Genomic DNA, 54,087 nt, shown 5'->3' with positions numbered 1-54,087 from the left:
CGTCACCGACGACGGCGGCCTTGCCGGGATCGATCCCGAGACGTTTTCCGAGACGATGGACGTTCTCTCGCTGCTCGCCGAGGAGGCCGACGCACACATCGAAGACGTCCAGACCTGGGGGATCAACGAGGGACTGGTCGGCGTCGCACAGGTCCGCGAGGGCGGCGTCCTCGAGACGGACGACGAACACGTCGTCGTCGGGACGGCCGGCCACGTCGACCACGGGAAGAGTACGCTCGTCGGCTCGCTGGTGACGGGCAAACCCGACGACGGGGACGGTGCGACCCGCGCGTTCCTCGATGTCCAGCCCCACGAGGTCGAGCGCGGCCTCTCCGCCGACCTGTCCTACGCCGTCTACGGCTTCGACGACGAGGGGCCGGTCCGGGTTCGGAATCCGAACCGCAAAGCCGACCGCGCCGCGGTCGTTCAGGAGGCCGACCGACTCGTTTCCTTCGTCGACACGGTCGGCCACGAGCCGTGGCTTCGGACGACGATCCGCGGACTCGTCGGCCAGAAACTCGACTACGGACTGCTGGTCGTCGCCGCCGACGACGGGCCGACCAGAACGACCCGGGAGCACCTCGGCGTGTTGCTCGCGACCGACCTCCCGACGATCGTCGCGATCACGAAGACCGACACCGTCGACGAGGACCGCGTCGAGGAGGTCGAACGCGAAGTCGAGCGCCTGCTCCGGGAGGTCGACAAGTCGCCGCTCCGGGTCAGCCGTCACGGCGTCAACGCCGCCGTCGACGAGATCAGCGAACGGGTCGTCCCGATCGTCGAAACCAGCGCGATCACGATGGCGGGCCTGGAGACGCTGGACGAACTGTTCGATCGACTCCCCAAGACTGCCCAGGATACCGGCGAGTTCCGGATGTACGTCGATCGGAGCTACTCGGTGACCGGCGTGGGTGCGGTCGCCTCCGGCACCGTCATGGCCGGGGAAGTCGAGGCCGGCGACGAACTCCTGATCGGCCCGATGTCCGACGGTCGCTTTCAGGAGGTCGAGGTCCGCTCGATCGAGATGCACTACCACCGGGTCGATACGGCACAAGCCGGCCGGATCGTCGGCATCGCGCTCAAGGGGATCAAGGAAAGCGCCATCGAGCGCGGCATGGTCTTGCTTCCCCGGGATGCCGACCCCGACCCTGTCCGGGAGTTCGAAGCCGAGATCATGGTGCTCAACCACCCGACCCGGATCGGCGAGGGGTACGAGCCCGTCGTTCACCTCGAGACGATCGGGGAGGCCGCGGCCTTCTACCCCGAAGACGGCCGGCTCCTGCCGGGCGATACGGGCACGAGCACCGTCCGGTTCAAGTTCCGTCCGTACCTCGTCGAGGAGGGCCAGAAGTTCGTTTTCCGGGAGGGCCACAGCAAGGGCGTCGGGACGGTCACCGACGTATCCCCGATGGAGTAACTACCCGGAGTCGCAGGGGCAACTCCGGTTTCGGTGCCGAGCGGACCACACGCCTGCGCTTCGTTCGCGAGCTGATCGCAGTCTGCCAGCATTTGATCCATAACACGTATACATTAGACGGGGCTAACTCGGAGTATGATCGGTGGCGTCACTGACCAACATCGCTCCATCATCGGTTGCTACGCATGACTGGCTGGCTCGAGGTTTTCGTCGCCGCGTTCGTCCTGCAGCTGTCGGTGCTTCCCGGCGAGAAGGTCCAGTTCATCATCGCGGGGCTGTCGACCCGGTACGATCCCCGGATCGTGGTCGCCGCTGCGGCGAGTGCGTTCGCCGGCTGGACGGCCCTCGAAATCGTCTTCGGGGCGGCGATTCAAGGCGCCCTCCCAGAGGTCTACCTCGATGCGATCACGGCGGGGCTGTTCCTGCTCTTTGCGGTCCTGCTCGTTCGATCGGCACCCGAGGGCAGCCGGCGGCCGGCCGTGACGAACGGCGGTGCGGCGACGGCCGCGGAGATCGACGTTTCGATCCGCGGCTACGACCTGCCGCCGTATCTCCGCGGGTTCGTGCCGATCTTCGCCCTGATGGCTATCGGGGAGTTCGGCGACAAGACCCAACTCGTCACGATCGGGCTCGCCATTCAGTACGGTGCTCACCCTGCGATCTGGGCCGGCGAAATGCTCGCGATCATTCCCGTGAGTGCGGTCAACGCCTATTTCTTCCACAGGTTCTCTCATCGCTTCGATGCCAGACTCGCCCACCTCGCCGGCGCGGGGCTGTTCCTCTTTTTCGGGCTCGATACGGTGTTGCAGATCGTGACGGACATTTCAGTCTGGGAGACGATCATCGACGCGATCACGTCCGTCATCCTCGGGTTTGCCTAAGAAGGCGTCGCGTATCGCCGTGCGGTCCGTCCGCCTCGCGCCGCTCTCTCGACGGGCCGGGTCGCGGAATCGACGGTCAGTGGGACGCCTCGCCGCGTTTCTACTGCAACCCGGCCGTACGGCTCGCCGCCGCCGGACCGATCGAAACCAAAGTTGGTATGTTCACCTCGGTTCCTGAACTAAGACAAGATGGTACAGACGAGCGTTATCGGTTGCGGAAACATGGGGAGCGCCCTGATAAAGGGGCTCTGGCGGGCCGGGAATCATACGGTAATCGCGTGTGACCTCGATCCCGACGCACTCGAGTCGGTCGCCGACTACGTCGACCGCACGACATCGGACGTCTCGGAAGCGGCCGAGTCGGACGTGGTTGTCGTCGCGGTGAAGCCGGACATCGTCGGCGCAGTGCTAGACGATCTCGACCTCACCCCGGAGCAGACGCTGCTCTCCATCGCTGCGGGCGTCTCTACCGACTACGTCGACGCACGGACCGATGCGAACGTCGTCCGGATCATGCCGAACCTGGCCGCCGAGACGCGCGATATGGCGGCGGCCGTGACCGCCGAGGGCATCACCGACGAGGTGCGGACGCTGCTCGACGACGTCGGCGAGTTCGCCGAGATCGACGAGCGCCAGATGGACATCGCGACCGCGGTCAACGGGAGCGGTCCCGCCTTCGTCTTCTATCTCATTCAGGCGATGGCGGAGGCGGGCATCGAGGGCGGCCTCGACGAAGCCCACGCCGAGACGCTGGCCGCACAGACGTTCAAAGGGGCAGCCGAGACCGTCCTCCGGTCGGACCGAGACATCGAGGACTTGATCGACGCCGTCTGTTCGCCAAACGGGACGACCATCGAGGGCATGGACGTCCTCTGGGACAGCGACGCCAAGGCGAGCGTCGCCGAGGCGGTGGCGGCGGCCGAAGAACGGTCGGAAGAACTGGCGGCCGAATTCAACGATGAGTAAGGGACTCGAGGAGGCGACCGTCACGGAGGCGCGACGGCTCGCGGCCGACGCCGACCGCGTGGTCGTCAAGGCCGGGACCAATTCCCTGACCGATGACGATTCGAACCTCGACGACGGGAAACTCGACAAACTCGTCGACGACATCGAGGACCTCCTCTCGCGGGGCAAGGACGTCATCCTCGTCTCGTCGGGTGCCATCGGCGCGGGGACGGGCCGGATCGAGCAGTCGAGCGGGACCGTCGAGGAGTCCCAGGCGCTCTCGACGGTCGGCCAGAGTCACCTCATGCACCGCTACACCGAGAGCTTCGACCGGTACGACCGGAAAGTGGCCCAACTCCTGCTCACGCAGCACGACCTCGAGAACCCCGAACGGTTCACGAACCTCCGGAACACCGTCGAGACGTTGCTGGACTGGGGCGTCGTCCCGATCATCAACGAGAACGACGCCGTCGCGACCGCGGAGATCCGGATCGGCGACAACGACATGCTCTCGTCTGCGGCGACCATGGGCGTCGACGCCGACCTGCTTGTCACGCTGACCGATGTCGGCGGCGTCTACACGGGCAACCCGAAGGAAGACGACGACGCCGAGCGCATCGAGGCGGTCGGCACCAACTACGACGAGGTCCAGCGGATCATCGGCGAGACCACGTCCGACGGCTTCGGCGGCATCCAGACGAAAGTCGAGGGCGCACGCGATGTCAGCGAACACGGGATCCCGGCCGTCATCGCGAAGTCCACGGATCCCGACGTGCTCGAGCGGATCGCTACTGCAAAGCCCGTGGGGACCATATTCGTCCCCATCAACGGTGAACGATGACTGAAACTGACATCGAAGCCGACGTCGAGGAGGCACAGCACGCGGCCCTCGAACTCGCGAAGCGCTCAGACGAGGACCGGAGCGAAGCGCTCCACGCCATCGCCGACGCGATCGACGCCCGCACCGACGAGATCCTCGCTGAGAACGAGACGGACGTCGCGGAGGGCACGCGGCTGCTCGAGGCCGGGGAGTACACGCAGGCGCTGGTCGACCGGCTGAAACTCACCGAATCGAAGATCGAGGACATCGCCGAGATGGTCCGCAGCGTCGCCGAACAGGACGACCCGCTGGGTCGGACGCTCTCGGCCAGGGAACTCGACGACGACCTCGAACTCTACAAGGTCGCCGTCCCGATCGGCGTCGTCGGAACGGTCTTCGAGTCCCGCCCCGACGCGCTCGTCCAGATCGCCGCGCTCGGTCTGAAGTCGGGGAACGCGGTCATCCTCAAGGGCGGCAGCGAGGCGCTGCACTCGAACCGAATCCTCTTCGAGATCATCGAGGACGCCGCGGCCAACGCCGGGATCCCGGACGGCTGGGCCCAGCACATCGAGGCCCGCGAGGACGTCGACGCGCTGCTCGAGATGGACGAGTCGATCGACCTCCTCATGCCGCGGGGGAGTTCCGAGTTCGTCAGCTATATCCAGGACAACACGAGCATCCCCGTGCTGGGCCACACGGAGGGGATCTGCCACGTCTACGTCGACGACGCGGCCGACCTCTCGATGGCCGAGGACATCGCCTACGATGCCAAGGTCCAGTACCCCGCGGTCTGCAACGCCGTCGAGACCCTGCTGGTCCACGAGGACGTCGCCGAGGCGTTCCTGCCGACGATCACCGACCGCTACGAGACCGCCGACGTCGAGGTCCGCGGTGACGAACGCACCCGCGAGATCGTCGATGTCGCGGCCGCGACCGCGGCCGACTGGGACACCGAGTACGGCGATCTGATCGTCTCCATCACGGTGGTCGACTCGCTCGAGGCAGCGATCGATCACGTCACGACCCACGGCTCGAAGCACACGGAATCGATCGTCACTGAGGACGCCGACCGCGCGAGCACGTTCATGCGCAGCATCGACTCGGCGAGCGTCTTCCACAACGCCTCGACCCGCTTCGCCGACGGCTACCGGTTCGGTCTCGGCGCGGAGGTCGGCATCAGCACCGGCAAGATCCACGCCCGCGGCCCCGTCGGACTCGAGGGACTGACGACGTACAAGTACCATCTCGAAGGCGACGGGCACCTCGTCGCGACCTATGCCGGCGAGGACGCCAGACCGTACACCCACGACGAGTTCGACGGTGATTGGGTCCCCGGCCACCTGTCCGAGGAGTAATCGGTTCCGTCGAGGGCACCTCATCGCGTCGTCGGGGCCGCCGCCTCGAGTTCCGTTTCCATCGTTGGTTTATCTGTGTAGAAAAATGCGGAATGTGATAGGTGGCGCGGGTAGTACGAAAACGACCCTGATATCGATCAGCGGTCCGAACCCGCACGGCTGGGTTCATCCACGAGACGGAACCGTCTTTCTGCCTACGGGATCTGCGGTAATAGTGGCCGGGTAACCGGCTCGTAACCCGGTTTCTCCTGTGTTACCATACACCCGGTAACACATCATTCAGATACCCTTTTTCGCTTCGTCGGTGTTTGTCGTACTGTACGGAGCAGTCGCTCCGTGCAGTGAATATCATGTATAAGATAACAGATGCACTCCGGCTCGCGCTTATCGCCGCGATCGGGATCGGACTCATCGTGGGGATGGCCGGACCGGTAACTGCACAGGACGACGGAGATGACACGGACGACGACAATGGTGTGGACGCTGCCAATGGTGTCGATTTCGAAGAGAACGGCGTCGAACTCGATGCCACGTCCGATAGTATCGAGTTCGAAGACAACGACGGCACCGATCTCGAGGTCGATTCGGACAGTAACATCGACTTGGAGACGCCTGAGGGTGTCGAGCTCGAAACGAGTGACGACGGCTACGAACTCGACGGTGCTGGTCTCGATTACGAGGGCGAAGGCGACGCTGATATCGAGACCGAGACCGACGACGGCGAGGAGGTCGAGTTCGAATTCAGCGATGGGGAGGTCGAAGACTTCTCCGTCGGAGACACGGAGATGGAGCTCTCCGACGGATCCCTCGAGTACGAGACCGAAAACATTGACCTCGAAGTGCAAGACGGGACGGTCGAACTCGAAACCGAGTCCACCGACCTCGAAGAGGAACTGTAACCCGACCCCTCACTTTTCCTTTTACCTGTCGGCGGCTGTTCGCGGGGAGCCGAGAGTACTGTTTCCGCCGACACGAATTCTTTACGCCCCGTCATGGTGGGATTTATAACCAGCCCGTTGGAGTGTCCGATAGTATGTATCCAGGATACTACATCGCCGCGGAGTCTGCGTTACTACCGGTCTTGGGGCGGCTAACCCGGGGTTACGGGAGTCGGTTTCGCTGACCTCTATCCGGAGCGAATTGACGGAGACAAGGGCTAATACGGTACCCGGTTGACCGGGCGGTCGGGGACGATATTCGCGAGTTGCCGTTTCGAGAACGGAGTCGTCCGGATGCCAACGTCCCTTGTTAGGTAACTATGAAAGAAAACCTCCGACGGATGATCGATCAGCATAGTGATGAGCCCTGGTGTCCGGTGACGGCAACGATCCAGATAATGGGGAACAAGTGGGACCCGGTGGTCATCTATCGGTTATTGGAACACGGCTCCCTCCGGTTCAGTGATCTGAGAAAGTCGACCAGCGGCATCTCGAGTAAGTCGCTCTCGAAGTCGCTCAAGACGCTCGAGGAGAACCACCTGATCGAACGGACGGTCGTCAGCGAACGGCCCCATCACGTCACGTACAGATTGACCGATCACGGCGAGGCGATCGAGCCGGTTATTCGCGCGATGGAGGACTGGGGCGACGAGTACCTCTGTTCGATGATCAAAGAGACGAAACGCGGCCAGGAGCCGACGGAGCGTGACCCCTGATCGCGGACCGGAGCCGTGGCGTTTCGTCCCAGTAATCGGACACCCGTGTTCGTCCTGGCATTTCCTGCCCTCGAGACACTACCACAGCTCACGCCTCGGATGGCCGTGGCGGCCGGTATCCGGTCCCGTCTCGCTCGGCCAGATCGAACACCACGGCCCACTCGAGGAGTCGTTCGATCCGTTCGCGGCGGTGGGTCGTGGCGCGACTCGGTCGCGGTCGGCCGTCGGTGGTTCGTCGTCGCTCCTGGACCGCATCGACGACCGCCTCGACTGTCCGTGGGCCGTCGGCCCGCTCGAGCACGGTCAGTACCGTCTCGGCTCCGTAGACGCGGTCGCGAAACGCCCGCCCGAGGTCGTCCCAGTCGAGGTCGTCCGGGGTGTCCGACTCAGTGCCGGAACTCGCCGCGCGACGGCGAAAGCCCGCCGGGTCCTCGCTCGCGACCTCGAGCGCGCGCAGGAAGGTGAGCCACGTCGCCGCCGCCTCGCGGGTCTCGAGGGGCGTCTCGTCGACGAGTCGCTGACAACAGTCGTCGACATCCCCGGCGGTCACGGGGAGGACTCGCCGGACCGTCGCGAGGAGCGTGCGGTCCGCGGGCGGTTCTGGAACTGGCTTGAACTGCACGACTACAGCCCGAAGGAGTCGACGAGGAGGTCCTCGTCCGTCTCGCCGTGGACGTACGTCGGACCGCCGACCACGTCGACCGTCACCGAGGCAGGCGCGAAGAGATCCGAGGGCACCTCGGAAAAGTCCCAGTCGAGATCGTCGAAGACTGCACCGAACGGGCGACCGTGATCCGCGGCGGCCGTGGACGGAACCGAGTCGAAACAGTCGCTGTCCTCTCGGACGGTGAGATGTGCTCGCCCGCCGTAGGCGATGGCGTCGTTCGTCCGGGCGATGGCCGTCCGCTCGTCGCCCGCGACGGGCGCGACCGGCGCGCGCCCGGTCGCGGAGATAATGTCGAGGGGATCGTAACCGAGTTCAGCGAGTCGGAACGTCGCGAGTTCGGCGGCACGGGCGGCGTTCGTGATGCTGCCGGCGAGGCTCGCGGTCGGATAGGCGAGCAGGAAGACGCTGCTCGTCTCGACCTCGGCGCGCTCGGCGACGTGCTCGGCGACGGATTCGGTCGGATCCGCCTCCGTCTCGATCGCCAGTGCCGTCAGGTCGAAGGCGTCGGTGTAGCCGATGCGGCGGAACTCCTCTTCTTCGGCCACCAGCGCCCGGGCGGGACCGCTACCGAGCCCCTCGAAGTCCTCGGTCAGCACCTCCCAGCCGGCCTTCTGGGAACAGAGCAGCGAGAGCGCCGGCTGGTCCGTCGATAGTTCGACGTAGGGAACTGAGGCGTCGCCGAGTTCGCCGAGCTCGTAGCTCGGTGTCGCCATCCCCGCGGTCTGTATCTCGGTCAACAGCAGCCCCGATTCGATCCCGCCGTCGAACTCGAGCCCGAAGTCCAGAACCGTCGCGTCGTTCTCGAGGTCGTAGCCGCCGATATTCAACTCCTCGGCGTAGTCGAGGGCCTCGTCGACCAACTCGATCGCCATGCGATTGAGACTTTCCATGCCCCGTGGTTCAGCCTCCGTGGTAAAACCGTTTGTCCGTTGGCGTCTGACCGATGGCTGACACATGGCGGCTCCCCGTGTGGCGACGGTACAGCCCGCGTCTTCGACGTCCCCGTCGGTGATGCCGCCCCACCCGTCGCGGGCGACCGCCCAGCGGGGCTAGCAGCGAGTCCGTCCGCACCTGCGGTTAGGCGTCGCGGCTGGTGGCCGGCCGCCCGAGGTGCTCTTCGACGACCGTGACTTTCTCCGAGGCGTCGATGTCTCGCGTCCGTTTGTCGTCGATCTTCAGGACCGTGCTCACTCGGTCCCCATCGACGGCATCGTGGGCCGCCTGCGCGGCTGCGAAGAGTTCGTCGGTCGTTTCGGCTTCGATTACCGTCCCCATCGGATTCGTCTCGTAGGAGACATCGAACTCCTCGAGTGCCTCGACTGCCTTTGCGACCTCGCCGGCCATGCTGTCCTCTATTACCGGTGCCACGCTCAGTAGTGCGACGACTGTCATAGTGAGTATTGATCGACGACAGGACGTAAAACCGTTTCATACGGACCGCAGTCCACACGCGGTGACAGCGTAGTTTGGAGAGGCGCATCGCTCACGGGCCGTGAAACGGTCGGCGGAAAACGATCAGGGCGACTGCGTGCGGTGGGTGACTGACGCGGTGTCAGTTTGTGGTCGGCGTTCCGGGTGTCTCCGCGGGCGGGTAGATGATGACGTCGCCGTTCGCGTAGACGTACACCTCGTGTTCCAGGGCGGTGAAGGCGATGTGCCCCCCCGTTCGTTCCGTTCCGTCGGCCTTTTTGCTGAAGATACGGTCGAGCGCGTCCGGGTCGACGCTGTCGTACAGGGAAAACTCCCCCTGGGAGACGTCGGTGTCCGCGATCGACGCGAGCGCGTGGACGATCGTCGTCGTAATCGTCGCGGTACCGTCGGTATCGTGGTGGAAGACGTAGCGGTCGTTGGGCTGGTCGTACTGGAGATCGTCGGTGCCGTCCGCGGATGTAAGTTCAGTCTGCATTGCTATGTCTGATCGTTCAATCGTGTATTGTATCGTAGTTACTCGCGGTATAAAAGCCACTCGACACCGGAAAGAGACAATATATGTGAAATTAGTGTTCCCCTGAATACAGCCGGCAAACACCCGTTGCGACGTCTATCACGATCGATTATTCGGGAATTCGGTCGGGTCCGTCGGTGGCGGTCGGAATAACGCGGGCTTTTGCGACGAAACCAGTCGTTTCCATCCCGTTGGCCGGTGCTTTCGGTCGGGTCNTTCGGTCGGGTCCGTCGGTGGCGGTCGGAATAACGCGGGCTTTTGCGACGAAACCAGTCGTTTCCATCCCGTTGGCCGGTGCTTTCGGTCGGGTCGTCTCGAGACAGGGTAAACCGAACGGTCGACCACTTGCCACGGACGCCCGCGCGCTTATTCGCGCACGCGCCAAACCGAAACTATGGTACGCGAGACTCGTTCGGAACTCGAGACGCTCGAGAACGCCCTCCCAACGACGGTCGATGAGGCGGCGATCAAGCGCATGCGCGTCGTCGCTCACGCCCTCGACGAGGGGCTTCGAGTGCCGGGCACGGGCGTCAGGGTCGGTCTCGATCCGATCGTCGGCATCCTTCCCGGAGCAGGCGACGCTGCTGCGGCGGTCGTCTCGCTGTATCTCGCCGCCGAATCCGCCCGACTGGGCGTCTCCCAATCGACGCTGCTTCGCATGCTCGCGAACATCGGCATCGACACCGTCATCGGTTCCGTCCCCCTCCTCGGCGTCGCCTTCGACGCCGTCTGGAAGGCCAACAAGCGCAACCTGAAACTCGCGCTTAAGGACCTCGCCGACGAAGGCGGCGGGGCGGCGCACGGACCGGACGCTGTTTCTCTCGAGTAACGCAGCGACTCGAGGCCATACCACGTCGGTCCCGTTTCGGCGCACCTCGCGACACGCCATCGCGGTCGCTCGCGGCCTTGTTCTCGGAGAAGTGCGCTGGCTGGGATTTGAACCCAGGTTGTGACCATGGCAAGGTCACGTGATACCACTACACTACCAGCGCGCTCGGCACCGCACCGTCGGACACTCGATCTCGAGTGTATCCGAACGGTCGTGCCACCGCTATTTATAAATAACGAACCTCGACCGGGCGCCCCGCCGTGTCTCCGATCACGAACCGATCCCCACCGTTCGGGTGGAGTGAGACGGGGCCGACGAGAGTTGAGCCTCGACTGCCGGTTTGGACTCAGTGAGACGTTAATACTGAGAGACGACGAAACGGCAGTGAGCACGAACGCAGTGCTCGGTCGGAGTAATCGTCGGAGAAGTGCGCTGGCTGGGATTTGAACAACGGGAAGACGATCCTGCTTGCTCACTTCGTTCGCTCGCAGACTGCGACTTCTCTCGTTCAAATTTAGAACGACTTCACGGCTCACGGATGGCGAGCACACGCTACGCGGTGCTCGCCGAGTTGCTCGCCGTAGAAGTGCGCTGGCTGGGATTTGAACCCAGGTTGTGACCATGGCAAGGTCACGTGATACCACTACACTACCAGCGCCCTGCTGCACTCATACCTACTGCCGGATAGGTGTATAAGGGTTGCGAATCAACCCGGCATCGGCATGCCGCAGCATGCCGGTTTTCGAGTCCCGGATCGACGACCGCCGTCGTACAGCGGCAATATCGTCCGCATCGATCGGGGACTGTCGTGATCAGTCACCGCGGGTGAGTGTGTGTCCGTTCGGCACGAATTCGTGGGTGAGAGGCGTTGACAGCCGGAATCGAATCCGCTATTCTTTTAAGACCCTCTCCGCAATACATCGCTACAGTCTAGTGACGCGGCGCCGAAGCGTCTCGGCATGACTGTCAGCGTACTCGTGCCGTCGTCGCTCAGCCGGGAAGCCGAAGACAAACGCGAGGCAACTCGCAAACTCGGATACGTCGCCCGCGCGGCGACGATCTTCCGGGCTGATCGCCTGGTCGTCTATCCCGATCGGGATGGCGAAACCGGGCAGTTCGACGGCGGGTTCGTACAAACCGTGTTGCGGTACGCCGCAACGCCCCCATACCTCCGCAACGAGGCATGGGGGATGCGGGACGAACTGGAGTACGCGGGCGTCTTGCCGCCGCTCCGCGCCATGTCACAGACCGGCTCCGAATCTACCGGTTCGGGGTCGTCAAGACAAGGAATCGTGACCGAGGTCGGACCTGAAGGGCGCGTCCGGGTCAATTGCGGACTGCAACACCCGATCTCCCTCAACGTACCGCCGAAAATGGCGGTCGAAGAGGGGGAGCGCGTGACCGTCAGGATCTCTTCGCGACGACCGGTCCGGGCGAAGCTCGTCGACGAGCCCCTCCCGGGGCTTTCGATCGAGCAGACGGACCTGCAGGCAGCACTCGGCCGTGAGGATGCTGGCGTCCGCATCGCAGCCTCCCGATTCGGTGATGCACTCACCGTCGGGCGACTCGAGACGCTGGCCGGACGCGTCCAGCGCGACGGGATGACCGTCGCCTTCGGCGCGCCCGAGAGAGGGCTGCCGGCTATCCTCGGAATCGAGGAATCGGCCATCGACGCGTCGTCCGGACGAGACGACGCGGTCGACCCGTCGTCCAACCGGGACGACGCTGCCGATAACGGAGTCGAACCCACCGCCGATCCGGGGTTCGACCTCTGGCTAAACACGGTTCCGGATCAGGGAAGCGAGGTCGTGCGAACGGAGGAGGCTCTGTTCGCGACGCTCGCTCCCCTCTCACTGAGAGAGTGATAGAATGCCACAAGCAAATACACCACGCAAAGGCTCACTCGGGTTCGGCCCACGACAGCGTGCGACCAGCGAGGTCCCGCGTTTCAACTCGTGGCCGGACGACGACGGACAGCCGACGCTCCAGGGCTTCGCGGGCTACAAGGCCGGCATGACCCACGTCGTTATGGTCGACGATAAAGCGAACTCGCCGACCGAAGGGATGGAAGAGACCGTCCCCGTGACGATCGTGGAGACGCCGCCGATGCGCGCCGTCGCACTGCGAGCGTACGAAGACACGCCGTACGGTATGAAGCCGATAACCGAGGTCTGGACCGACGAGTTCGTTCCCGAACTCGATCGCGTCCTGGACCTTCCCGGTGACGAGTACGACACCGACGCCGCCACGGACGAGCTCCGTGGCCTCCAGGAGGAGGGTCGCGTCGACGACGTTCGCGTCATCACCCACACGGTCCCGGGGGACGTTCCCTCGGTTCCGAAGAAGAAACCGGACGTGATGGAAACGCGCGTCGGCGGCGGTTCCGTCGACGACCGCGTCGACTTCGCCCTCGAGACCATCGAGGACGGCGGCGAACACGTCATGAACGACGTGTTCCGTGCCGGCGAGTACGTCGACGCAAGCGGCGTCACGAAAGGGAAAGGGACGCAGGGCCCCGTCAAGCGATGGGGCGTCCAGAAGCGCAAGGGCAAACACGCCCGCCAGGGCTGGCGTCGCCGCATCGGCAACCTCGGCCCCTGGAACCCGTCCCGCGTCCGCTCGACGGTCCCCCAGCAGGGCCAGACCGGCTACCACCAGCGGACGGAACTGAACAAGCGCCTCGTCGACATCGGCGAGGGCGCTGACGCGACGGTCGACGGCGGCTTCGTCAATTACGGCGAAGTCGACGGCCCGCACGCGTTGATCAAGGGCTCGCTCCCCGGGCCACAGCAGCGTCTCGTACGCTTCCGCCCGGCGATCCGACCCGGAGACCAGCCGCGCCTCGATCCCGAGGTGCGCTACGTCTCCACCGCATCCAACCAGGGATAACACATGGACGCAACAGTACGAAACCTGGACGGCTCGGACGCGGACACGATCGAGCTCCCGGCGGTCTTCGAGACCCAGTACCGCCCGGACCTGATCGCTCGTGCCGTTCGCGCCGCCCAAGCAAACCGAAAACAGGACTACGGTGCCGACGAGTTCGCCGGTCTTCGAACGCCGGCCGAATCGTTCGGTAGCGGCCGCGGGATGGCCCACGTGCCACGACAGGAAGGGCGCGCGCGACGCGTTCCCCAGGCCGTCAAGGGACGCAAGGCACACCCGCCGAAAGCCGAGAAGGACCAGTCCGCATCGATCAACACGAAAGCAAAGAAACTGGCCGTCCGCAGCGCCGTCGCTGCGACGACCGACGCCGAACTCGTCGCCGAGCGTGGCCACGAGTTCGACGCGGACGCCGAGATTCCCGTCGTCGTCGACGACGAGTTCGAGGACCTCCAGAAGACCCGCGCGGTCGTCGACTTCCTCGAGGCAGCCGGCCTCGCGGACGACATCGAACGCGCCGACGAGGGTCGCAGCGTCCGCTCCGGGCAGGGGAAAGCCCGTGGCCGCAAGTACAAGACGCCGACGTCGATCCTCTTCGTCACCTCCAGCGAGGCCGGCCCGTCCCGTGCGGCCCGCAACCTCGCCGGTGCCGACGTGACGACGGCCGCGGAGGTCAACGCGGAGGACCTCGCACCCGGCGCACAGCCGGGACGGCTCACCGTTTGGACCGAAAGCGCGCTCGAGGAGGTGGCTGACCGATGAGTTCGGTTATCGAACACCCCCTCGTCACCGAGAAGGCGATGAACGACATGGACTTCGAGAACAAGCTCCAGTTCGTCGTCAACACGGACGCGACCAAGCCCGAAATTCGGGACGAGGTCGAGGAGCGGTTCGAAATCTCGGTCCGAGACATCAACACGCAGGTAACGATGAAGGGTCAAAAGAAAGCGATCGTCCGCCTCTCCGAGGAGGACGACGCACAGGAAGTCGCTTCGCGAATCGGGGTGTTCTGAGAATGGGACGACGCATTCAAGGACAACGACGCGGTCGCGGGACCTCCACGTTCCGTGCCCCGTCGCACCGATACAAGGCGGACCTCGAGCACAAGAAAGAGGAAGACGACGACATCGTCCGCGGGACGGTCGTCGACATCGAACACGACCCGGCGCGATCCGCGCCGATCGCCGCCGTCGAGTTCGAGGACGGCGATCAGCGTCTGATCCTCGCGCCGGAAGGTATCACCGTCGGCGAGGAGTTGCAGGTCGGCGTCTCCGCCGAGATCAAGCCCGGTAACACGCTGCCGCTCGCGGAGATTCCCGAAGGTGTGCCGGTCTGTAACGTCGAGTCGAACCCGGGCGACGGCGGCCGATTCGCCCGCGCCTCGGGGACGAACGCGGACCTGATCACCCACGACCGCAACGCGGCGGTCATCCAGCTTCCAAGCGGCGAGGTCAAGCGCCTCGACCCGCAGTGTCGAGCGACCATCGGCGTCGTTGCCGGTGGCGGCCGCACGGAGAAGCCGATGGTCAAGGCAGGCAACAAGTATCACAAGATGAAGGCCCGGGGCACCAAGTGGCCCCGCGTCCGCGGTGTCGCGATGAACGCTGTCGACCACCCGTTCGGTGGCGGCGGCCGCCAACACCCCGGCAAACCCAAGTCCGTCTCGCGGGACGCCCCGCCGGGACGGAAAGTCGGTGACATCGCCTCCCGGAGCACCGGTCGAGGTGGCAACAAATGAGTCAGGAGTACCGAACCGGCCGTGAAGGTGAGTTCACCTACCGCGGCCACACGCTCGAGGAGCTGCAGGACATGGAGCTCGACGAAGTCGTGGAACTGCTCCCCGCACGACAGCGGCGAAGTATCCAGCGCGGTCTCTCCGTCGAGAAGGAGAAGCTTCTCGCGGAGGCCCGCGAGAAGGGCGAAGAAGAGACGGCGAACGATCCGATTCGAACGCACCTGCGGGATATGCCGATCCTGCCGGCGTTCGTTGGGATGACCTTTGAGGTCTACAACGGACAGGCGTTCGAACGCGTGCGCGTCGAACCGGAAATGATCGGCCACTACCTCGGCGAGTTCCAGCTGACGCGGACCTCGGTCGAGCACGGACAGGCCGGTATCGGCGCGACCCGATCGTCGAAGTTCGTCCCACTGAAGTGATCCACGTATGGGAATCAACTACTCAGTCGACGCCGATCCCGACGCGACGGCGAAAGCCATGCTTCGGGAGCGTCATATGAGCAACAAGCACAGCAAGGAGGTCGCACGCGAGATCAAGGGCCGAACCGTCGGCGAGGCTCAGGCGTACCTTCAGGACGTAATCGACGAGACCCAGTCGGTGCCGTTCAAGTCCCACAACATCGGTGCCGGACACCGCTCCGACATCGACGGCTGGGACGCCGGCAAGTACCCGGAGAAGGTCTCCAAGGAGTTCCTCGATCTGCTCGAGAACGTCGAAGCAAACGCGGATCATCAGGGCTTCGACGGCGAATCCATGGAGATCGTCCACGTCGCCGCCCACAAGGTCGGCGAGTCCGTGGGCCGCAAGCCCCGCGCGATGGGGCGTGCCTCCTCGTGGAACACGCCGCAGGTCGACGTCGAGATCGTCGTCGAAGAAGTCGACGAGGACGAAGCAGGTGATAGCTAATGGCTGACGAACACCAATTCATCGAGAACGGCCTGCAGCGGTCCCAGATCGACGAGTTCTTCCAGGAAGAACTCGGCCGTGCGGGCTACGGTGGTATGGACGTCGCCAAGACGCCGATGGGAACCCAGATCGTCCTCAAGGCCGAGAAGCCGGGGATGGTCATCGGCAAAGGCGGCGAGAACATTCGGAAGGTCACGACGGCCCTCGAGGACCGATTCAACCTCGAGGACCCCCAGATCGACGTGCAGGAGGTCGAAGAACCAGACCTCAACGCACGGATCGTCGCGGACCGACTGGCCAACGCACTCGAGCGCGGCTGGTACTTCCGGAAGGCCGGTCACACGACGATCGACCGGATCATGGAAGCCGGCGCGCTCGGCGCGGAGATCGTCCTGTCCGGGAAGGTCACCGGCGCACGATCGCGCGTCGAGAAGTTCAACCGCGGCTACATCAAGCACAACGGCGAGCCCGCAGAGGAGGTCGTCGACCACGGCCAGGGCGTCGCGGTCATGAAACTCGGCACCATCGGTGTCGACGTGAAGATCATCCCGCCGGGTGCCGAACTGCCCGACGACTTCGAGGTCAGCGAAGACATGGACCCGGAGGAAGTCGTTCCGGACGCCGTCGAAGTCAACGAGGCCGAGGGCGTCGAGGAACTCCTCGAGGGCGAACCGGAGGAAGCCGACGCGGATGCCGAGGCTGCGGCTGAAGAGGCCGCCGACTCCGAGGCCGAGGCCGACCTCGACGAGGACGTCGTCGAGGAGGTCATCGAGGAAGAGGTCGACGCCGACGAGGAGTTCGACGAGGTCGAGGTCCCCGGCGGCGACGAAGACGTCGAGGAAGAACTCGAGGAACTCGAGGAAGACGTCGAAGCGGAGGCCGAGGAACTCGTCGAGGAGATGGAAGACGAGGACGCAGACGAGGGAGGTGACGCCTGATGGCGATCCTCCACGCCGAGGAGATCCGCGACATGACGCCCGCAGAGCGGGCGGAAGAACTCGAGGAACTCGAGACGGAACTGCTGAACGCGAAGTCCGTTCTCGCGGCCGGTGGGGCTCCGGAGAATCCGGGCCGTATCGGCGAGTTGGGTCGTACCATCGCGCGAATCAAGACGATTCAGCGCGAAGAGGGTGACCTCGACGACGAAGTCGAAGCGGACGCTGAATAACACAACCACACACCAATGGCACTGACACCTGAGACCCTGCCGCGACACGAACTCAACGGCCTTCCCGTCCGCGTCGTCGAGAGCGACGACGCCTCGCGGGTGGGGCTGACCGGGCGTGTCGTCATCGAGACGACGAAGACCCTCTCCATAGAGGTTCGACGCGACGGCGAGTCTCGGGTCGTGATGGTGCCGAAATCGGGCTCGACGTTTGAGTTCGCGATCACAGATGACGCCGCCGACGGCCGTCGAGGGAGCCTCGACGGCTTCCCGGATGCGGTCCGGGAACCCGAGAAGGGGTCGGGGACTGCGTCCAAACTGGCCGACACTGAACCCGCCGGGGACTCCGAGGATCGATCCTCGACCGTGGCGGACCGAGCCGGCGGCGAGGCCGCCGGCTGTCGCGACGAGGTCCCCTCACGGGATCGCCGTCACGCTGCTGGCGAGGACGTAGCCTACGTTACGGTCGATGGATCGCGGCTGCTCTCACGACCCGCCCGACGCACGGAAACGAGTGGTGACTCACCATGGCAATAGGACTAGACGTTGAAACCCCTCCGGAACCAGAGAACCCGGAGGAATACGACTACGAGAAGTGTCCGTTCTACGGCGAACTCTCCGTTCGAGGGCAGATCCTCGAGGGGACGGTCGTCTCGACGGACATGGATAAGACCGTAGTCGTCGAGCGAGAGTACGATGTGGCGGTCCCGAAGTACGACCGACACATGAAACGACGCTCGCGCATCCCGGCACACGTACCGGGCGTGCTCGAGCCGCTCTCGGTCGGTGACACGGTCAAGATCGCAGAGACCCGACCACTGTCGAAGACGAAATCGCACGTGGTCGTCGAAGTAACCGAAGAAGCAACGGCGGAGGACCTCGCAGAGCTGACGAGCCAGGCCGAGCCTGAGCCGGCGCTCTCCGACGAGGACCTCGCCGCGGCTGCAGACGAGGGTGATCAGTGATGGAGGCGATGAAGGCCGACGTCACGCAGGGCCTGAAGAAGGGCTCGCTGGTCACGTGTGCCGACAACACCGGCGCGCGTGAACTGAAGGTCATCAGCGTCGCGGGCTACCACGGCACCAAGAACCGCCAGCCGAAGGCGGGGATCGGTGACAAGGTGACCGTCTCGGTCACCAAAGGGACCCCCGAGATGCGCCGCCAGGTCCTCGAGGCCGTCGTCGTCCGCCAGCGGAAGTCGATCCGCCGGCCCGACGGCACGCGGCTGAAGTTCGAGGACAACGCGGCGGTCATCATCGACGAGAACGAGGAGCCCCGCGGCACGGAGATCAAGGGGCCGATCGCCCGCGAAGTCGCAGAGCGCTTCGGAGCAATCGCCAGTACGGCGACGATGATCGTATAGATATGACTGAACAACCACACAAACAGCGAACGCAGACGCGAACGGCGCCGCTGCACGAGCGACAGAAGCAGCTCCACGCGACGCTGTCCGACGAGCTCCGCGAGGAGTACGACACCCGTCGAACCCGCGTCAACGCGGGCGACACGGTCGAGGTCATGCGCGGTGACCACGCCGGCGAGGAAGGCGAGGTCATGCGCGCGATCCTCGAGGACGGGACCGTCCACGTCGAGGATGTGACCGTCGAGACGGCCGACGGCGAGGAAGTGCCGCGGCCGCTCGACCCCTCGAACGTTCGGATCACGGAGCTCGATCTCGAGGACGAGCGTCGCGAGGCGCGTCTCGAAGGTGATAGCGAATGACGAAACACCAGAAACGACTATCCGTACCGAAGTCCTGGCCGGTCGAGCGAAAGACCGAGACCTTCACGGTCAAGGCCGACGCCGGTCCCCACGGCGAAGACGGCGTGCCGCTCGTCGTCCTCCTGCGGGACGTGCTCGGCTACGTGGACTCGCGGAAGGAAGCACGATATGCCCTCTCGGAGGATTCGATCCTCATCAACGGGGTTCCGATCAACGACGAACAGCGCCCGATCGGCATGTTCGACATCGTTGCGTTCCCCGGGCGGGACGAGTACTACCGCGTCTTCCCCGACGAGGGCGGTCGGCTCGCGCTGACCGAGATCGACGAGGAATCGGCCCAGAGCCGCCTCGGCAAGATCGTGAACAAGCAGCAGGTGTCGGGTGGCGACACCCAGCTGACGCTGCACGACGGCACGAACGTCATCGTCGACGATGAGTACGATCCGAAGGACTCGATCGTCATCGACAACGACGACAAGTCCGTCGTCGCGCACTTCCCCTACGAGGAAGGCGCACTCGTGACGGCCGTCCGTGGCAACCACGGCGGCAAGGTCGGCGAGATCGATACGATCGATATCACACCGGGCAGCGGTTCGAACAGCGTCGGCGTCTCGACTGACGACGGCGGCTTCGAAACCGTCGAAGAGTACGTCGTCGTCATCGACGAGAACTTCACGGGTGACGACGATGAGTGAAGCCGACGCCGACTTCCACGAGATGCGCGAACCGCGCGTCGAGAAGGTCGTCGTCCACATGGGCGTCGGTCAGGGCGGTCGCGAACTCGGCAAAGCAGAGGACATCATCGAGGAGGTCACGGGTCAGGAAAGCGTCCGGACCCAGGCCAAGCGAACCGAACCCGACTTCGGGATTCGGCAGGGCGATCCGATCGGCGCGAAGGTGACCCTCCGCGACGACGACGCCTACGAGTTCCTCGAGAAGTCGCTGCCGCTGACGGAGCTGTCGGCGGCCCAGTTCGACGACACGGGCAACTTCAGCTTCGGCGTCGAGGAGCACACCGACTTCCCGAGCCAGGAGTACGATCCGAGCATCGGGATCTACGGACTGGACGTCACCGTTAACCTGGTGCGTCCGGGTTACCGCATCGCCAAACGCGACAAGGCAACCCGGTCGATCCCGTCGAAGCACCGACTGACTCCCGAGGACGCCATCGGCTTCCTCGAGGCCAACTTCGACGTGAGCGTGGAGGACACGGACGATGAGTGAAAGCGAAACCGAAGAGAACGACCGCACGGGCGAGCACGCCGCGAAGCGAACGGGACAGATCGAGTCCTGTCAGCGCTGTGGCCGCGAGCAGGGACTTGTCGGGAAGTACGACATCAACCTCTGCCGGCAGTGCTTCCGCGAGATCGCCCGCGACATGGGATTCAGGAAGTACCGATAACATGACCGGAAACGATCCACTCAGCAACGCGCTTTCGGGACTCGACAACGCCGAGAGCGTGGGTCATCTTACCCACGAGGTAACGCCCGCCTCGAACGAGATCGGCAGCGTACTCGAGGTCTTCTACGACCGCGGGTACATCGACGGCTTCGAGTACGTCGACGACGGCAAAGCCGGTCAGTTCGAGGTCGAATTGAAAGGAGCGATCAACGAGTGCGGCCCCATCAAGCCCCGCTACGCCGTTGGTTCCGAGGACTTCGAGAAGTGGGAGAAGCGCTATCTCCCCGCTCGGGACTTCGGTGCCCTCGTCGTCACGACGAGCAGTGGCATCATGAGTCACTACGAGGCGCGCGAGAAGGGTATTGGGGGCCAGGTGATCGCATACGTCTACTAATCATGCGAGTCGAACTGGAAATCCCCGAGAACGTAACCGTCGAGGTCGATCGGTTCGATGTGACCGTCGAGGGTCCGGAAGGCGCCGTCACCCGGCGTCTCTGGTATCCCGACGTGACCGTCGAGACTGACGACGACCAGGTGGTCATCGAAAGCGGTGCCGAGGACGCGAAGACGAATTCGACCGTCGGCACCTTCGAGAGCCACATCACCAACGCCATCCACGGCGTGACCGAGGGCTGGGAGTACGAGATGGAGGTCTTCTACTCTCACTTCCCGATGCAGGTCCGCGTGGAGGGCGACGAGGTCGTCATCGAGAACTTCCTCGGCGAAAAGGCACCGCGACGAACGACTATCCACGGTGACACCGAGGTCTCCGTCGACGACGAGCAGCTCGTGCTGTCCGGCCCCAGCAAGGAAGATGTCGGACAGACGGCGGCGGACATCGAGCAGCTGACGAAGGTCAGCGGCAAGGACACCCGCGTCTTCCAGGACGGGGTCTACATCACCACCAAACCCGCCAAAGGAGGTGCCTGATAGATGGCAGACGACCAATCGAACGACGAACCCCAGGAGCTCGAGGACATCAGCGGCGTCGGTGCGAGCAAGGCAGACGCACTGCGAGACGCCGGCTTCGAGACCATCCAGGACGTCAAGGAAGCCGATCAGGACGCCCTCGCCGAAGCCGACGGCGTCGGGAACGCACTCGCCGCCCGTATCAAGGCCGACGTCGGTGACCTCGAAGTCACCGAGGAAACCGAAGCCGAGATCGAAGACGAGGGTGCCGAGGCGGAAGCGGAACCCGACGAAGACGTCGAGACCGAACTGCAGGCCCGCGGGCTGACCGAGAAGACGCCCGACCTCTCCGAGAACGAGGAGCGACTCCTCAACCGTCGGCGGAGCGAAGGGAACCCGCAGTTCAATCGACAGGACTACCACAAGAAAAAGCGGACGCCGGAATCCTGGCGTCGACCCCGCGGGACGCTGTCCAAGCAGCGCCGCGGCGTCAAGGGCAAGGGCCCGAAAGTCCAGGCCGGCTACCGCACGCCGAAAGCAGTCCGCGGGAAACACCCCAGCGGCTTCGAGGAAGTCTACGTCGAGAACACGGACGACCTCGAGGGCGTCGACGGCTCCCGTGAGGCGGTTCGGATCGCATCCGCCGTCGGTGCGCGCAAGCGCGAGCGGATCGAAGAGATCGCCGAAGAACAGGGCATTCGCGTCCTGAACCCGACCTACGAGGAAGTCGAGGTGGAATCCGATGACTGATCTCACAGCACAGAAGCGACTCGCCGCTGACGTCTTGGACGTCGGCGAGAACCGCGTCTGGCTCGACCCCGATGCGCAGGGCGACATCGCCGAAGCGATCACGCGCGACGAGATCCGCGAACTCGTCGACGAGGGTCGCATTCAGGCCGACGACCCCTCGGGCAACTCCCGCGGCCGCGCTCGCGAACGGAACGCGAAGCGCGCCTACGGCCACCAGAACGGGCAGGGCAAGCGCCGCGGCAAGAAGGGCGCACGCCAGAACGAGAAAGACGAATGGCAGAACAAGATTCGCGCACAGCGACGGAAGCTGCGCGAACTCCGCGATAAGGGCGAACTCACGCCCACGCAGTACCGCGAGCTCTACAAGAAGGCTGGCGGCGGGGAGTTCCGTAGCGTCCGGTACCTGTTGAACTATATCGACGAAACCTACGGTGACCAATAATGGCGACAGGACCACGATACAAAGTACCGATGCGGCGTCGCCGTGAGGTCCGGACGGACTACCACCAGAGGTTGCGCCTGCTGAAATCGGGCAAGCCACGCCTGGTTGCTCGCAAGAGCAACAAGCATACTACGGCGCAGCTGATCACTCCCGGACCTCAGGGAGACGAGACGCTTGCGAGTGCACACTCGAGCGATCTGGCGGAGTACGGCTGGGACGCACCCACGGGCAACATTTCCGCGGCGTATCTGACCGGCCTTCTGGCCGGCAAACGAGCCGTCGAGGCAGGTCTCGAGGAAGCGGTCCTCGACATCGGTCTCAACACGGCGACGCCCGGCAACAAGGTGTTCGCGGTACAGGAGGGCGCGATCGACGCCGGCCTCGAGATTCCGCACAACGACAGCGTGCTCGCGGACTGGTCGCGTACGCGCGGCGAGCACATCGCCGAGTACGCCGAGCAGTTAGACGAGCCGCTGTACAGCGGCGAGTTCGACGCGACTGATCTCCCCGAACACTTCGACGACGTACGAGAGGCGATTCTCGAATGAGTGGAAACAACTACAACGACGGCGGTTGGCAGCCAGTCACCCGTCTCGGCCGGAAGGTCCAGGAGGGCGACATCGAGACGATGGAAGACGCCCTCAACTCTGGCCTCCCGCTGAAGGAACCCGAACTCGTCGACCAGCTCCTCCCTGGACTGGAAGACGAAGTGCTGGACATCAACATGGTCCAGCGGATGACCGACTCCGGACGACGCGTGAAGTTCCGCTGTGTCGTTGCCGTCGGCAACCGCGACGGGTTCATCGGCTACGCCGAAGGCCGAGACGATCAGGTCGGCTCCGCCATCCAGAAGGCGATCGGTATCGCGAAGCTGAACATGATCCAGGTCCCGCGCGGATCGGGCTCCTGGGAGGACCGCTCGGACCGGCCACACTCGCTGACTCGACGGACGACCGGCAAAGCCGGCTCCGTCGAAGTCGAGGTCATCCCCGCCCCCGAAGGGCTGGGACTGGCCGCCAGCGACACCGTCCGTCACGTCCTCGAGCTGGCCGGCATCGAGAACGCCTGGACCAAGAGCCACGGCAACACTCGAACAACGGTCAACCTCGCGAAGGCGACCTACAACGCGCTCGAGAACGCCTCCCAGTCGCGTCATCCGCGACGACGACCCAACCGAGAGGACGCCGAGGTGGCTGACCAATGAAAGCGATCGTCCAGATCCGCGGCGAAGTGAACCGACAGGAAGACGTACAGGATACCCTGTCGATGCTCAACATCCACAACGTCAACCACTGCACGCTCGTCCCCGAGACCGACGCCTACGAGGGGATGATCGCGAAGGTCAACGACTACGTCGCCGTCGGCGAGCCCGACGCGGACGTCCTCGAGACCCTGCTCGCGAAGCGAGCGGAGCCCCTCGAAGGGGATCAGTCCGATGTCGACGAGGAGTGGCTGGCCGACAACACCGAGTACGACGACTTCGGTGCCCTGGCCGCGGCGCTCCTGGCGGAGGAGACGACGCTCCGTGACGAGGGACTGTCACCGACGCTTCGACTCCACCCACCGCGGGGGGGTCACGAGGGTATCAAAAAGCCGACCGTCGAGGGCGGCCAACTCGGAAAGCATACAACAGGGGAGATTAACGACCTCCTAGAATCGATGCGATAACCATGACGAGCAAAAAACGACGCCAGCGCGGATCGCGAACCCACAGCGGCGGTTCCCACAAGAACCGACGCGGTGCGGGCCACCGTGGTGGCCGCGGCCGTGCCGGGCGCAGCAAACACGAGTTCCACAACTACGAACCGAAGGGCAAACACGGCTTCAAGCGACCCCACGACATCCGCGAGGATGTCGCGGAGATCGACGTCCAGAAGCTAGACGAGGACGCGATCCTCTACGTCGCGGACGATCTCGCCGAGGAGACCGACGATGGCTACCGACTCGACGCACGCGACATCGTCGAGGACGGCCACGAGGTCGACACGGTGAAGGTCCTCGGGTCCGGTCAGGTCCGGAACACGCTCGAGATAACGGCGGACGCGTTCTCCGATGCGGCCGAGGAGAAACTCGAGGCTGCCGGCGGCGAGGCAGTCATCTCGGAGCGAGCACAGGAGGACGACGACGCCGAAGCCGACGCTGAACAGGACAAGGAATAACATATGGGATGGAAGGAAGCCGCTGAACCGGTCCTCACGCGGATGCCAGCAGTGCGCCGTCCGGAGGGGCACGTCCCCTTCAAGCGCAAGCTGATGTGGACGGCCGGTATCCTGATGTTGTACTTCTTCCTGACGAGCATCACGCTGCTCGGTTACCAGGCCGGCGGATCGGGCGACCTCTTCGGTGAGTTCCGTGCGATCCTCGCCGGGTCACACGGATCAGTCCTGCAGGTCGGTATCGGTCCGATCGTCACCGCGAGCATCGTCTTACAACTGCTCGGCGGGGCGAACCTACTCGGGCTCGACACCGACGATCCACGGGACCAGGTCCTCTATCAGGGGCTCCAGAAGCTGCTGGTCATCCTGATGGTCATCCTGACCGGGCTCCCGATGGTGTTCTCCGGTCCGCCGGGAGGGGGCTTCCTGCCTGCCCAGACGTCGATGCAACTCGGTGGGATGGCGCTCACCGCGACACAGATCCAGATCCTGATGTTCGCCCAGATCTTCGTTGGCGGGATCCTCATCCTCTATATGGACGAGGTCGTCAGCAAGTGGGGCGTCGGCAGCGGGATCGGTCTGTTCATCATCGCCGGCGTGAGCCAGCGTCTGGTCGCCGGTTTCATCCAGCCCAACTCGGGCGGGCTCTTCTACAGCTGGTACCAGATCCTGGTCGGGCAGGTCGAGATCGGCTCGATCGCGTCCGGCGAGGGGCTTTACGCCCTATTGGTCACTGAAGGGAACCTCATCGGGCTGTTCACGACGCTGCTGATCTTCGGGATCGTCGTCTACGCGGAGTCGGTTCGCGTCGAGATTCCGCTCAGTCACGCTCGAGTGAAGGGTGCGCGCGGGCGCTTCCCCGTGAAGCTCATCTACGCGAGCGTCCTGCCCATGATCCTCGTTCGTGCAGTGCAAGCGAACGTCCAGTTCATGGGACAGATCCTGAACAGCCAGTGGGGGAACATGCCTACCTGGCTCGGGACCTACTCACAGGGCCAGCCCGCCAGTGGGTTCTTCTACTACGTGGCCCCGATCTACTCCCGACAGGACTGGATGTGGTGGACAGCGAACGTCTCCCAGGAGTGGTGGCAGGTGATGATCCGGATCGGCATCGACGTCACCTTCATGATCGTCGGTGGCGCGGTCTTTGCCATCTTCTGGGTCGAAACCACTGACATGGGGCCCGAATCGACGGCAAAGCAGATCCAGAACTCCGGGATGCAGATCCCCGGCTTCCGACAGAACGTCGGCGTCATCGAGAAGGTCATGGAGCGGTACATCCCGCAGGTGACCGTCATCGGCGGTGCGCTGGTTGGCCTGCTGGCCGTCTGTGCGAACATGCTCGGTACCATCGGCGGCATCAGCGGAACCGGACTGCTGCTGGCTGTCTCCATCACGTACAAACTGTACGAGGAGATCGCCGAGGAGCAGATGATGGAAATGCATCCGATGATGCGCCAGATGTTCGGCAGCGAATAACGATAATCTGTTTTCGGGCGTTTCGACGCCCACATCTCTTCACGCAGAACCAGCCTGCTGTAGCGGTCGTTCGCTACTGGTTCAGAGGTGAGGCGGAGATGCCCTCGAAGATGCACACGGGCGTGGTGAGCGCCTCTGGAAGGGCGCGCTCTACTGGGCGATAGATATTCCGGTCTTCACGCTCTCGCCAACGCTGAGAGTCATTGACGATGAAAGCGAGCGACGTGCAACTAGCCTCGATGGAACCCAACTACCAGTCAATTCGCCACCTCGATATCGGTACGTTGGGACAGCACAGTATGGAGAATTCCCAGCGTACATCTGTGATGGTACAACAGTGCTGTTACAAACAGGAAAGCACCAAACCGGACGGCACCGCCATAACTGAAACCGGAGTAGCGTCAATCCAATCTCGTAGCCAGGTGGTTAGCAGCGAGTGCAGACCCGTTCAATAGGGTTGGCCTCGTGGCCGTACGGAATCTCAGACCGGATGATGCTGTCTGGTGGCGTCATCTGTCGCACCTCCGAACAGTCTCACTCGCCCAGTGGCCACCCGACGGAGGCGAGAAACCCCTGAGTACTCTCCGGAAGCGACCGGTCAGTGACCGAGGTGTAGACGATGACTCCCTTGATAACCAAACGACCCCCAAGCGGGTCAAACTCGTGGAGGTGGTCGTTGACGCGGATATCGACCGGCAACTCGAACTGACGGATGTCCACCGTCCCACTGACTGTGTCTTCGATGCCTTCGGGTTGTGAGATGCCGTTGTACTGGACGGCGACGACGATCTGGGCGATTTCCGGTGGCCGTCGATGATAACTCGTGAGCAGTCCCACTGCGTGAACTCGACACCGTTGCGGGTGATGGTGCGTGGGCGGTCGTATTGACTGGGGTCGCGGCCTTGACCGGCTGCTGTTCCAACCGTGCCGGTACTACCTATGGTGCTGGTACCTATCGCTGCCAGAATGGTTCGACATCAAAATCATGCAGCGCTCCGAGCAAGCAGCCGACTACTGTCCGGGTGAAGATCGTATCTTCCGGGACTGAGAGGTCGCCGGTTGCTACTGGTAGCGGTGTTCCCGGTACGCTGCTGGGGGCAACCGGATTCGAGGCTTCAATAATTCACCCCCCGAGCGATTGACCCGATAATTGATCCTTTTCCAGTGCCCAGGTGGCTGTCTGCGGAGAACTATCTGTCTCCCCTCTGGAATAGGAGTAAAAAGCCTAATTGTTTTTGGATTTTAATGATGAGTTGTGCTTTTATAAATATGGGGAAATAAGATGAATAATTATATTGTATCGGTTGTATAAGTGCTACTGAGGGGATCGAATTGCGACGGTCAGGGAGTCCCCAGTCTGGTAGTTGACCATCGGTATTCGTACTTCAACGAACTCTCTCATCGTTGATCTCCCTCTATCAGCGAATGGTGATAGACGAGTCGCGCGTGTCTCCCACGCTCCATCGATAAGAGATTCTTCAATCAGGGCGGTTCGCTATTCCAATATTGAGATTAGTATTGCTCGTGGAGAATCCTGTAATTGACCCCGTATACCAGAGCGTGCGCTTCTCGCCGGGCTGTAGAGTAACCTCCACTTCGGGAAGGTTGCCACCACCGCCACCAGACATCGACTGGTCTTGCTCAATAATCACGGTCTGTGTCTGTTCTGCGGTGCCGTCTTCAGTGCTCATTTCCTGTCCCTGCGTTACAACGATGCGCTGGCTCTGAGTTCCTTGAACAGACTGCCCGTCGCCAGTGCCGCCTGACTGTTGTGGTTGGCCGTAGCGGTCGTATCCGAGCCGCCCGGTGACTCGCAGCGTTGCTGTTCCGCCTACCCCATTAGGACACGCTTGAATCGTAACCGCGCCACTTGACCAGTCTTTTCCGGTTAGGCTTTCGTCACTACAGCCGCGCGTTCGCACTCGTCCGTCCGCACCGCAATCCACGTTCTGGGTGGTTGCTGTAGCAGTTCCGGTGAGCGTGGAGAAACCAGTCGCCACTCCGAGCACGCCGAGCAGGTTGCGGCGGTTGACAGGGGAGTCGGTGACACTCGTATCGCCGTTTTCGCTCGTGAAATTGGCTGGATTAGGCGTCATGAGTTCGGTCTGTGATCAATCGCGGTCGCTCGCTCGTTGCAGGACAACCTGCCCACGAACGGCCATTTATAGCTTCCCAGCAGATAGAACGGTTAACGATCTCTCTAAGTGACACTTCTCTGTCAATTATGGTCCTGATCGAAGATTCAAACAAACATGTCGAGACTAAGATCAACATGAGAGAATCCCCTCTACCCACTGTCCAATAAGTAACTGTAGCTGTCACCGGATACACCCACCACTACATGGACTTAAACCATCTGTAATATATTAAACTAATTACATTAAATTGGACAGTCGGTGGGTTGCTGTTAAGTCGAAGCCATTCACGGCGCTTCTCGTAATCTGGGATCAGTGTTCCCACTGTATTCCAAAACGAGTTGGAGTGACCATCATGGACAGCATGTGCCAGCTCATGGACGATAACGTAGTCCTGAATCCGGACAGGTGCAAGAATAAGTCTCCAGTTTAATCGAACTGTCCCATCATCAAATTCACCTTAGCGGCCGGAGAGGGTGCCAACGTTGATCGACACATCGGACAGCCCCAGCTTCGACTCGTACTGGGGGCTGCGTTCTGGGAGTTTGTCTGTGGCATGGCAGAGGGACCAATCGACCACCGCTTGGCGCTTTCGACGGATACTCACCGCATCAGCTGGTGCGGCTTCTCGAGCAGCCATTCCTGCCGACTCTCGAGCATATCCTCGATCTCGCCGATCGTCGCCGCCATCGGGGCGCGGACCGTGAGCTCGAGCGACTGATCTAGCGAGAGCCCGACCGTCTCGCGGTCGTCACACCAGTTGATCTCGTAAGGAATGACTGTCTGGCCAATGTGATGTTCTCTCATTCGTAGTGTGAGCGAGCGAGTTGGATCACGCGGGTCGTGAGTTCGTCGCGCTCGCCATCACTCAGGTCAAGGTCGGACTTGTATAGACTCGATCTTGACCTGTTTGCGAATCTGCTGTTGAATCGGTCCTCTGGCTCGAGCGTCTGGAGACACGTCTGGTTTCGTTACCGAGATGGACGCCAACATTGCTCTCTCAGCCGACCGTCGTGGTCGGCCGACGGGAAGGGCGTGCCACTCGGCGTCTTTGTGAGAGGCGTCTCTGACTGTCTGGCGAGAACTGAACGAGGCGAAACTCTCGGAAGACAGCGGACTACAAGGGTGCCGGCGCTGTGCGGTACCGGAAAACAGCGAGAAACGCGTAGATATGCCTCGCGGAACGGGTGACGGGTCGAGACGATTACTGGATGGAGTAGCCCGCGGCGAGGGTCAACAGGAGCACCATGAACAACGCGGTGAGCATCAGGTACGTGACCGACCGCGGTTCGTCCTTCAGGTGCTGGAAGTAACCGGCGATCAGCGATACCTTGATCGCTGCCAGAACCATCGTACCCGCTATTGCTACCTGCTCCGTGAAGATCTCAGGAAAATGGAAAAAAGCGAACTTTCCCGTCGCCAGCAGTAACAATGCCACGTAGACCAAGCTGTACGTCCGAATGCTCGCCATTAGTGGGGAATGTGGGTGACGGATACTTATACCTTCCTCATACGGTCCTCCGACGGAGGACCGGTGTGGAAGCGATACGTAGATGGGCCGCGAGTGCGAATCACCGACAATGAGTGAACGGGCGGTTCTCGCTCGCCGAACCGGTATCGTCCTCGGGTTCGTCCTCGTCTCTCTGACTGCAGGTGCCGGCGTCGTCACCGCGAGCAACGTCGCCGCCGGCCTCAGCGGCGGAAGCAGTGACGTGAGCGTTCCGACGTGGCTCTACCTCGCGACCGGCGGCGGTACTGTCGGTGCCTCGGCCCTGTTGACGATGCTCGTCACCGACCGCGACGTGATCGGAGCCTATCACGACCACACACTCGAGCGGTCCCTCGACCGGCTGCTGACCGCGGGGTCGCTCCTGTTGGGTGTGCTCGGACTCCTCGGACTCATACTCGTCTTCGTGGCCGGCATCGCCGGACCGAACATCGGACTGGTCAGCGCGACCGTCCTGATGACGTTCGTCGGTGGGCGGGCGTTGCTGACGATCGTCGCGTATACTGTCGGCAACCCGTGGCCGGCACTCAACCCGTGGCGGCGGATCGCCGAGGTACTCCCGAACGGCTACGAATCGTACCCCTCCTCGTACGACTCCTGGCCCGCCGTCATTGCATTGTTGACCTTCGTCTGGCTCGAGGTCGTCGCGCCCCTGACGACCACGGCGCAGGCGCTGGTAAGTATCCTCGTGATGTACTCGATGTTCACCATTTCGGGTGCGGTCGTCTTTTCGCCGGAGACGTGGTTTCGACGCGGCGATCCCCTCTCGCTGTGGTTTCGACTCTACGGGGCCGTCGCACCCATTCAGCGAACGGACGACGGGTTCGAACTCCGCTATCCCGGGTCGCGGTTGAGCGAGCCGGATCTCATCACGGACACGTCGCTCGTGGCGTTCGTGCTCGCGCTGGTCTGGGAACTGACCTACAGCGGCTTTATCGTTACGCCGGCCGGCGTCTGGACCATCGAAGCGCTGGTTGGGATCGGACTCCCACCGGTACTGGTCTATCTCTTCTTGCTCGTTGGGGGCTTTGCCCTGTTCTGGAAGGTCTACTGGGTCGCCATCGACCGAACTCGCGAGCGAGCTGAGACGTACCTCTCGCGGCGCTATCTCGGCTACAGACTCGCCGCGCCGCTGCTTGCCATCGCCGCCGGCTATCACCTCGCACACTACGTCGGGTTCGGACTCTCGCTGTGGCCGTCGCTGCTCGATGCGGTGGCGATGCCGTTGAACCCGCCGCCGAACCCGACTCGGTACGCGCTGCCGGGCTGGTTCGGCTACGTCGAGATCGCTGGTATCCTATTGGGGCATGTCCTTGCGGTGTGGGTCGCCCACACCGTTTCCTTCGAACTGTTTCCCGGCAAGCTCCAGGCGATCAGGAGCCAGTATCCGCTCATCGTCGTCATGGTCTTCTTTACGATGGTGAGCCTCTATCTCGTTTCGCAGGGGACGATGAGCCCGCCCTACGTTCCGGGCTAACCGGGTGCTCGTTGCCGGCAGCCGAACCGGCAAACACTTGCTCGCGACACCACAAGCATCGACCGAATGGCGACCGATCGAGCGCTCGAGCGCGAGTACGATGTCCCCGCGGACGAGACGCCCGCTGGAACTTGTCCGTACTGCGGCCGGCCGTTCCGTGCCGAACGATACGTGACGTTCCATATCGGCGTCGATCACGCCGAGGAGTGGTCCGCCGCCGAGCGCGAGGCCTTCGACGAGGAGCGTGACGACGAGGAGTACGACCTGTTTACGTTCCACTTCAAGGCAGCCATCTCCGTGTTTCTCGTCTACTTCCTGTTTACGTTCATTTACGCGCTGGTCTGGGCGGGCTGAGAGGCCGGTCCGACAGCTCGAGCGCGGCTACTCGCAACCATCCCATGATACTCGCGGCCGTCTCATAGTCGATAGGCATGGGCAGTTCAGAAATCCTTTATTTCACCGCGACACAGTAGGTGTATCATGCCGTCAGTCCGCTCGGGAACGGCTCCGGTACTCGCCCTCGTCGCCGCCTGGCTCCTGCTGGCGTCCGCTATCGGCCCGGTTGCGCTCGGTTCGGACAGCGCCACCGCTGCGCCGGAATCCGGTGACGACCCGATCGTCGTCGACGCCGACCTCCCGACGGACGGCCCGACGGTCGAAGCCGTGGTCCGACTCGAGGAGGCCGATATCCCTGCCGAAATCGGCGCGGACGAGACCGAACAACGGCTCGAGACCCATGCCGAGTCGACACAGGAGCCGCTCCTCGAGTACGCACGGGGAAGCGACGGGCTCCAAGTCGAAGAGACGTTCTGGCTCACTAATGCCGTGTTGCTCGAGGTCGATACCGACGCCGTCGACTACGAAGCCTTCGACCGGTTCGGTGCGGTCGAAGCCGTCCATGAGAACGTCGAGGTGTCGGTTCCCGAGCGGCCGGACCGCGTGAACGCGACCGCGTCGGGGGCCGCCGCATTAGCGGGCAGCGAGCGACGAACGACGACCGGCCTCGCACAGGTCAACGCGACCGACGTCTGGGATGCCTACGATACCCGCGGGGAGGGCGTCCGCGTCGCGGTCTTGGATACCGGCGTCGATACCGGCCACCCCGATATCGACCTCGCGACGGACGATCCGTCGGACCCGACCTATCCCGGCGGGTGGGCGGAGTTCGACGCAACAGGCGGGCGCGTCCCGGGGTCGACGCCACACGATACGGGAACGCACGGAACGCACGTCAGCGGAACGGTAGCCGGTGGAGCGACGACTGGAACCGCGATCGGCGTCGCCCCCGAGGCGGAGTTGCTTCACGGGCTCGTGTTGACCGACACGAACGGGTCGTTCGCGCAGGTCGTCGCCGGGATGGAGTGGGCGGTCCGGCAGGACGCCGACGCGATCAGTCTGAGTCTCGGTGCGACCGGGAAACACGCGCCGTTTATCGATCCGGTCCGGAACGCGCGGGACAGCGGCGCGGTTGTCGTCGGTGCGACCGGCAACGATGGGCCGGAGACATCCGGCTCGCCCGGGAACGTCTACGAGACGATCAGCGTGGGCGCAGTCGATCGGAACGGCGCTGTCCCCTCGTTCTCCAGCGGACAGCGGATCGATCGGACCGAGTGGACGGCAGCGCCGCCGGACTGGACGGCCCCACCGTCGTACGTCGTCCCCGATGTCGTCGCACCCGGTGTTGCGGTCACGAGCGCCGCCCCGGGCGGTGGGTACCGGTCGATGCCGGGAACGTCGATGGCCGCCCCGCACGTCTCCGGCACGGCTGCGTTACTCCTGTCGATCGAACCCAACGCTACGCCCGACGAGATCACGACGGCGGTGACCGAAACGGCTCGCATGCCCGCGGCCGGCATAGTCGCTGGCGACACGACGACGGCCGACGGCACCGCAACGCTCGAGACCCGCTACGGCCACGGCATCGTCGATGCCAAAGCCGCCGCCGACGCGCTCGTCGCCGCCCGCCGGTCGTCCGATGACGCAGTCGCAGGCAACGCGAGCGATTCGGACCCACGTGAGGGAGCACGTTCACCCTCGAGCCCCGTTTTCGTCGCCGGCGTTCTCGTCGCGGTCAGTTTGACCCTCGCCGTCCTGGCACGGTACCGAATCGGGAGGCGGTAACGGCCGGTCCGACTCGACAGCAGCGACGGCAGCGGATTCCAGTGGGGACCGCTCTCGGGCCCCTTTCTGTCAGCCGCGAGCCGCCGACGATATCGATGTGGCCGGTCACGAGTGACCGGTCCGGCTGCTGCTGACGGCGATCGAACCCATGGAGATCGAATCCGGACACACCGAGAGTCGTCTCGGCACCGACAACTCGACTGTCGAACTCGACTGGCCGTCAACGGACGCTACGCGGCGACGAGAGCGCTATCGCTCCGGCGATGTCTCGCACACGCGTCGGAGCGTAGTACTGACGGCGCTCAGGATCGTGTTGCTCGAGCGCACTGCGGCCGTTGCGATCCGCTGCTCTCGCTCGCGGAGCGGAACACAAACCGAAAAAACGCAGCCCGTGTCGCGACGGGTCGCTACATCAGGTAGAACAGTGGGAACAGGAAGACCCACACGATGTCGACGAAGTGCCAGTAGAGACCGAAGTACTCCACAGGCATGTGGTCCTCGAGATAGGCGTCGATCGAGATGACCCGATAGATCATGAACAGGGCGATCAGGAGCCCGAGGATGACGTGCAGCGCGTGTAGGCCGGTCGTCACGAAGTACAACGAGTACTCGATACCGCTGAACCAATAGTGACCGTCCGCGAACTTGCTGCTGTACTCGAAGGCCTTGACGCCCATGAACACGAGTCCGAGCAGGACCGTCGCGCTCAACGCGCCGAGTAGCCCTTTCTTGTTCTCGCGCTCGGCCATCTCGTGTGCGAGGATGACGGTGAAACTCGAGGTCAACAGCACGTACGTGTTGAACAGGCCGGCCTCGGTGATCGAGGCGAGATGCCAGTTGTGCCAGCCCATGTGGATCCGCATGAACACGTATGCACCGATCGCGGCACCGAAGACGACCACGTCAGAGGCCAGGAAGACCCAGACGCCTAGCTTCTCGTTGCTGATGCCGCCGAACGGCCAGCGTTCGGCGACGGCCATCTCTGGTGCAGTGAACTGTTCGCGACCGAACTGGAACAGCGTGACTGCGAGCATCGCCAGACCGAGCACCATGAGGGCCGGGTAGACGATGTTCTGTGCGGGTGCCGAATCGAGGGTGACGAAGTTACCGACTCCGCTGTGGATGTGCGACTCGACGAACGAGAAGAAATACGGCGTGATGCCGCTGAGCCCAAGGAAGAACGTAAACGTCGCGATACCGATGCCGAGCGGCCAAATGCTGGCGTGATCAGCGTGTTCTTCTTCGTGGGTCGCGGCTGCCGTTGCCGTACCGGTTGCTTCCTGTGCGACGCCGCCGTCGGTCGCGGTCGCGGCGTCGTCGACGAACTCGAGTTTACCGCTGGCGTAGCTCGGCCGGTCGGGCCAGTTCTCGAGCGGTGGCGGCGAGGGAATCGCCCACTCGGCGGTCCGGGAGTACGTCCACGGGTTGTCGGGGGCCTCGGGGCCCGAGACTAGGCTCTTCCCGAGCGTGAAGAACATGATCAGGAACGAGGCACCGAAGACGAACGCGCCCACGGTTGCCAGCTGGTGATAGATCTGGACACCGCTACCGTAGTGGAAGATACGGCGGGGCGTCTCCCAGGCCATGAACATCGGGAAGTACAGCAGATTGAACCCGATGAAGTAGACCGCGAAGTTGAGTTTTCCGAGCCGCTCGGAGTACATCTTCCCGGTGAGTTTCGGCCACCAGTAGTAGATGCCGCCCATCAGTGCCGTCACGCCCGAGACCATCACGTAGTGGAAGTGCGCGACGACCCAGTAGGTCCCCCGGAACTCGTAGTCGAGGACGACGGCACCGAGGAAGACGCCGGTGATCCCTCCCAGGATGAACAACACGAGTGCACCCAGCGAGAACAGGAACGGCGTGGTAAATCGAACGCGCCCTTTGACCATCGTATAGATCAGCGCGAAGACCATCAGGTCGAAGGGCAGTGAAATCCCGATCGTCGTCGCCATAAAGAGCGTCTTGATCGGGAGGTTGATCGTCGACAGGAACATGTGGTGCATCCAGACGAGGAACGACTGGACCGCAACGAGAACCATCGCGATGATGACCCACTTGCGGCCGACCAGCCGTCGCCCGGTAAACGTCTGGAACGTTTCGAACATGATCCCCAACGCGGGGAAGAAGACGATGTACACCTCCGGATGGCCGAAGAACCAGAAGATGTGCGCCCACAACAGGCTCGAGCCCTGATCGGTTGCGAAGTACTGCGTGAGGAACAGCCGATCGATCGAGAGTAACAGCACGGCTGCCAGCAGCGCCGCGAACGCGAACAGCATCATCCAGGCGGTCAGCAGCCACGACCACGAGAACATCGGCATGTTCCACAGACCGAGCCCCTCAGCACGGGAGCGGTGCATCGTGGTCAGGAAGTTCACCGTCCCCATCGTGATGGAGATACAGAACAGGACCAAGCCGAGAACCATCGAGTTCCCGCCAGTCATCGCCTGCATCGCTGGGGTATACGTCGGCACGTTCAGCGGGGCGTACATCGTCCAGCCGCCGGAGAACGAGCCACCCTGGAAGAACGAGATCGCCATCAGGATACCCGAGAACAGGTAGAACCAGTAACTCAGCGCGTTTAGACGGGGGAACGCGAGGTCCTTCGCCCCGATCTGAAGCGGGACGAAATAGTTCGCGAACCCGCTTGCGATCGGCGACAGGAACCAGAAGACCATGATGAGCCCGTGGCCGGAGACCGACTGGTAGAACTGGTCGTTGGTGAGCAGTCCCGTCCCGCCGGATTGCCAGAGGTGGGTCCGGAACAGCAGTGCGAGGGTCCCACCGAAAAGCAGGAAGAACATCGACGTCGCCATATAGAGGATGCCGACGTCCTTGTGATTGGTCGTGACCAGCCAGCGCTTGATCGACCGCTTCGGCGGCAGATCACTCATCAGGCGCTCCCTCCGTCGTTCGTTTCGCTTTCGTTAGCAGTACTTTCCGTCGCGTTCATCTCGAGTGTGTAGGTTTCGTCGACCGGCCCGGTCATGTCGAACTGGTCTTCGACCGGTTCGAACTGCCCGTCGGTCGATTCGATCGTCACGTTGTATTCGCCTGCCTGCTCGATGTCGGACACTTCGATGGTACCGTTGTCGAACTCGTCGGCCGTGTAACTCTCTTCGAAGTCGGATTCCTGACTCTCGAGCGTGAGTTCGTAGCCCTCGGTCACGCGGGACTCGTTTTGGTCTTCGATCGTGAACGCCATCGTCAGCTGGTCGTCCATCCACTGATCGAACTCGTCGGCGTCCATGATCTGTAGCGTTCCGACCATCGAGGTGTGGTACTCGCCACAGAGTTCGAAGCACTTGATTTCCTGTTGTTGACCGGCTTCGGATTCATCGGCCTCGAACCACGTCTCGTCGTATTCGCCCGGAATCGCGTCGGCTTTGACCCGTTGATCGGGTATGCCAAATGAGTGCCAGACGTCACCCGATGTCGTCTCTACCCAGACCCGCTCGCCAGCGGGGACACGAAGGGTGGCCGTCGATTCGATACCGTTCTCGTACTCGAAGAACCAGGCGAAGCTCTCGCCGGTCACTTCGATGTCGAGCGCGTCCTCCCGTGCGTCGTCGCCAGGGTCTTCGACGTACAGGAGCATCCCGTACGTCCAGATCACCAGCGAGATAACGATAATGGCGCTGATTCCGAACGAGAGGAACAGCTTCTTCCCGCCCTTTCCGCCTGTCGGTAACTCCCCGACGGATGGCAGATCGTCACTCTCCTCGGCCTTGCCGGTGTCGCGATATTTGTACGCGTTATACAACGTATACGCGACCACGACGATTCCGACGAGCGCACCGAGTCCGAGGAAGACCCGGAAGATCTGCTCGAACACGTCGACACGTGTCATCTGCATCGGGGTCGTCAGTAGGTTGATGATTGTATTCACCTCTTTTGAACTCCGGTTATATGTCGGAGATTGATTGCTGAGGGCACTTATCTATTTGGAAACCGCCCGGCTGACGCCGTCTATCGGTTGCCGGGACGCGGGTCGTTGCCGTGCCACTCGAGTCGATCGTTCTCGGCCTCGTTGATGCATCACTGTCCTCTTGGGGTGGATACTCTTTTCTCTGTCGCTGCCCGGGTCGGGATTAGATAGTATCACTTGTAGTTCTTCCCAATAACCATCTATTGTACCGCTGCTGTCCATCTCTGGGCCGCTCGAGACGGATGCTTTCACCTGATTCGATCGCGCTCGCTTACGGGCCGACCAGTCGGTCAGTCGGACGCCGCCTGCTCGAGCAAAACTGGCCTCCGGCCGACATCTCACTCACGCGGTCGTCAGAGGCGTCTCGATCGGATGCCAGTCAGATGTCGACGACCCAGACGCGAAACGCCGCCGGCAGGTCGTATACCTCGAGAAACAGTCGGTCGATGAACTGGGCGATCCGGTTTGCATCCGCTTTCGCGCTGATCCGCACGTTCACTCCCTCGGCTTCTTCGGGTCGGATCAGGTCGTCGATTTTGAACGCAGGGAACGATTTGAGGAGGCGTTTCAGTGCCTCTAGCTCCTCATCGGTACAGTCGAGGTTGATCGTCCCGTCGCCGAACTGGACCCATGGCACGCCCGGGTCGGTTGACCCGTCCGATTCGCCGGTGTCAGGCCCGCGTTCGGAAGGCGTCTCGCCGTTCGCCTCGAGTGCTTTCTCGTCGGCTTCGACCGTCAGGAACGCGCTCTCGCGCTCGCGGTGGGCAGTGATCGCGTCGACGTACAGGCTCCGTCGCTCGGTGGACTCGGCGGCAGCAAAGCGCGTCATAATCGGATGATCGTGCCCGATTCTTTAAGCCTTTATGTGCCGCCGCTGAATCGTGCCCTATGGCTCAGCCACGAATCCTGATTCTCGGTGCCCCCGGGGCAGGAAAGGGGACACAGAGTGCAAAGATCACCGAGGCGTTCGGTGTCGATCATATCACCACCGGCGACGCTCTGCGGAACAACAAGGAGATGGACATCTCCGACATGGAGACCGAGTACGACACCCCTGGCGAGTACATGGATCAGGGCGAACTCGTTCCCGACGAAGTCGTCAACGCCATCGTCGACGAGGCACTCAGTCAGGCCGACGGCTTCGTTCTCGACGGTTATCCCCGGAACCTAGAACAGGCCGAAGAACTCGAGGACATGACCGATCTCGACGTCGTCCTCTACCTCGATGTCGGCGAAGAAGAACTCGTCCACCGGCTGACGGGTCGACGGCTGGACCCTGAAACGGGTGACATCTACCACGTCGAGTACAACCCACCCGAGGACCCAAACGTCGAGGAGCGACTCGTTCAACGGGACGACGACACCGAGGACACGGTCAGAGAGCGACTCTCGGTCTTCCACGAGAACACCGAGCCCGTGGTCGAGCATTACGAGGAGCAGGGCGACTTAGAGCGCATCGACGGCGCGCAGGCTCCGGACGACGTGTGGGAAGCCGTGAAGGAAACGATCGAAGACGTGGCGTAACCGACTCAGTTGTTTTCGACGTCGATTTCGTGCACTGCGATCGAGAGATACGTCAGTCGGGGCGGTAAGACGCCGTGTCGAACGTCCGGCTCGAAGCCGGTCAGCGACGTGTCGTGTTTGACCTCGAAATTGTTGTCGACGTACATCGGTCCGGCCATGATAGTGCCGAATATCTGGGCCGCCCCGCCACCGCCGGCGATACAGACGTCCGGTTCCGTTCCGTTCACATCGTGGCTACAGTGATCGATCCCCTCCGACTCGGCGTACCCTTCGTCACGTGGCGCATACAGGATGCCTTCGAATTTCGAGTTCCCCGTCCCGACGTGGATGAGCATCGACGAGGTCCCGTATATCTGCAGGGATTTGGCGTCGCCGGAGGTGTAGTCACAGCTCCCGACACAGACTTCCTGGTTATCTATGGCCATATCCCCAGTCGTGAACACCTGGAACGAGGTATTGTCCTCGGCCCCGGTCGGATCTACCGTGAGATCGTTGTCAGTAAAGTCCATATCACCGTCGACAATGAGCGTCACGTTCCCGTCGTCCAAATTCGCGGTCACGTCGTTCTGGAGATCGAACCCGTCCGGATCGTAGTACGTCTTGCCGCCCTCGAGGGTCGTCTTGTTCTCGCCGAGGTCGATCGGTTCACCGTCTCCCCGTTCGGCGTCGTCGATTTTCGACTGAATCACGCTATCGAACGACGGGATCGACTGCTGGTTTTCCTCGGTTTCGGTTCCGGTGACATCACCCGAGCCATGGATTTCGCCGTCGGTCGTAACGTTCCCGTCGATTTCGGCGTGGTGATGGCCGAGTTCGATCCCGCCGCCACCGGCGTACACCGCCTGGCTGAAGTCGCCTTCAACCTCCGTCCGACCCAGTTCTACGATCATCGTGTTATCGTTCCCGCACCGTTCCGTGATCGCTTGCCCTTCCGCGTTTGCGGTCTGTCCGTCGAAGTACGCCTCCCAGCCGACGCAGTATTCGCTCGTAATTTCGACCGTCACAGTACTCTGTTCGACATAGGTCACGTTCGTGTATGCGGTTGTGTCCGCGTGGGACATTCGTACATCACCCGAGCCGAGTTGCGTATCGTCGTTGACCTCGGTGATCGGGAACGAGAACGTGTTATCCTTGTTGTCATAGTACACCGGCGGCGCGGAGACGACCCGGGTTTCGTTGCCGGTTTCGCGAAAGACGCCTCCCGCTTGATAGGAGATACGAGTTCCGTCTTCCCCCTCGTACTCGACGGCACCGATCGGAATCGAGATCGTCTCGTTGAGATTCGGCCCGGAAATATTGATCGTTCCGGTATCCGTCTTGACGAGTGCCCCGCGTTCGCCGGCGTCGAACTCCATCGTCCGCGAGATATCGGTATTCGATGAGACCGTGGCCATCTGCTGGCTCATCTCGACGAACGATTGCTCGACTCGCTCGTTTTCCGACCGCTGTTCCGCGCCGTTCATCGTGTCCCCCGCGATGAGAAGGATACCGACGCTAACGGTTGCGACCAACCCGATCAACAACACGAGGCCGATCACCGCAGTTACCCCCCTTTTCGACGGACTAACTGCTCCGCCACCACGTCGTGAACCCATCTCTATCGCTCAGGAGTTCGAGGGTCCGAATAATAAACCGTTCGACCGATCAAACAGTTCATATCGGACTGAGAGTCCGGAATACTACGGGACTGCTCGCTATCGCATCCGACTGCCCACCGTGTCCGCTGGAGCATCCGAGCGGCGGAACCGGACGGGTAACAGGCCGGACACAGCGACACGTACTGCGATTGCGTCTGTCTCATCGATGCTATTCGTCCCCGCCGGTCGAGCGACACATCACCGAGCGTTCCGAAACCGCTGGGAGTACCGAAGAAAAACACTTGTATACCGGACGACGCCTAGGACAAGCAGATGACGCGTACAGCCGAGAAGATCAACGCCCTCGTGCGCGAGGACTCCTCGATGGCGACCGCCCTCGAGGCGATCCGCGAGGAAGCCGACAGGAACGGCGGCGAGGTCCAATGGGCCGACGTCAGCGACGAGCTGACGAGCGGCCAGTGGGGGCGATTGATCGAAAAAGGAGTGTTAGTCGACGGCGATCAGGGGTTCGAAATCGCCGATCGCGAAGCCTTCGACCGGGCCCTCGACGGTGACGGCGAGAGCAGCGCCGCAGCCGATGTCGATATCGACGAGGACGAATCGAGCTGGTCACAGTGGGACAAGCTCGCGGGCGTTGGCGCGCTCCTGTTGATGCCAGGCTACTGGTTCGATTCGATTCAGAACGTCGTCGGGAGTACGGTCAACGCCGTCCTCGGCCCGCTCGATGCGGCGCTCCCGTTCTACGCCGTGATCCTCTCGGTCGCGTTGATCACCGGCCTCTATTCGTCGCTGCTCCAGGCGAACCTGATGAACACGGAGGTCATGGGGAAGTACCAAGAACGGATGCAGGCCGTCCAAGAGGAGCAAAAGGAACTCCGCAAACAAAAGAAAGACGCCGAAGAGCGGGGCGCAAGCGAGGCCGAGATCGAACGCCTCGAGAACGAGATCGAGCGCGCCCGCGAGGAGCAGATGGAGGCCATGGCGGACAACCTCGGCATGTTCAAAGAGCAGTTCCGCCCGATGGTCTGGATCATGCTGTTGACGATCCCGCTGTTCCTCTGGATGTACTGGTCGATCCGAACGGGCGGTATCGGCGATGCAGAGCAGACCGTCGTGATGCCTCTCATCGGACAGATCGAGTGGCAAGAGGGCGCATTCGGTCCGATGCAGGCCTGGATCGTCTGGTACTTCCTGTGCTCGATGGGGTTCTCCCAGCTGTTGCGCAAGTCGCTGAACATCGATATGTCGCCCTCGAGCGCCTGAGGGCCACTCCTCGCAGATTCGTGCTCGCCTTGCGGACCGGTCGTCCGCCCTGAGAGAGCGTCGCTCCGCACCCCGATTCAAAACCCATTTTACCGGCCCCCTCACAGAGGGAGTATGTTACTCACCGTCTCCGGCCCGCCGGGAAGCGGGAAGAGCACGACTGCGGAGTTACTCGCCGATGCCTTCGATCTCGACCACGTCAGCGGCGGTGACATCTTTCGGGAACTGGCCGACGAACGCGGCTATACCCCGCTCGAATTCAACAAACTCGCCGAGGAGAACGACGAGATCGATCGCGATCTTGATCGACGGCTGCGCGAGATCGCCGTCGCGGAGGACGATCTGGTTCTCGAGTCCAGACTCGCGGGCTGGCTGGCCGGCGAGCAGGCGGACTTCCGCTTCTGGCTCGACGCACCGGCACGGGTGCGCGGCGAGCGCATCGCCGAACGCGAGGACAAGGACCCCGCGCGTGCGACCGAAGAGACGAAAGCCCGCGAGGCAAGCGAGGCCCAGCGGTACGACGAGTACTACGGCATCGACATTCGTGACCTGACGATCTACGATCTCTCCGTGAACACGGCCCGCTGGGAGCCCGACGCCGTCCTTGACATGCTCGTCACGGCCGTCGAGCGCTACGACGACGCCGGCGACGAAGGAAAGGCACTCGTCGACCTCGAGACCGACTTCTGATGACGCTCCGTAGCCCACCGGCGGCTCGCTCGCCCGCCGAATTGCTCACCTTCGGCGTCGTCAACCTCGACAAGCCCCCCGGCCCCTCTTCCCATCAGATCAGCGGCTGGCTTCGGGACGCCGTCGTCGAGACACTGGCCGAGCGCGGCGTCGAGTCGACGATCGACCGTGCCGCCCACGCCGGGACGCTCGATCCGAAAGTGACCGGCTGTCTCCCGGTCATGCTCGGCGACGCGACCCGGCTCGCGCAGGTCTTCCTCGAGGGCGGGAAGGAGTACGTCGCCGTCCTCGAGTGTCACGCGCCGGTCCCGGGCGACGCCGAGTCGGTCGTCGCCGAATTCGAAGGGCCGATCTATCAGAAACCCCCGCGCAAGAGTGCGGTCTCGCGCCGCCTGCGCGTCCGCGAACTCTACGATCTCGAGGTCCTCGAGGTCGAGGACCGCCGGCTCCTCCTACGAATCCGTTGTGAGAGCGGCACCTACGTCCGCAAACTGTGTCATGACCTCGGACTGGCGCTTGGCACCGGGGCACACATGGGACACCTGCGCCGGACGGCGACGGAGCCGTTCGACGACCGTACGCTCCACAGCGCCCACGACTTCCTCGACGCGCTCGGCTTCTGGCTCGAGGACGACGACCCCGAGCCGCTGTACGATATCGTCGATCCCGCCGAGCGGATTCTCGAGGGAATTCCGCGCGTCGTCATCGCCGAGAACGCCGCCCGCGAGGTGGCCAACGGCGCGCCCGTCTACGCACCGGGCGTACTCGAGGCCGACGACGGGATCGACCACGGATCGCTAGTCGCCTGTTACACGCCCGACGGTGCAGCGGTGTGTCTCGGCGAGCGAGTCGGTGCCGTCGACGCTGACAGCGGTGTCGTGGTGTCCCTCGAGCGCGTGCTCGTCTGAGCGGCCCCGTTCATCGGGGTACGAAACGCGGTGACGCACCGCCTTCGAAACGACACCCTTAAGCGGCAGACGGCCATCGGTCCACGTGTGGGACCGTGGGGTAGTGGTATCCTCTGCGGATGGGGTCCGTAGGACCCGAGTTCAATTCTCGGCGGTCCCATTTTTCGTCTTTCCGAACGAAGACCACCGTGCATAGAGTACGAACAGTCTCATTTCGCAATTCTTGATGCAGTTGTCCACATATCGTCATGAAATACGATGAGTTTGTCAGTACGGGTGACTCAGGGCCGAGGTAAGACACTCGTGCCCGCTTCCGGTGGATTCGTATCCATACGACCACTCGTGGCTCTCAACGGCGTTTCACAGACCACTGTACGCTGCCCGTTGCGATATACGCTCAAGCGCTCGGACAGTTACGACGGTATTCGAATTAGTCGCATCTCAATCACATATCTCGGATTACAAACACATGCAGTTCGTGAGGATAACGGAAAACCGCAAGACGGAGCGGCTTCAAGACGACCCTGTGAGGCTTCCAGTTGGTGCTGATTCTCAGTCTTGAAAGCCTTTGGTCGGAGAACGATTCCGACTATCAGGCATATTTATATATAGCCGGTGTCCTCTCACGATTAGCATCGGTGACGACGCCCGAGAAAGCGGGGACGCAAGGTTGGTTCCGAAATCCCCTATCCGCACCTGTCCGTTTGGGGAGGGTGCTGATAAGCTTTCTCACCGTTCACGCCCGATGCGTGAGAACACTATGGATTTGAAAACGCTCAAACCGAAGTTAGTTGGCACAGACAATGAACGTGCAGTATCCCCGGTTATTGGGGTCATTCTTATGGTGGCTATCACGGTCATTCTCGCGGCCGTGATCGCTGCGTTCGTCCTCGACCTTGGCGGGAGTGTCGGGCAGGAGGCTCAGGCTGGCGTGAGCATTGAAGTTGATGAGGAGGCCGACGAAGTCAATGTTGAAGTGACTTCGATGGGCAATGCTGATTACGTCACTCTCTCGGGTACTGTCTCTGGCAGCGCTACGCCTTCGTCCTATTCGGGAGACTATGCATCGACGCCTAAGTCCACCGACAACGTGTCGATGAATGTTGGCGACACAGCGACGCTTACCGACGGTAGTGGCCTTGATGGAACTAGTGGGACTGTGACTGCGATCGCCGTCATTGAGGAAGACGGTACCGAAACGCAAGTCGCAAGCGAAGATTACGACTTCTAAAGATGAATCCCGAAAATCTAAAAGCAAAGCTGGTTGGAAATGAAGATCAGCGAGCTGTCTCTCCTGTCATTGGTGTTATACTTATGGTAGCTATCACGGTCATCCTTGCGGCCGTGATCGCTGCGTTCGTCCTCGACCTTGGCGGGAGTGTCAGCCAGGAGGCTCAGGCCGGCGTCACGATCGAAGTCGACGAACAGCAAGAAGAAATCCAAGTTGAAGTCACGTCCCTTGGTAATGCCGACCATGTCAATCTGAAGGGAGACATTCGGACAAAGGGTTGGTACGCCGACTATGCCGGAGATAATATCGAAGATCACTACACAGGTCTTAAGACTGGGGATGTCGTCACAATTGGCGCAGCCGGTTCTGGTACCAATGTGAAAATGAACGCAAGTTCATTCAGTTCCGGTGAACCGTCTGGCACGGTCACTGCGACGGCTGTAATCGAAGAAGACAGCACAGAGACGCAAGTCGCAAGCGAAGAATTCAACTTCGACTACAGCTAACGCTGTTGTTCGGGTTTCATTTTTAGTAGCGGTCAAGCGCCGATAGAGAAGGATCGTCTCTGACTCTATCAGACACATATAACAGTCGGCCGAAGTGTATATCCGACAGACATAAGTGTGTCCCTCCAGTGGTCCTCATTTCGAATCGCCGCATCCTTCGGACCGAGATTCCACCCGAGGAGATGTCCCTGCGCGGGCGCCGGATCGATCACCTTTGAAGCGGCCTCGAGCCGATCCGGCACATCAACGTGCCGATAGTGGGGATTATTTACGTCCTATTTAGTGTTAAATATGAGCGTCGTGACTGCCCGTCTTGTAGCCGAAGTAGACTTCCAATCTGATCGCGACGTAAAACCACAGGCAGTATACGGATACATTCAAGACGCGAGTTCGATCACCGGCGACTCGAGCGTGACCGTCGAGGACACGTATCGTCGCACGCCACGGTCGTCTCGACGAGTCAGGGGTGGTCAGGTAACGGCGACGACCGGGGAGTCCAGCAGTTCGCCCGCGGCCGAGTGACGCGGATCGGCAGTCACCGGTGGCGGTCGGCTGTCGCGGACCGATCGCGGGTCACTCGTCGTCGGAAACGAACGATGTCGCGGGCGTGAACATGTGGTCGTCGATGTATGCCCAGTCGTCAAACTCGTTGAAGAAGCCACCCGCGGAGAACCCGTAGTAATCGCGCGGCGAATTGTAGTTCATCACGCTCGTGTAACTGGCGAAGCTGTACTGGTCGGTATCGATCCCCTCGAAGGCCCCGTTCGAGAGGCCGAGCGAGTGGCCCAGTTCGTGCATCACAGTCGACCCCGTCTCCTTGGGATCCGACTGTGCTTCGACCATCATCGTCCCCAGCCCGGCTTTGCCGATGACGGTCCCGTGGCTCCGTTCTTCGGCGATATCCTCGACGATGACCAGATAGTGATACCCCATTCCCTCCCGATCGAAATAGCGCGATCGATACCGGCTCAGATCGCCGGTGTCGGTCGAGGCTTCTCGCGGGATCGTCTCGTTGAACTGCATGTGCAGGTCGCCGCCGGTCGAGCCATCGGGATTCTCCAGCGGAGCCGCCTCGAACGCGGCGGCGAGCCGGTCGGCCGCGCTTCGCTCGAGGGTGACGCCGTCCATGGTGTCGACTTCGACGTAAATATCGGTTCTGAGCGGGTCGGCGTCGGGATACAGAGCCCGTCGGTGGAGTTCCGTCTCGTCCGCGAGTCCGTCGCCGTCGGTGTCGGACTCCGTCGGGTCGGTGCCGTACTCGTGGACTTCCGACCCGTCGGCGAGGCCGTCACCGTCCGTATCGCTGCGGGTCGGATCGCTCTCGTACTCGTGGACTTCGGTACCGTCCCGGAGACCGTCATCGTCCATATCCGGTGTTTGCGGGTCGGTGCCATGTGACTCGAGTTCGTCGGCATCGTCGAGTCCGTCGCCGTCGGTGTCGGACTCCGTCGGATCGGTGCCGTGGTCGTGGACTTCCGTGCCGTCAGCAAGGCCGTCACCGTCCGTATCGCTGCGGGTTGGATCGGTTCCGTATCGCTTCTCCGCTCCGTCGTCGAGACCGTCGCCGTCGGTATCGCCGTCGAAGACCGCAGTTCCGTCGCGGAGTTCGTCCAGCGGGGAGACGCCGTCCCCGTCGGGATCGACGATCGTCGTTCCGCCGACGAGCCCTACCGTGAGGAGCGCGACGAGCAGAACGCCGACGGCAACACCGAGAGAACGCGACGATAGCATTTCTTGAATGTCAATAGTGATGGAATAACTGTATTGTGGTCGGAGTCGGGAAATGACTCGACGGGGAACCCACACGAACAGTCTCGACTCGACCGGAGCGTTCGGCGTTCACTTTCACCCCGCTGTCCAAACCCTCTTACACGCCGGCCACCGAGACGACGGTAATGGACGGGACCGAGCACCTTTCGTTGCCGGTCAGCGACGACGCCCTTCCCTTCGATCCGGCCGACGCGACGATCGTGGACGGCGACGTATTCGAGTTGCTCGAGCCCGCGGTCCAGGAGTGGTGGCTCGATGAATTCGGCGAATTCGTCCCCGAAAACGAGGGCTTTTTTACGCCGCCACAGCGGGGTGCGATCCCGAAGATTCACGCGGGGACGAACACGCTCGTCTGTGCGCCCACAGGAAGCGGAAAGACCCTCGCGAGTTTCACGTCGATCATCAACGATCTGTATCGAACGGCGCGGGAGAACAACGACGGCCTCGAGAACTCGGTCTACTGCCTCTACGTCTCGCCGCTGAAATCCCTCGCGAACGACATTCACCGCAATCTCGAGGTGCCACTCGAGGGGATCGAGACCGCCGTTGCCGAGCGCGACAGTTCCGCATCGATGGGGGAGATCCGTCACGCGATCCGCCACGGCGATACGTCTTCGAGCGACCGTCAGCGGATGCTCGAGGAGACGCCTCACATCCTCAACACGACTCCAGAGACGCTGGCGATCCTGCTGAACTCGCCGAAGTTCCGCGAGAAGCTTCGGACCGTCGAGTACGTCATCGTCGACGAGATTCACTCGCTGGCCGCGGGCAAGCGAGGCACCCACCTCGCGGTCAGTCTCGAGCGACTCGAGGCGATGGCCGAGGGGGACCTGACGCGGATCGGCTGCTCGGCGACGATCGACCCCCTGTCGCGGGTAGCGGAGTTCCTCGTCGGCCGCGAGGAGCCGGGCGGCGATCCCCGTGACTACGAGATCGTCGATGCGCGCTTCGCCCGCGAGTTCGACATGCGACTCGAGTGTCCGACCGACGACCTGATCAACACGCCCCGTGCGGTCGTCCAGGAGCGGTTCTATCGGCTGCTCCACGAGCACGTCCAGGACCACACGAACACGCTGGTGTTTACGAACACGCGTTCCGGAGCCGAGCGGGTTCTCCAGAACCTCCGGGAGCGGTTCGACGCCTACGACGAGGACAACTCCGGCTGTCACCACGGCAGCCTTTCGAAGGACGTCCGACAGGGGATCGAAGACCGGTTGAAAGACGGCGAACTCGACGTTGTCACCACCTCGACGAGCCTCGAGTTGGGCATCGACATGCCCCACGTCGATCTCGTCGTCCAGGTCGGCTCGCCGAAGTCCGTCGCCGCCCTGCTCCAGCGGATCGGCCGCGCGGGCCACCGGGTCGGCCAGACCGTTACCGGGCGCGTGATCGCCCTCAACCGGGACGAACTCCTCGAGTGTGCGGTCATGCTCACGAAAGCAACCGAGGGGTTCGTCGACTCGGTATCGATCCCCGAGAACGCCCAGGACGTGGCGGCCCAGCACGTCTACGGGATGGCGATCGCCGAAATCCGCCCCGAGGCCGAACTGACCGCCATCCTCCGTCGGGCCGACCCCTATCGAAACTACGGGGAGGATGAGTACGAGTCGTTGATGCGATATCTCACTGCCGAGTACGCCGGACTCGAGGAGCGAAACGTCTACGCGAAGGTCTGGCGCGACGAGAACGACCCGCCCGACGGCCAACACCACCACGAGGCGTTCCCCGTCGGCGAACCGCTGGTCGGGAAACGGGGGCGACTCGCGCGAGTCATCTACATGACCAACATCGGGACGATCCCGGACTCGTTTACCTGCGACGTGTACACGCGCGCGAGCGACGAGTGGGTCGGCCAGTTGGACGAGCAGTACCTCGATACGCTGGAGACAGGCGACGTCTTCGTGCTCGGTGGGAGCAACTTCGAGTATCGCTACCGGCGGGGCTCGAAGGTCTACGTCGATCGCACGAGCGCCCGCCCGACCGTCCCCTCGTGGTACTCCGAGCGACTGCCGCTTTCGTCCGATCTCGGCCGCGAAATCCTCGCGTTTCAGGCCACTCTCCTCGAGCGCTACGAGGCCGGCGGGCCGCCGCGGGTCCGCGCGTGGCTCCGGGAGCTCCCCCTCGACGACGACAGCGTGCGGGCCATCGCCCGCCTGTTCGACCACCAGTGTCGATACGCCGGCACGGAGAGCGTGAGCACGCCCGACCGCCTCGCCATCGAAGTCGTCCAGGACCGAGAGGAGTACGACCGTCACTACTACGTCCACTCGGCGTACGGTCGACGGGTCAACGACGGTCTGTCGCGGCTGCTTGCCTATCGCTGTGCACAGGAGGCGACCGCGAACGTCCGTGTGGCCGTCGCGGACAACGGCTTCGTCCTCTCGATGCCGCTCAACCGGAAGGTCGACATCGACGGGATCATCGCCGATCTCGAGGCCGAGCAGGTCCGTCCGGACCTGCGGGCGTCGCTCTCGGAAACGGACCTGCTCCAGCGATACTTCCGGATCAACGCGACGCGCTCGCTGATGATCCTCAAACGCTACAAGGGCTACGAGAAGTCCGCGAGCGAACAGCAGGTCTCGAGCGAGATGCTGCTCGGCTTCGCGGACGAACTCGAGGAGTTTGCGGTGATCGAGGAGACCTATCGCGAGATTCTCGAGGATAAACTGAACGTCGGCGAGATCGAGGCCATCGTCGGAGCGATCGACGCCGGCGACCTCACAGTTTCGCGACAGCAACTCGACTCGCCGACGCCGCGGGCGTTCGGGCTCGCCACGCTGTCGGCCAGCGATGTCGTCCTCGCCGAAGACGAGAGCGCCGCCCTCCAGTCGTTCCACGAGCGCGTCCTCGAAGAGATCGGCGACGAGTCGCTGGCGGGGCTGACGGGGGAAGCGGACGACGAATAACCGCACGGAAGCAGCGCCGCCCGTCCGAGCCACCCTCGGCGGCAGATCGGTCGGACTGCTCGCGTCCCCTGTCCCGTTCTCTCGGGCGAGGCGATTAACATCGGTAACACTCCCCAAAACGGACTTCACGTTGGAAACTGAACTAGCGGTGTGACACCAATGGTGAGACGAGACTGCTCCCCACGACCCGGCCGTCGGCGCGCGTATCGGCACTGGACCGGCGTGACTCGTCGTTCGACGGGTGGCACGGCGAACGGAGGGCGCTGAATGGTCGACCACAAAACCTGGTCCGAGCAGCAGTCGTCGACGACGGTCTCGGTGGACGGTCACGACCTCGCGGTCGCCTATCACGAAGACGGCTCCGACGAAAGTACGGGGCCACCGGTCGTCTTTCTCCACGGTATTCCGACCTGGTCGTTCCTCTGGCGCGATATCGTGCCGGCGGTCGCCGACGACCGTCGCACGATCGCGCCCGACATGATCGGCTACGGTAACTCCGCGATGAGCGACGATTTCGACCGCTCGATCCGCGCTCAAGAGACGGCTCTCGAAGCCCTCCTCGACGACCTCGGTATCGAGGAGATCGCACTCGTCGCCCACGACATCGGCGGCGGCGTCGCGCTGCGCTTCGCCGCACACAACCCCGATCGGGTCACCCGACTCGTCCTCTCGAACGCCGTCTGTTACGACTCCTGGCCCGTCGAGTTCGTCTCGACGCTGGGTCTCCCCTCGACCGCCGACCTCGAGCGCGCGGCACTCGAGGAGCGACTCGATGCGGCGTTCGTCGACGGGACCTACGGCGAGGCCGACCCCGCGTTCGTCGACGGCATGAAAGCGCCGTGGCTGACCGACGCGGGACACGTCTCGCTCGTCCGCAACGCCGTCTCGACGAACACGAACCACACGACCGAGATCGATTACGGCGCGATCACGGCCGAGACGCTGCTGTTGTGGGGCGAAGACGACATGATGCAGCCCTACGACTACGCCGAGCGACTGGCCACGGACATCACGGACGCCACGCTCGAACCGCTGTCGGAAGCCTATCACTGGGTGCCGGCGGATCGACCGGCAGCCTACGCCGACCACCTTCGCGAGTTCCTTGCCGGAGCGCAAGCGTAACATCATGCCGCCACAACTGTCACGATAGCATGAGCGACGAATCACCTGACTGGGAGTTCAAGGACCGCGACATCGCGATCCTCAGCGAACTCTCGAACGATCCACAGCTGTCATCACGGGAACTCACGCAGGTCCTCGAGTCGGAGTACGGCATCGACGTTTCCCACGTCACCGTCAGCGAGTCGATTCGGCGGATGCGCGACGAGGGCGTCTTCCGCGAGGCGATCATTCCCAACGAGGAGTACTACATCTTCGCGCTGTTCGAATTCAAGTTCAACCCCGAACACTTCGCCGACAACTGGCGCGAGGCGATGGAGCACATCAAGACGGACAAACACACCCTGTTTTTCTTCCTCTCGGACGGAGAGTACCAGTGGAAGACGGTGATGATGTTCCGCGACCGCCAGGAGATCTCCCGGTGGATTCACGACTGTTATCGGGACTACGGGGAGGTCATCTCGAACATTCGAAACTCGGCGGTCCACAACGTCCTCAAGTTTCAGACCGATCCGCGAATCTTCGGGGAACTCGGCGAAGAGCGGACCGATCGGTGACCGCTCCCCGCCGGTATCCGGTCGCCGAGCGGTCGCCGTTCACGCAAGGGCGCGGCCGCCCTCGTGAGCACTGCCTCGAGTCGACCGATCAGTCGCCGTCGAATCAGTCGCGGAACAGCCGATAGGTGGTGCGACCGACAGCGGCTTCGCCGGGGTCGTCGAACGTGCTCCGCAGGGCGAACGCGCTCGCGGTGTCGATCAGCGTCGCGACGATGCCGCCGTGGACCGGATCGTGTCCGTCGGTTCCGACCGGATTCTCGAAGTCCTCGTCCTGATCGATCGCCAGGACCGCGCGGCCGTTCTCGAGGTGTTCGACCTCGAGATCGAGCCACGACAGGGAGCCGTGACGGCGGACGAACGATTCCCAGTCCGGCCAGTCCGACGCCTCGGCCGGTCCGTCGGGAATGTGTTACTTGCCCTCGAATTCGGGCTCGCGGTCCTCGGCGAACGCAGCGGTCCCCTCCAGTACGTCGTCGGTGCTCGAGAGGAGGCCAAAACCCTGGCTCTCCATGGCGAGTGCGGCGTCGAGGCTGGCGTCTTGGCCCTCGTTCATGACCCTCTTGGCGACTTTGAGGCCGATCGGCGGACCGTTGCGAAGATCGTCGAGGAACTCGCCAACGGTGTCGTCGAACTCCTCGCGTTCGACCGAGCGGTTGATCAGGCCCCAGTCTGCGGCGCGGTCGGCGTCAATGTGGTTGCCGCGGAAGACCAGTTCCTTCGCGCGGGTCTCGCCGAGGATGCGGGTGAGTCGCTGGGTGCCGCCGCCGCCAGGGATCAGCCCGAGGCCGATCTCGGGCGCACCGAACGACGACCGTTCGGTCGCGATCCGCAGGTCGCAGGCCAACGCGAGTTCGAGGCCGCCGCCGAGACAGAAGCCGTCGATCTTCGCGACGACGGGCCGCGGGAAGTCGTTGACCGTCTCGAAGCCGGGCGAGACGTCCATCAGGTCGGTCGGGTTCGCGTCGGCGAACCCGGAGATGTCCGCACCGGCGCTGAACGCGCGGTCGCCGCTCCCTTCGATCGTCGCGACCCGAACCTCGTCGGTGTCGACCGAGGAGAACAGGTCGTCGATCTCGGAGAGCAGGTCCTCGGACAGCGCGTTCATCCGGGACGGCCGGTCGAGTTCGACCTGCAGGACGCCGTCCTCGAGCTCGTAGTTCAGGTCGTGGTAGGGGCCGAGGTCGTCATCGTCGTAGTCGTAGAAGCCAGCGCCGGCTTCCTCGCCGGTCTTGCCCGCCGCGACGAGTTGCTCGAGGTACGGGTGCGGTTCGAACCGGTCGGAACCGGTTTCCTCGTACAGGGTCTCGAGCTTCTCGAGGACCGTCTCGAGGCCGATCTTGTCGGCGCGTCGGCAGATGCCCTCGGGGAAGCCCAGCCCGAGCTGGACGCCGGTGTCGACCTCTTCGGGGGTCGCGACGTCTTCACCGACGAGGAACGCGGCGCGGTTGATCATGCGGGCCTCGACGCGGAGCCAGTCGAAGTCGCCCGCGTCCTCGGGTTCGTAGTCGGCACCGTCGCCGTCCTCGTAGTCGTAGAAGCCAGCGCCGGTCTTCTGGCCGAGATCGCCGGCTTCGACTTTCTCCTCCGTGATCGGCGGGATCGGGCTGTCGCCCTCCTTGCGGACGTGGTAGCCGACATCGATCCCGGTGAGGTCGCCGAGTTCGAACGGCCCCATCGGGTAGCCCCGTTCGTGGACCATCGTCGCGTCGGCCTCGCGGATGGTCGTCTCGTCGTTCGAGACCATGAACGCGGGTTCGCCGCCGAAGGGGCCGACGATCGTGTTGACGACGAAGCCGCGGACGTCCTTGCGGACGTAGATCGGTGTCTTGCCGATGGACTCGACCCACTCGTAGCCGGCCTCGGCAGCCTCGTCGCTGGTGTCCTCGCCGTAGATGACCTCGACCAGGTCCATCTTGACCGGCGGGTTGAAAAAGTGCAGGCCGAGTACGCGCTCCGAGGAGTCGACGGCCGCCGCGATGTCGGAAATCGGCAGACTCGAGGTGTTCGTCGCCAGCAGCGTGTCGCCGCTGGTGTACTCCTCGAGATCGGTGAAGATGTCGTGTTTCAGGTCGAGGTCCTCGGGTGCGGCCTCGATGACGAGGTCGGCGTCGGCGACGGCCGCTTCGAGGTCCGTCGTCGTCTCGATTCGCGAGAGGACCTCGTCGGCCGATTCGTCGATCAGCTCCTTGTCCTCGAGTTTCTGCAGGCTCCACTCGATGGACTCGTAGCCGTCTTCGACGAACTCGTCTTTGATGTCGCGCATCGTGACGTCGTAGCCGGCCAGGGCCGTTACTTCGGTGATCCCGTGTCCCATGTTCCCCGCGCCGAGAACGGCAACGCGGTCAATGCGTTCGAGTGACATGGTCGTGTGCTCACTCGGAACGGTCTTAATACCACCGAACCGAATTAGCAATGTTAAGCCCGTTTTCGAGCGTTGTACAGCGCGTACGTCGATCCGAGTTTGAGCCGAACGTCGGTAACGGTCGGGCGGGAAGCCCGATCGGTGACGGTTACCGATCCGCGTCGATCACCGATACCTCGTCGGAGTCGGGACCGATCACGACCCGGTAGCCCGCGTACTCGAAGCGAACGGTGACGGCCGCGTTCGACTCGAGGACGGCGGTCAGGGCCTCGGGATCGATCGCGTCGTACAGCGGTGGCAACGCGGCTCGGTCACAGCCCTTACGGGCCGCGATACGAGCGAGAGCCGTTGTGAGTGCTGAATGCATCGTGATTCTCGGGGAGTTCGACGACCGTCAGTGCGAACGCTGCCTCACAG

At 62.9% G+C, this 54,087-nt stretch carries 62 protein-coding genes and 3 tRNA genes (1 of these 65 only partly in view); 46 read left to right on the top strand and 19 right to left on the bottom strand.

Going from position 1 to position 54,087, the window contains the following annotated elements:
• The 7 genes from C486_RS06580 to C486_RS06550 all read left to right on the top strand — a co-directional run.
• Positions 1–1,417, top strand: the 3' portion of a protein-coding gene (locus C486_RS06580) for a GTPBP1 family GTP-binding protein (RefSeq protein WP_008454418.1). The gene continues 185 nt to the left of window position 1, outside the view; only the last 1,417 of its 1,602 coding nucleotides appear in the window; its start codon lies off the left edge, out of view; the stop codon is at positions 1,415–1,417.
• A gap of 185 nt (positions 1,418–1,602) precedes the next feature.
• Positions 1,603–2,298 (top strand): TMEM165/GDT1 family protein, encoded by a 696-nt coding sequence (locus tag C486_RS06575; protein ID WP_008454416.1) that lies wholly within the window; start codon positions 1,603–1,605, stop codon positions 2,296–2,298.
• A gap of 189 nt (positions 2,299–2,487) precedes the next feature.
• Positions 2,488–3,264 (top strand): pyrroline-5-carboxylate reductase, encoded by a 777-nt coding sequence (gene proC / locus C486_RS06570; protein ID WP_083866006.1) that lies wholly within the window; start codon positions 2,488–2,490, stop codon positions 3,262–3,264.
• A complete protein-coding gene (proB, locus tag C486_RS06565) occupies positions 3,257–4,084 on the top strand; it encodes a glutamate 5-kinase (RefSeq protein WP_008454413.1) in 828 nt (275 codons plus the stop codon). Before proC ends, proB begins: the two co-directional genes overlap by 8 nt.
• Positions 4,081–5,418: a glutamate-5-semialdehyde dehydrogenase gene (locus C486_RS06560; protein ID WP_008454411.1), complete on the top strand. Its 1,338-nt coding sequence runs from the start codon at positions 4,081–4,083 to the stop codon at positions 5,416–5,418. Before proB ends, C486_RS06560 begins: the two co-directional genes overlap by 4 nt.
• 350 nt (positions 5,419–5,768) lie before the next feature.
• A complete protein-coding gene (locus C486_RS06555; RefSeq protein WP_008454409.1) occupies positions 5,769–6,317 on the top strand; it encodes a hypothetical protein in 549 nt (182 codons plus the stop codon).
• 359 nt (positions 6,318–6,676) lie between these two features.
• The gene (locus C486_RS06550) at positions 6,677–7,072 is read left to right on the top strand and encodes a winged helix-turn-helix transcriptional regulator (protein ID WP_228371042.1); all 396 of its coding nucleotides are present in this window, start codon (positions 6,677–6,679) and stop codon (positions 7,070–7,072) included.
• Between the two features lie 88 nt (positions 7,073–7,160).
• Here C486_RS06550 and C486_RS06545 read toward each other — a convergent pair whose 3' ends face one another.
• From C486_RS06545 to C486_RS06530, 4 genes are all read right to left on the bottom strand, one after another.
• Positions 7,161–7,694 (bottom strand): hypothetical protein, encoded by a 534-nt coding sequence (locus C486_RS06545; RefSeq protein WP_008454405.1) that lies wholly within the window; start codon positions 7,692–7,694, stop codon positions 7,161–7,163.
• 2 nt (positions 7,695–7,696) lie between these two features.
• Positions 7,697–8,629, bottom strand: coding sequence for a methenyltetrahydromethanopterin cyclohydrolase (gene mch, locus C486_RS06540; protein WP_008454403.1), 933 nt, complete (start codon positions 8,627–8,629; stop codon positions 7,697–7,699).
• A gap of 187 nt (positions 8,630–8,816) precedes the next feature.
• Positions 8,817–9,131, bottom strand: a complete 315-nt coding sequence (locus C486_RS06535; protein WP_008454401.1) for an MTH1187 family thiamine-binding protein — start codon at positions 9,129–9,131, stop codon at positions 8,817–8,819.
• A gap of 160 nt (positions 9,132–9,291) precedes the next feature.
• Positions 9,292–9,645 carry a HalOD1 output domain-containing protein gene (locus C486_RS06530; protein ID WP_008454398.1) on the bottom strand — a complete coding sequence of 118 codons (354 nt, stop codon included), beginning with the start codon at positions 9,643–9,645 and terminating at the stop codon, positions 9,292–9,294.
• A gap of 433 nt (positions 9,646–10,078) precedes the next feature.
• Between C486_RS06530 and C486_RS06525 the strand changes: the two genes are divergently transcribed.
• Positions 10,079–10,513 carry a DUF4112 domain-containing protein gene (locus C486_RS06525; protein ID WP_008454394.1) on the top strand — a complete coding sequence of 145 codons (435 nt, stop codon included), beginning with the start codon at positions 10,079–10,081 and terminating at the stop codon, positions 10,511–10,513.
• Positions 10,514–10,605: 92 nt separating this feature from the next.
• Here the strand turns inward: C486_RS06525 and C486_RS06520 are convergent.
• A tRNA-Gly gene (locus tag C486_RS06520) sits at positions 10,606–10,676 on the bottom strand.
• A gap of 424 nt (positions 10,677–11,100) precedes the next feature.
• Positions 11,101–11,171, bottom strand: a tRNA-Gly gene (locus C486_RS06515).
• 301 nt (positions 11,172–11,472) lie between these two features.
• On the opposite strand from C486_RS06515, the gene C486_RS06510 reads away from it, so the two are divergent.
• The 25 genes from C486_RS06510 to secY are packed head-to-tail and all read left to right on the top strand — an operon-like array spanning position 11,473 to position 26,065.
• Entirely contained in the window at positions 11,473–12,378 is a 906-nt protein-coding gene (locus C486_RS06510; protein ID WP_008454392.1) for a putative RNA uridine N3 methyltransferase, read from the top strand.
• Positions 12,379–12,382: 4 nt separating this feature from the next.
• Positions 12,383–13,402: a 50S ribosomal protein L3 gene (locus tag C486_RS06505; protein WP_008454390.1), complete on the top strand. Its 1,020-nt coding sequence runs from the start codon at positions 12,383–12,385 to the stop codon at positions 13,400–13,402.
• A gap of 3 nt (positions 13,403–13,405) precedes the next feature.
• Complete coding sequence (gene rpl4p / locus C486_RS06500; protein ID WP_008454388.1) at positions 13,406–14,158, top strand: 50S ribosomal protein L4; 753 nt, start codon at positions 13,406–13,408, stop codon at positions 14,156–14,158.
• Positions 14,155–14,409, top strand: a complete 255-nt coding sequence (locus C486_RS06495) for a 50S ribosomal protein L23 (protein WP_008454386.1) — start codon at positions 14,155–14,157, stop codon at positions 14,407–14,409. The genes rpl4p and C486_RS06495 overlap by 4 nt, the downstream gene beginning before the upstream one ends.
• 2 nt (positions 14,410–14,411) lie before the next feature.
• Entirely contained in the window at positions 14,412–15,134 is a 723-nt protein-coding gene (locus tag C486_RS06490) for a 50S ribosomal protein L2 (protein ID WP_006185658.1), read from the top strand.
• A complete protein-coding gene (locus C486_RS06485; RefSeq protein WP_008454384.1) occupies positions 15,131–15,553 on the top strand; it encodes a 30S ribosomal protein S19 in 423 nt (140 codons plus the stop codon). Before C486_RS06490 ends, C486_RS06485 begins: the two co-directional genes overlap by 4 nt.
• 7 nt (positions 15,554–15,560) lie before the next feature.
• A complete protein-coding gene (locus tag C486_RS06480; protein WP_008454382.1) occupies positions 15,561–16,040 on the top strand; it encodes a 50S ribosomal protein L22 in 480 nt (159 codons plus the stop codon).
• The gene (locus C486_RS06475) at positions 16,040–16,978 is read left to right on the top strand and encodes a 30S ribosomal protein S3 (RefSeq protein WP_008454381.1); all 939 of its coding nucleotides are present in this window, start codon (positions 16,040–16,042) and stop codon (positions 16,976–16,978) included. The genes C486_RS06480 and C486_RS06475 overlap by 1 nt, the downstream gene beginning before the upstream one ends.
• Positions 16,978–17,208: a 50S ribosomal protein L29 gene (rpmC, locus tag C486_RS06470; protein WP_008454378.1), complete on the top strand. Its 231-nt coding sequence runs from the start codon at positions 16,978–16,980 to the stop codon at positions 17,206–17,208. The genes C486_RS06475 and rpmC overlap by 1 nt, the downstream gene beginning before the upstream one ends.
• A gap of 15 nt (positions 17,209–17,223) precedes the next feature.
• Positions 17,224–17,742: a ribonuclease P protein component 1 gene (locus C486_RS06465; RefSeq protein WP_008454375.1), complete on the top strand. Its 519-nt coding sequence runs from the start codon at positions 17,224–17,226 to the stop codon at positions 17,740–17,742.
• On the top strand, positions 17,733–18,170 hold the full coding sequence (locus tag C486_RS06460; protein WP_007108797.1) for a 30S ribosomal protein S17: 438 nt from the start codon (positions 17,733–17,735) through the stop codon (positions 18,168–18,170). Before C486_RS06465 ends, C486_RS06460 begins: the two co-directional genes overlap by 10 nt.
• Positions 18,170–18,568 carry a 50S ribosomal protein L14 gene (locus C486_RS06455; protein WP_006180012.1) on the top strand — a complete coding sequence of 133 codons (399 nt, stop codon included), beginning with the start codon at positions 18,170–18,172 and terminating at the stop codon, positions 18,566–18,568. The genes C486_RS06460 and C486_RS06455 overlap by 1 nt, the downstream gene beginning before the upstream one ends.
• 2 nt (positions 18,569–18,570) lie before the next feature.
• On the top strand, positions 18,571–18,927 hold the full coding sequence (rplX, locus tag C486_RS06450) for a 50S ribosomal protein L24 (protein ID WP_007108798.1): 357 nt from the start codon (positions 18,571–18,573) through the stop codon (positions 18,925–18,927).
• Positions 18,924–19,622: a 30S ribosomal protein S4e gene (locus C486_RS06445; RefSeq protein WP_008454367.1), complete on the top strand. Its 699-nt coding sequence runs from the start codon at positions 18,924–18,926 to the stop codon at positions 19,620–19,622. Before rplX ends, C486_RS06445 begins: the two co-directional genes overlap by 4 nt.
• Positions 19,615–20,151, top strand: a complete 537-nt coding sequence (locus C486_RS06440) for a 50S ribosomal protein L5 (protein WP_008454365.1) — start codon at positions 19,615–19,617, stop codon at positions 20,149–20,151. Before C486_RS06445 ends, C486_RS06440 begins: the two co-directional genes overlap by 8 nt.
• Complete coding sequence (locus C486_RS06435) at positions 20,144–20,329, top strand: 30S ribosomal protein S14 (RefSeq protein ID WP_006185648.1); 186 nt, start codon at positions 20,144–20,146, stop codon at positions 20,327–20,329. The genes C486_RS06440 and C486_RS06435 overlap by 8 nt, the downstream gene beginning before the upstream one ends.
• A gap of 1 nt (position 20,330) precedes the next feature.
• Positions 20,331–20,723 carry a 30S ribosomal protein S8 gene (locus C486_RS06430; RefSeq protein ID WP_006185647.1) on the top strand — a complete coding sequence of 131 codons (393 nt, stop codon included), beginning with the start codon at positions 20,331–20,333 and terminating at the stop codon, positions 20,721–20,723.
• Positions 20,724–20,725: 2 nt separating this feature from the next.
• Positions 20,726–21,259, top strand: coding sequence for a 50S ribosomal protein L6 (locus tag C486_RS06425; RefSeq protein ID WP_008454363.1), 534 nt, complete (start codon positions 20,726–20,728; stop codon positions 21,257–21,259).
• A 3-nt stretch (positions 21,260–21,262) separates the two neighbouring features.
• The gene (locus C486_RS06420) at positions 21,263–21,988 is read left to right on the top strand and encodes a 50S ribosomal protein L32e (protein ID WP_008454361.1); all 726 of its coding nucleotides are present in this window, start codon (positions 21,263–21,265) and stop codon (positions 21,986–21,988) included.
• Positions 21,981–22,430 carry a 50S ribosomal protein L19e gene (locus tag C486_RS06415; protein ID WP_006185644.1) on the top strand — a complete coding sequence of 150 codons (450 nt, stop codon included), beginning with the start codon at positions 21,981–21,983 and terminating at the stop codon, positions 22,428–22,430. The genes C486_RS06420 and C486_RS06415 overlap by 8 nt, the downstream gene beginning before the upstream one ends.
• The gene (locus C486_RS06410) at positions 22,430–22,978 is read left to right on the top strand and encodes a 50S ribosomal protein L18 (RefSeq protein ID WP_008454356.1); all 549 of its coding nucleotides are present in this window, start codon (positions 22,430–22,432) and stop codon (positions 22,976–22,978) included. Before C486_RS06415 ends, C486_RS06410 begins: the two co-directional genes overlap by 1 nt.
• Positions 22,975–23,634, top strand: a complete 660-nt coding sequence (locus tag C486_RS06405; protein ID WP_008454354.1) for a 30S ribosomal protein S5 — start codon at positions 22,975–22,977, stop codon at positions 23,632–23,634. The genes C486_RS06410 and C486_RS06405 overlap by 4 nt, the downstream gene beginning before the upstream one ends.
• Positions 23,631–24,098 carry a 50S ribosomal protein L30 gene (locus C486_RS06400; RefSeq protein ID WP_008454352.1) on the top strand — a complete coding sequence of 156 codons (468 nt, stop codon included), beginning with the start codon at positions 23,631–23,633 and terminating at the stop codon, positions 24,096–24,098. Before C486_RS06405 ends, C486_RS06400 begins: the two co-directional genes overlap by 4 nt.
• 2 nt (positions 24,099–24,100) lie before the next feature.
• Positions 24,101–24,589: an uL15m family ribosomal protein gene (locus C486_RS06395; RefSeq protein WP_007108804.1), complete on the top strand. Its 489-nt coding sequence runs from the start codon at positions 24,101–24,103 to the stop codon at positions 24,587–24,589.
• 3 nt (positions 24,590–24,592) lie between these two features.
• Entirely contained in the window at positions 24,593–26,065 is a 1,473-nt protein-coding gene (gene secY / locus C486_RS06390; RefSeq protein ID WP_014864129.1) for a preprotein translocase subunit SecY, read from the top strand.
• A gap of 534 nt (positions 26,066–26,599) precedes the next feature.
• Here the strand turns inward: secY and C486_RS06385 are convergent.
• The 5 genes from C486_RS06385 to C486_RS06375 form a co-directional block, all read right to left on the bottom strand.
• The gene (locus tag C486_RS06385; RefSeq protein WP_008454348.1) at positions 26,600–26,902 is read right to left on the bottom strand and encodes a hypothetical protein; all 303 of its coding nucleotides are present in this window, start codon (positions 26,900–26,902) and stop codon (positions 26,600–26,602) included.
• Between the two features lie 641 nt (positions 26,903–27,543).
• The gene (locus C486_RS20880) at positions 27,544–28,161 is read right to left on the bottom strand and encodes a hypothetical protein (RefSeq protein ID WP_152419131.1); all 618 of its coding nucleotides are present in this window, start codon (positions 28,159–28,161) and stop codon (positions 27,544–27,546) included.
• A 241-nt stretch (positions 28,162–28,402) separates the two neighbouring features.
• Positions 28,403–28,600, bottom strand: a complete 198-nt coding sequence (locus C486_RS22220) for a M48 metallopeptidase family protein (protein ID WP_241432470.1) — start codon at positions 28,598–28,600, stop codon at positions 28,403–28,405.
• Between the two features lie 203 nt (positions 28,601–28,803).
• Positions 28,804–29,007 (bottom strand): hypothetical protein, encoded by a 204-nt coding sequence (locus C486_RS22215; RefSeq protein ID WP_008454346.1) that lies wholly within the window; start codon positions 29,005–29,007, stop codon positions 28,804–28,806.
• Positions 29,008–29,404: 397 nt separating this feature from the next.
• Positions 29,405–29,671, bottom strand: coding sequence for a cytochrome C oxidase subunit IV family protein (locus tag C486_RS06375; protein ID WP_007108806.1), 267 nt, complete (start codon positions 29,669–29,671; stop codon positions 29,405–29,407).
• Positions 29,672–29,753: 82 nt separating this feature from the next.
• On the opposite strand from C486_RS06375, the gene C486_RS06370 reads away from it, so the two are divergent.
• The 3 genes from C486_RS06370 (at position 29,754) to C486_RS06360 (ending at position 33,305) form a co-directional block, all read left to right on the top strand.
• Positions 29,754–31,184 (top strand): hypothetical protein, encoded by a 1,431-nt coding sequence (locus C486_RS06370; RefSeq protein ID WP_193787469.1) that lies wholly within the window; start codon positions 29,754–29,756, stop codon positions 31,182–31,184.
• A 66-nt stretch (positions 31,185–31,250) separates the two neighbouring features.
• Positions 31,251–31,538, top strand: a complete 288-nt coding sequence (locus C486_RS06365) for a DUF7410 domain-containing protein (protein WP_008454340.1) — start codon at positions 31,251–31,253, stop codon at positions 31,536–31,538.
• A 126-nt stretch (positions 31,539–31,664) separates the two neighbouring features.
• Complete coding sequence (locus C486_RS06360) at positions 31,665–33,305, top strand: S8 family serine peptidase (protein ID WP_008454338.1); 1,641 nt, start codon at positions 31,665–31,667, stop codon at positions 33,303–33,305.
• A gap of 407 nt (positions 33,306–33,712) precedes the next feature.
• Here the strand turns inward: C486_RS06360 and C486_RS06355 are convergent, their stop codons facing one another.
• From C486_RS06355 to C486_RS06345, 3 genes are all read right to left on the bottom strand, one after another.
• Complete coding sequence (locus tag C486_RS06355; protein ID WP_008454336.1) at positions 33,713–36,202, bottom strand: cbb3-type cytochrome c oxidase subunit I; 2,490 nt, start codon at positions 36,200–36,202, stop codon at positions 33,713–33,715.
• Positions 36,202–37,164, bottom strand: a complete 963-nt coding sequence (gene coxB, locus C486_RS06350; protein ID WP_008454335.1) for a cytochrome c oxidase subunit II — start codon at positions 37,162–37,164, stop codon at positions 36,202–36,204. Before coxB ends, C486_RS06355 begins: the two co-directional genes overlap by 1 nt.
• A gap of 451 nt (positions 37,165–37,615) precedes the next feature.
• Positions 37,616–38,065, bottom strand: a complete 450-nt coding sequence (locus C486_RS06345) for a hypothetical protein (RefSeq protein WP_008454333.1) — start codon at positions 38,063–38,065, stop codon at positions 37,616–37,618.
• A 59-nt stretch (positions 38,066–38,124) separates the two neighbouring features.
• Here C486_RS06345 and C486_RS06340 point away from each other — a divergent pair, with 59 nt between their 5' ends.
• Positions 38,125–38,760, top strand: a complete 636-nt coding sequence (locus tag C486_RS06340; RefSeq protein ID WP_008454331.1) for an adenylate kinase — start codon at positions 38,125–38,127, stop codon at positions 38,758–38,760.
• Between the two features lie 5 nt (positions 38,761–38,765).
• Here C486_RS06340 and C486_RS06335 read toward each other — a convergent pair whose 3' ends face one another.
• The gene (locus C486_RS06335; RefSeq protein ID WP_449289189.1) at positions 38,766–40,355 is read right to left on the bottom strand and encodes a DUF7289 family protein; all 1,590 of its coding nucleotides are present in this window, start codon (positions 40,353–40,355) and stop codon (positions 38,766–38,768) included.
• A 315-nt stretch (positions 40,356–40,670) separates the two neighbouring features.
• Here C486_RS06335 and C486_RS06330 point away from each other — a divergent pair, with 315 nt between their 5' ends.
• The 6 genes from C486_RS06330 (at position 40,671) to C486_RS06305 (ending at position 44,956) form a co-directional block, all read left to right on the top strand.
• Positions 40,671–41,621 (top strand): DUF106 domain-containing protein, encoded by a 951-nt coding sequence (locus tag C486_RS06330; RefSeq protein ID WP_008454327.1) that lies wholly within the window; start codon positions 40,671–40,673, stop codon positions 41,619–41,621.
• A gap of 114 nt (positions 41,622–41,735) precedes the next feature.
• Entirely contained in the window at positions 41,736–42,311 is a 576-nt protein-coding gene (cmk, locus tag C486_RS06325) for a (d)CMP kinase (RefSeq protein ID WP_006185628.1), read from the top strand.
• Positions 42,311–43,219, top strand: a complete 909-nt coding sequence (locus C486_RS06320) for an RNA-guided pseudouridylation complex pseudouridine synthase subunit Cbf5 (protein ID WP_008454325.1) — start codon at positions 42,311–42,313, stop codon at positions 43,217–43,219. Before cmk ends, C486_RS06320 begins: the two co-directional genes overlap by 1 nt.
• 89 nt (positions 43,220–43,308) lie before the next feature.
• Positions 43,309–43,379, top strand: a tRNA-Pro gene (locus C486_RS06315).
• A 600-nt stretch (positions 43,380–43,979) separates the two neighbouring features.
• Positions 43,980–44,450 (top strand): type IV pilin, encoded by a 471-nt coding sequence (locus C486_RS06310; RefSeq protein ID WP_008454323.1) that lies wholly within the window; start codon positions 43,980–43,982, stop codon positions 44,448–44,450.
• A gap of 2 nt (positions 44,451–44,452) precedes the next feature.
• Positions 44,453–44,956 (top strand): type IV pilin, encoded by a 504-nt coding sequence (locus tag C486_RS06305; protein ID WP_049910215.1) that lies wholly within the window; start codon positions 44,453–44,455, stop codon positions 44,954–44,956.
• Between the two features lie 573 nt (positions 44,957–45,529).
• On the opposite strand, the gene C486_RS06300 is transcribed toward C486_RS06305, so the two are convergent.
• Positions 45,530–46,687, bottom strand: coding sequence for a hypothetical protein (locus tag C486_RS06300; RefSeq protein ID WP_008454319.1), 1,158 nt, complete (start codon positions 46,685–46,687; stop codon positions 45,530–45,532).
• A 164-nt stretch (positions 46,688–46,851) separates the two neighbouring features.
• Here C486_RS06300 and C486_RS06295 point away from each other — a divergent pair, with 164 nt between their 5' ends.
• The 3 genes from C486_RS06295 to C486_RS06285 all read left to right on the top strand — a co-directional run bounded on the left by C486_RS06295 (position 46,852) and on the right by C486_RS06285 (position 51,308).
• Positions 46,852–49,632: an ATP-dependent helicase gene (locus C486_RS06295; protein WP_008454317.1), complete on the top strand. Its 2,781-nt coding sequence runs from the start codon at positions 46,852–46,854 to the stop codon at positions 49,630–49,632.
• A 267-nt stretch (positions 49,633–49,899) separates the two neighbouring features.
• On the top strand, positions 49,900–50,754 hold the full coding sequence (locus tag C486_RS06290; RefSeq protein WP_008454314.1) for an alpha/beta fold hydrolase: 855 nt from the start codon (positions 49,900–49,902) through the stop codon (positions 50,752–50,754).
• A gap of 29 nt (positions 50,755–50,783) precedes the next feature.
• On the top strand, positions 50,784–51,308 hold the full coding sequence (locus C486_RS06285) for an Lrp/AsnC family transcriptional regulator (protein WP_008454312.1): 525 nt from the start codon (positions 50,784–50,786) through the stop codon (positions 51,306–51,308).
• Positions 51,309–51,411: 103 nt separating this feature from the next.
• On the opposite strand, the gene C486_RS22210 is transcribed toward C486_RS06285, so the two are convergent.
• From C486_RS22210 to C486_RS06275, 3 genes are all read right to left on the bottom strand, one after another.
• Entirely contained in the window at positions 51,412–51,714 is a 303-nt protein-coding gene (locus tag C486_RS22210) for a PaaI family thioesterase (RefSeq protein WP_083866008.1), read from the bottom strand.
• A gap of 3 nt (positions 51,715–51,717) precedes the next feature.
• Positions 51,718–53,670, bottom strand: coding sequence for a 3-hydroxyacyl-CoA dehydrogenase/enoyl-CoA hydratase family protein (locus tag C486_RS06280; RefSeq protein WP_008454310.1), 1,953 nt, complete (start codon positions 53,668–53,670; stop codon positions 51,718–51,720).
• Positions 53,671–53,818: 148 nt separating this feature from the next.
• Complete coding sequence (locus tag C486_RS06275; protein ID WP_014864103.1) at positions 53,819–54,037, bottom strand: HalOD1 output domain-containing protein; 219 nt, start codon at positions 54,035–54,037, stop codon at positions 53,819–53,821.
• Between the last annotated feature and the right edge of the window lie 50 nt (positions 54,038–54,087).

The sequence above is a fragment of the Natrinema gari JCM 14663 genome (assembly GCF_000337175.1).
Classification (GTDB): domain Archaea; phylum Halobacteriota; class Halobacteria; order Halobacteriales; family Natrialbaceae; genus Natrinema; species Natrinema gari.
Note: the sequence above shows the minus strand (reverse complement) of the source record. Positions and strands in the feature narration are given on the sequence as shown.

What these genes read in the sequence shown, in the direction of transcription:
- C486_RS06485 (WP_008454384.1), top strand. Translation starts at nt 15,131, where the DNA reads ATGAGTCAGGAGTACCGAACCGGCCGTGAAGGTGAGTTCACCTACCGC.
- C486_RS06405 (WP_008454354.1), top strand. Translation starts at nt 22,975, where the DNA reads ATGAGTGGAAACAACTACAACGACGGCGGTTGGCAGCCAGTCACCCGT.
- C486_RS06360 (WP_008454338.1), top strand. Translation starts at nt 31,665, where the DNA reads ATGCCGTCAGTCCGCTCGGGAACGGCTCCGGTACTCGCCCTCGTCGCC.
- C486_RS06285 (WP_008454312.1), top strand. Translation starts at nt 50,784, where the DNA reads ATGAGCGACGAATCACCTGACTGGGAGTTCAAGGACCGCGACATCGCG.
- rplX (WP_007108798.1), top strand. Translation starts at nt 18,571, where the DNA reads ATGACTGAACAACCACACAAACAGCGAACGCAGACGCGAACGGCGCCG.
- C486_RS22215 (WP_008454346.1), bottom strand. Translation starts at nt 29,007, where the DNA reads ATGAGAGAACATCACATTGGCCAGACAGTCATTCCTTACGAGATCAAC.
- C486_RS06295 (WP_008454317.1), top strand. Translation starts at nt 46,852, where the DNA reads ATGGACGGGACCGAGCACCTTTCGTTGCCGGTCAGCGACGACGCCCTT.
- C486_RS06435 (WP_006185648.1), top strand. Translation starts at nt 20,144, where the DNA reads ATGAGTGAAAGCGAAACCGAAGAGAACGACCGCACGGGCGAGCACGCC.
- cmk (WP_006185628.1), top strand. Translation starts at nt 41,736, where the DNA reads ATGTTACTCACCGTCTCCGGCCCGCCGGGAAGCGGGAAGAGCACGACT.
- C486_RS06335 (WP_449289189.1), bottom strand. Translation starts at nt 40,355, where the DNA reads ATGGGTTCACGACGTGGTGGCGGAGCAGTTAGTCCGTCGAAAAGGGGG.
- C486_RS06505 (WP_008454390.1), top strand. Translation starts at nt 12,383, where the DNA reads ATGCCACAAGCAAATACACCACGCAAAGGCTCACTCGGGTTCGGCCCA.
- C486_RS06305 (WP_049910215.1), top strand. Translation starts at nt 44,453, where the DNA reads ATGAATCCCGAAAATCTAAAAGCAAAGCTGGTTGGAAATGAAGATCAG.
- C486_RS06280 (WP_008454310.1), bottom strand. Translation starts at nt 53,670, where the DNA reads ATGTCACTCGAACGCATTGACCGCGTTGCCGTTCTCGGCGCGGGGAAC.
- C486_RS06275 (WP_014864103.1), bottom strand. Translation starts at nt 54,037, where the DNA reads ATGCATTCAGCACTCACAACGGCTCTCGCTCGTATCGCGGCCCGTAAG.
- secY (WP_014864129.1), top strand. Translation starts at nt 24,593, where the DNA reads ATGGGATGGAAGGAAGCCGCTGAACCGGTCCTCACGCGGATGCCAGCA.
- C486_RS06290 (WP_008454314.1), top strand. Translation starts at nt 49,900, where the DNA reads ATGGTCGACCACAAAACCTGGTCCGAGCAGCAGTCGTCGACGACGGTC.
- rpmC (WP_008454378.1), top strand. Translation starts at nt 16,978, where the DNA reads ATGGCGATCCTCCACGCCGAGGAGATCCGCGACATGACGCCCGCAGAG.
- C486_RS06415 (WP_006185644.1), top strand. Translation starts at nt 21,981, where the DNA reads ATGACTGATCTCACAGCACAGAAGCGACTCGCCGCTGACGTCTTGGAC.
- C486_RS06535 (WP_008454401.1), bottom strand. Translation starts at nt 9,131, where the DNA reads ATGACAGTCGTCGCACTACTGAGCGTGGCACCGGTAATAGAGGACAGC.
- proB (WP_008454413.1), top strand. Translation starts at nt 3,257, where the DNA reads ATGAGTAAGGGACTCGAGGAGGCGACCGTCACGGAGGCGCGACGGCTC.
- C486_RS06330 (WP_008454327.1), top strand. Translation starts at nt 40,671, where the DNA reads ATGACGCGTACAGCCGAGAAGATCAACGCCCTCGTGCGCGAGGACTCC.
- C486_RS20880 (WP_152419131.1), bottom strand. Translation starts at nt 28,161, where the DNA reads ATGACGCCTAATCCAGCCAATTTCACGAGCGAAAACGGCGATACGAGT.
- C486_RS06465 (WP_008454375.1), top strand. Translation starts at nt 17,224, where the DNA reads ATGGCACTGACACCTGAGACCCTGCCGCGACACGAACTCAACGGCCTT.
- C486_RS06575 (WP_008454416.1), top strand. Translation starts at nt 1,603, where the DNA reads ATGACTGGCTGGCTCGAGGTTTTCGTCGCCGCGTTCGTCCTGCAGCTG.
- C486_RS06475 (WP_008454381.1), top strand. Translation starts at nt 16,040, where the DNA reads ATGGCTGACGAACACCAATTCATCGAGAACGGCCTGCAGCGGTCCCAG.
- C486_RS06410 (WP_008454356.1), top strand. Translation starts at nt 22,430, where the DNA reads ATGGCGACAGGACCACGATACAAAGTACCGATGCGGCGTCGCCGTGAG.
- C486_RS06440 (WP_008454365.1), top strand. Translation starts at nt 19,615, where the DNA reads ATGAGTGAAGCCGACGCCGACTTCCACGAGATGCGCGAACCGCGCGTC.
- C486_RS06480 (WP_008454382.1), top strand. Translation starts at nt 15,561, where the DNA reads ATGGGAATCAACTACTCAGTCGACGCCGATCCCGACGCGACGGCGAAA.
- C486_RS06400 (WP_008454352.1), top strand. Translation starts at nt 23,631, where the DNA reads ATGAAAGCGATCGTCCAGATCCGCGGCGAAGTGAACCGACAGGAAGAC.
- C486_RS06555 (WP_008454409.1), top strand. Translation starts at nt 5,769, where the DNA reads ATGTATAAGATAACAGATGCACTCCGGCTCGCGCTTATCGCCGCGATC.
- rpl4p (WP_008454388.1), top strand. Translation starts at nt 13,406, where the DNA reads ATGGACGCAACAGTACGAAACCTGGACGGCTCGGACGCGGACACGATC.
- C486_RS06340 (WP_008454331.1), top strand. Translation starts at nt 38,125, where the DNA reads ATGGCTCAGCCACGAATCCTGATTCTCGGTGCCCCCGGGGCAGGAAAG.
- coxB (WP_008454335.1), bottom strand. Translation starts at nt 37,164, where the DNA reads ATGCAGATGACACGTGTCGACGTGTTCGAGCAGATCTTCCGGGTCTTC.
- C486_RS06300 (WP_008454319.1), bottom strand. Translation starts at nt 46,687, where the DNA reads ATGCTATCGTCGCGTTCTCTCGGTGTTGCCGTCGGCGTTCTGCTCGTC.
- C486_RS06355 (WP_008454336.1), bottom strand. Translation starts at nt 36,202, where the DNA reads ATGAGTGATCTGCCGCCGAAGCGGTCGATCAAGCGCTGGCTGGTCACG.
- C486_RS06430 (WP_006185647.1), top strand. Translation starts at nt 20,331, where the DNA reads ATGACCGGAAACGATCCACTCAGCAACGCGCTTTCGGGACTCGACAAC.
- C486_RS06375 (WP_007108806.1), bottom strand. Translation starts at nt 29,671, where the DNA reads ATGGCGAGCATTCGGACGTACAGCTTGGTCTACGTGGCATTGTTACTG.
- C486_RS06495 (WP_008454386.1), top strand. Translation starts at nt 14,155, where the DNA reads ATGAGTTCGGTTATCGAACACCCCCTCGTCACCGAGAAGGCGATGAAC.
- C486_RS06310 (WP_008454323.1), top strand. Translation starts at nt 43,980, where the DNA reads ATGGATTTGAAAACGCTCAAACCGAAGTTAGTTGGCACAGACAATGAA.
- C486_RS06395 (WP_007108804.1), top strand. Translation starts at nt 24,101, where the DNA reads ATGACGAGCAAAAAACGACGCCAGCGCGGATCGCGAACCCACAGCGGC.
- C486_RS06420 (WP_008454361.1), top strand. Translation starts at nt 21,263, where the DNA reads ATGGCAGACGACCAATCGAACGACGAACCCCAGGAGCTCGAGGACATC.
- C486_RS06370 (WP_193787469.1), top strand. Translation starts at nt 29,754, where the DNA reads ATGGGCCGCGAGTGCGAATCACCGACAATGAGTGAACGGGCGGTTCTC.
- C486_RS06425 (WP_008454363.1), top strand. Translation starts at nt 20,726, where the DNA reads ATGCGAGTCGAACTGGAAATCCCCGAGAACGTAACCGTCGAGGTCGAT.
- C486_RS06345 (WP_008454333.1), bottom strand. Translation starts at nt 38,065, where the DNA reads ATGACGCGCTTTGCTGCCGCCGAGTCCACCGAGCGACGGAGCCTGTAC.
- mch (WP_008454403.1), bottom strand. Translation starts at nt 8,629, where the DNA reads ATGGAAAGTCTCAATCGCATGGCGATCGAGTTGGTCGACGAGGCCCTC.
- C486_RS06490 (WP_006185658.1), top strand. Translation starts at nt 14,412, where the DNA reads ATGGGACGACGCATTCAAGGACAACGACGCGGTCGCGGGACCTCCACG.
- C486_RS06510 (WP_008454392.1), top strand. Translation starts at nt 11,473, where the DNA reads ATGACTGTCAGCGTACTCGTGCCGTCGTCGCTCAGCCGGGAAGCCGAA.
- C486_RS06320 (WP_008454325.1), top strand. Translation starts at nt 42,311, where the DNA reads ATGACGCTCCGTAGCCCACCGGCGGCTCGCTCGCCCGCCGAATTGCTC.
- C486_RS06365 (WP_008454340.1), top strand. Translation starts at nt 31,251, where the DNA reads ATGGCGACCGATCGAGCGCTCGAGCGCGAGTACGATGTCCCCGCGGAC.
- C486_RS06455 (WP_006180012.1), top strand. Translation starts at nt 18,170, where the DNA reads ATGGAGGCGATGAAGGCCGACGTCACGCAGGGCCTGAAGAAGGGCTCG.
- C486_RS06525 (WP_008454394.1), top strand. Translation starts at nt 10,079, where the DNA reads ATGGTACGCGAGACTCGTTCGGAACTCGAGACGCTCGAGAACGCCCTC.
- C486_RS06560 (WP_008454411.1), top strand. Translation starts at nt 4,081, where the DNA reads ATGACTGAAACTGACATCGAAGCCGACGTCGAGGAGGCACAGCACGCG.
- proC (WP_083866006.1), top strand. Translation starts at nt 2,488, where the DNA reads ATGGTACAGACGAGCGTTATCGGTTGCGGAAACATGGGGAGCGCCCTG.
- C486_RS06530 (WP_008454398.1), bottom strand. Translation starts at nt 9,645, where the DNA reads ATGCAGACTGAACTTACATCCGCGGACGGCACCGACGATCTCCAGTAC.
- C486_RS06460 (WP_007108797.1), top strand. Translation starts at nt 17,733, where the DNA reads ATGGCAATAGGACTAGACGTTGAAACCCCTCCGGAACCAGAGAACCCG.
- C486_RS06550 (WP_228371042.1), top strand. Translation starts at nt 6,677, where the DNA reads ATGAAAGAAAACCTCCGACGGATGATCGATCAGCATAGTGATGAGCCC.
- C486_RS06445 (WP_008454367.1), top strand. Translation starts at nt 18,924, where the DNA reads ATGACGAAACACCAGAAACGACTATCCGTACCGAAGTCCTGGCCGGTC.